Source organism: Rahnella sp. AA (assembly GCF_002834385.1).
GTDB lineage: Bacteria > Pseudomonadota > Gammaproteobacteria > Enterobacterales > Enterobacteriaceae > Rahnella.
The window spans coordinates 57,672-115,342 of record NZ_PITQ01000013.1; the positions used below are offsets into that span (position 1 = coordinate 57,672).

Annotated in this window: 54 protein-coding genes and 3 pseudogenes (1 of these 57 only partly in view); 47 read left to right on the top strand and 10 right to left on the bottom strand. The window is 51.9% G+C overall.

Going from position 1 to position 57,671, the window contains the following annotated elements; translation table 11 throughout:
* On the top strand, positions 1-634 hold the 3' portion of the coding sequence (locus CWS43_RS23455) for an oxidoreductase (protein ID WP_101079533.1). The gene continues 257 nt to the left of window position 1, outside the view; 634 of the gene's 891 nt are visible here — the last part of the coding sequence; its start codon lies off the left edge, out of view; its stop codon occupies positions 632-634.
* Positions 635-686: 52 nt separating this feature from the next.
* Here the strand turns inward: CWS43_RS23455 and CWS43_RS27845 are convergent, their stop codons facing one another.
* From CWS43_RS27845 to CWS43_RS23470, 3 genes and pseudogenes are all read right to left on the bottom strand, one after another.
* Positions 687-1,196: an alcohol dehydrogenase catalytic domain-containing protein gene (locus CWS43_RS27845; protein ID WP_101079534.1), complete on the bottom strand. Its 510-nt coding sequence runs from the start codon at positions 1,194-1,196 to the stop codon at positions 687-689.
* A 34-nt stretch (positions 1,197-1,230) separates the two neighbouring features.
* Positions 1,231-1,737, bottom strand: coding sequence for a 5'/3'-nucleotidase SurE (gene surE / locus CWS43_RS23465; RefSeq protein ID WP_157825429.1), 507 nt, complete (start codon positions 1,735-1,737; stop codon positions 1,231-1,233).
* 92 nt (positions 1,738-1,829) lie between these two features.
* A pseudogene (locus CWS43_RS23470) lies at positions 1,830-2,824 on the bottom strand (transposase).
* Between the two features lie 428 nt (positions 2,825-3,252).
* Here CWS43_RS23470 and CWS43_RS27635 point away from each other — a divergent pair.
* A pseudogene (locus CWS43_RS27635) lies at positions 3,253-3,516 on the top strand (zinc ribbon domain-containing protein); the annotation flags it as partial.
* A gap of 228 nt (positions 3,517-3,744) precedes the next feature.
* Here the strand turns inward: CWS43_RS27635 and CWS43_RS23480 are convergent.
* The 3 genes and pseudogenes from CWS43_RS23480 to CWS43_RS23490 form a co-directional block, all read right to left on the bottom strand.
* A complete protein-coding gene (locus CWS43_RS23480) occupies positions 3,745-4,236 on the bottom strand; it encodes a hypothetical protein (protein ID WP_157825430.1) in 492 nt (163 codons plus the stop codon).
* Positions 4,237-4,365: 129 nt separating this feature from the next.
* Complete coding sequence (locus tag CWS43_RS23485; RefSeq protein ID WP_101079538.1) at positions 4,366-5,211, bottom strand: hypothetical protein; 846 nt, start codon at positions 5,209-5,211, stop codon at positions 4,366-4,368.
* A 974-nt stretch (positions 5,212-6,185) separates the two neighbouring features.
* Positions 6,186-7,270 (bottom strand): annotated as a pseudogene (locus tag CWS43_RS23490) (IS3 family transposase).
* Positions 7,271-8,146: 876 nt separating this feature from the next.
* Here CWS43_RS23490 and CWS43_RS23495 point away from each other — a divergent pair.
* Both CWS43_RS23495 and CWS43_RS23500 read left to right on the top strand, forming a co-directional pair.
* On the top strand, positions 8,147-9,196 hold the full coding sequence (locus CWS43_RS23495) for a RepB family plasmid replication initiator protein (protein ID WP_101079540.1): 1,050 nt from the start codon (positions 8,147-8,149) through the stop codon (positions 9,194-9,196).
* Between the two features lie 669 nt (positions 9,197-9,865).
* A complete protein-coding gene (locus CWS43_RS23500; RefSeq protein ID WP_101079542.1) occupies positions 9,866-10,573 on the top strand; it encodes an SOS response-associated peptidase family protein in 708 nt (235 codons plus the stop codon).
* Here the strand turns inward: CWS43_RS23500 and CWS43_RS23505 are convergent.
* Together CWS43_RS23505 and umuD are read right to left on the bottom strand one after the other, a co-directional pair.
* Entirely contained in the window at positions 10,570-11,835 is a 1,266-nt protein-coding gene (locus tag CWS43_RS23505; RefSeq protein ID WP_101079544.1) for a Y-family DNA polymerase, read from the bottom strand. The two genes, CWS43_RS23500 and CWS43_RS23505, sit on opposite strands and share 4 nt — an antisense overlap.
* On the bottom strand, positions 11,835-12,257 hold the full coding sequence (gene umuD, locus CWS43_RS23510) for a translesion error-prone DNA polymerase V autoproteolytic subunit (RefSeq protein ID WP_101079546.1): 423 nt from the start codon (positions 12,255-12,257) through the stop codon (positions 11,835-11,837). Before umuD ends, CWS43_RS23505 begins: the two co-directional genes overlap by 1 nt.
* 583 nt (positions 12,258-12,840) lie before the next feature.
* Here umuD and CWS43_RS23515 point away from each other — a divergent pair.
* From CWS43_RS23515 to CWS43_RS23585, 15 genes are all read left to right on the top strand, one after another.
* Positions 12,841-13,476 carry an AAA family ATPase gene (locus CWS43_RS23515; RefSeq protein WP_101079548.1) on the top strand — a complete coding sequence of 212 codons (636 nt, stop codon included), beginning with the start codon at positions 12,841-12,843 and terminating at the stop codon, positions 13,474-13,476.
* Positions 13,476-13,754 (top strand): hypothetical protein, encoded by a 279-nt coding sequence (locus CWS43_RS23520; RefSeq protein ID WP_101079550.1) that lies wholly within the window; start codon positions 13,476-13,478, stop codon positions 13,752-13,754. The genes CWS43_RS23515 and CWS43_RS23520 overlap by 1 nt, the downstream gene beginning before the upstream one ends.
* A 1,631-nt stretch (positions 13,755-15,385) precedes the next feature.
* Positions 15,386-15,937: a single-stranded DNA-binding protein gene (gene ssb, locus CWS43_RS23525; protein ID WP_101079552.1), complete on the top strand. Its 552-nt coding sequence runs from the start codon at positions 15,386-15,388 to the stop codon at positions 15,935-15,937.
* A gap of 59 nt (positions 15,938-15,996) precedes the next feature.
* The gene (locus CWS43_RS23530) at positions 15,997-16,227 is read left to right on the top strand and encodes a DUF905 family protein (RefSeq protein WP_101079554.1); all 231 of its coding nucleotides are present in this window, start codon (positions 15,997-15,999) and stop codon (positions 16,225-16,227) included.
* A 70-nt stretch (positions 16,228-16,297) separates the two neighbouring features.
* Complete coding sequence (locus CWS43_RS23535; RefSeq protein ID WP_101079557.1) at positions 16,298-18,388, top strand: ParB/RepB/Spo0J family partition protein; 2,091 nt, start codon at positions 16,298-16,300, stop codon at positions 18,386-18,388.
* A 37-nt stretch (positions 18,389-18,425) separates the two neighbouring features.
* Positions 18,426-18,872, top strand: coding sequence for a conjugation system SOS inhibitor PsiB family protein (locus CWS43_RS23540; protein WP_101079559.1), 447 nt, complete (start codon positions 18,426-18,428; stop codon positions 18,870-18,872).
* The gene (locus tag CWS43_RS23545) at positions 18,869-19,585 is read left to right on the top strand and encodes a plasmid SOS inhibition protein A (RefSeq protein ID WP_101079561.1); all 717 of its coding nucleotides are present in this window, start codon (positions 18,869-18,871) and stop codon (positions 19,583-19,585) included. The genes CWS43_RS23540 and CWS43_RS23545 overlap by 4 nt, the downstream gene beginning before the upstream one ends.
* 715 nt (positions 19,586-20,300) lie before the next feature.
* Positions 20,301-20,984, top strand: coding sequence for a DNA methyltransferase (locus tag CWS43_RS23550; RefSeq protein ID WP_101079563.1), 684 nt, complete (start codon positions 20,301-20,303; stop codon positions 20,982-20,984).
* Positions 20,981-21,205: a hypothetical protein gene (locus tag CWS43_RS23555; protein WP_101079565.1), complete on the top strand. Its 225-nt coding sequence runs from the start codon at positions 20,981-20,983 to the stop codon at positions 21,203-21,205. The genes CWS43_RS23550 and CWS43_RS23555 overlap by 4 nt, the downstream gene beginning before the upstream one ends.
* Before the next feature lie 739 nt (positions 21,206-21,944).
* Positions 21,945-22,322 carry a hypothetical protein gene (locus CWS43_RS23560; RefSeq protein ID WP_101079567.1) on the top strand — a complete coding sequence of 126 codons (378 nt, stop codon included), beginning with the start codon at positions 21,945-21,947 and terminating at the stop codon, positions 22,320-22,322.
* A 9-nt stretch (positions 22,323-22,331) separates the two neighbouring features.
* The gene (locus CWS43_RS23565) at positions 22,332-22,559 is read left to right on the top strand and encodes a hypothetical protein (protein WP_101079569.1); all 228 of its coding nucleotides are present in this window, start codon (positions 22,332-22,334) and stop codon (positions 22,557-22,559) included.
* Positions 22,560-22,605: 46 nt separating this feature from the next.
* Complete coding sequence (locus tag CWS43_RS23570) at positions 22,606-22,965, top strand: hypothetical protein (RefSeq protein WP_101079571.1); 360 nt, start codon at positions 22,606-22,608, stop codon at positions 22,963-22,965.
* An 87-nt stretch (positions 22,966-23,052) separates the two neighbouring features.
* Entirely contained in the window at positions 23,053-23,298 is a 246-nt protein-coding gene (locus CWS43_RS23575; protein ID WP_101079573.1) for a hypothetical protein, read from the top strand.
* 53 nt (positions 23,299-23,351) lie between these two features.
* Positions 23,352-23,726 (top strand): DUF3085 domain-containing protein, encoded by a 375-nt coding sequence (locus CWS43_RS23580; protein WP_101079574.1) that lies wholly within the window; start codon positions 23,352-23,354, stop codon positions 23,724-23,726.
* On the top strand, positions 23,720-24,580 hold the full coding sequence (locus CWS43_RS23585; protein ID WP_101079576.1) for a DUF4942 domain-containing protein: 861 nt from the start codon (positions 23,720-23,722) through the stop codon (positions 24,578-24,580). Before CWS43_RS23580 ends, CWS43_RS23585 begins: the two co-directional genes overlap by 7 nt.
* A gap of 188 nt (positions 24,581-24,768) precedes the next feature.
* Here CWS43_RS23585 and CWS43_RS27310 read toward each other — a convergent pair whose 3' ends face one another.
* Positions 24,769-25,011, bottom strand: a complete 243-nt coding sequence (locus CWS43_RS27310; protein ID WP_157825432.1) for a hypothetical protein — start codon at positions 25,009-25,011, stop codon at positions 24,769-24,771.
* Positions 25,012-25,238: 227 nt separating this feature from the next.
* Here CWS43_RS27310 and CWS43_RS23590 point away from each other — a divergent pair, with 227 nt between their 5' ends.
* Positions 25,239-25,640: a hypothetical protein gene (locus CWS43_RS23590; RefSeq protein WP_101079578.1), complete on the top strand. Its 402-nt coding sequence runs from the start codon at positions 25,239-25,241 to the stop codon at positions 25,638-25,640.
* 66 nt (positions 25,641-25,706) lie between these two features.
* Positions 25,707-26,576 carry an LPD29 domain-containing protein gene (locus tag CWS43_RS23595; RefSeq protein WP_101079579.1) on the top strand — a complete coding sequence of 290 codons (870 nt, stop codon included), beginning with the start codon at positions 25,707-25,709 and terminating at the stop codon, positions 26,574-26,576.
* A gap of 298 nt (positions 26,577-26,874) precedes the next feature.
* Here CWS43_RS23595 and CWS43_RS23600 read toward each other — a convergent pair whose 3' ends face one another.
* A complete protein-coding gene (locus CWS43_RS23600; RefSeq protein WP_101079581.1) occupies positions 26,875-27,330 on the bottom strand; it encodes a transglycosylase SLT domain-containing protein in 456 nt (151 codons plus the stop codon).
* Between the two features lie 431 nt (positions 27,331-27,761).
* Between CWS43_RS23600 and traM the strand changes: the two genes are divergently transcribed.
* From traM to CWS43_RS23735, 26 genes are all read left to right on the top strand, one after another.
* The gene (traM, locus tag CWS43_RS23605; protein ID WP_157825433.1) at positions 27,762-28,148 is read left to right on the top strand and encodes a conjugal transfer relaxosome DNA-binding protein TraM; all 387 of its coding nucleotides are present in this window, start codon (positions 27,762-27,764) and stop codon (positions 28,146-28,148) included.
* Between the two features lie 774 nt (positions 28,149-28,922).
* Entirely contained in the window at positions 28,923-29,261 is a 339-nt protein-coding gene (locus CWS43_RS23610; RefSeq protein ID WP_101079584.1) for a TraY domain-containing protein, read from the top strand.
* Between the two features lie 104 nt (positions 29,262-29,365).
* On the top strand, positions 29,366-29,707 hold the full coding sequence (locus CWS43_RS23615) for a type IV conjugative transfer system pilin TraA (protein WP_101079586.1): 342 nt from the start codon (positions 29,366-29,368) through the stop codon (positions 29,705-29,707).
* Between the two features lie 12 nt (positions 29,708-29,719).
* Entirely contained in the window at positions 29,720-30,028 is a 309-nt protein-coding gene (gene traL / locus CWS43_RS23620) for a type IV conjugative transfer system protein TraL (RefSeq protein ID WP_101079588.1), read from the top strand.
* 19 nt (positions 30,029-30,047) lie between these two features.
* The gene (traE, locus tag CWS43_RS23625) at positions 30,048-30,614 is read left to right on the top strand and encodes a type IV conjugative transfer system protein TraE (protein WP_101079590.1); all 567 of its coding nucleotides are present in this window, start codon (positions 30,048-30,050) and stop codon (positions 30,612-30,614) included.
* Positions 30,601-31,338 (top strand): type-F conjugative transfer system secretin TraK, encoded by a 738-nt coding sequence (traK, locus tag CWS43_RS23630; protein WP_101079591.1) that lies wholly within the window; start codon positions 30,601-30,603, stop codon positions 31,336-31,338. Before traE ends, traK begins: the two co-directional genes overlap by 14 nt.
* Entirely contained in the window at positions 31,325-32,650 is a 1,326-nt protein-coding gene (gene traB / locus CWS43_RS23635) for an F-type conjugal transfer pilus assembly protein TraB (protein ID WP_101079593.1), read from the top strand. Before traK ends, traB begins: the two co-directional genes overlap by 14 nt.
* Before the next feature lie 2 nt (positions 32,651-32,652).
* On the top strand, positions 32,653-33,015 hold the full coding sequence (locus tag CWS43_RS23640; protein WP_101079595.1) for a hypothetical protein: 363 nt from the start codon (positions 32,653-32,655) through the stop codon (positions 33,013-33,015).
* Positions 33,012-33,554: a type IV conjugative transfer system lipoprotein TraV gene (gene traV / locus CWS43_RS23645; protein ID WP_101079597.1), complete on the top strand. Its 543-nt coding sequence runs from the start codon at positions 33,012-33,014 to the stop codon at positions 33,552-33,554. Before CWS43_RS23640 ends, traV begins: the two co-directional genes overlap by 4 nt.
* A gap of 12 nt (positions 33,555-33,566) precedes the next feature.
* Positions 33,567-36,158: a type IV secretion system protein TraC gene (traC, locus tag CWS43_RS23650; RefSeq protein WP_101079599.1), complete on the top strand. Its 2,592-nt coding sequence runs from the start codon at positions 33,567-33,569 to the stop codon at positions 36,156-36,158.
* Complete coding sequence (locus CWS43_RS23655; protein WP_101079600.1) at positions 36,155-37,336, top strand: hypothetical protein; 1,182 nt, start codon at positions 36,155-36,157, stop codon at positions 37,334-37,336. Before traC ends, CWS43_RS23655 begins: the two co-directional genes overlap by 4 nt.
* Positions 37,333-37,746 (top strand): type-F conjugative transfer system protein TrbI, encoded by a 414-nt coding sequence (gene trbI / locus CWS43_RS23660; protein WP_101079602.1) that lies wholly within the window; start codon positions 37,333-37,335, stop codon positions 37,744-37,746. The genes CWS43_RS23655 and trbI overlap by 4 nt, the downstream gene beginning before the upstream one ends.
* Positions 37,743-38,372, top strand: a complete 630-nt coding sequence (traW, locus tag CWS43_RS23665) for a type-F conjugative transfer system protein TraW (RefSeq protein ID WP_101079604.1) — start codon at positions 37,743-37,745, stop codon at positions 38,370-38,372. Before trbI ends, traW begins: the two co-directional genes overlap by 4 nt.
* Positions 38,369-39,355, top strand: coding sequence for a conjugal transfer pilus assembly protein TraU (gene traU / locus CWS43_RS23670; protein WP_101079606.1), 987 nt, complete (start codon positions 38,369-38,371; stop codon positions 39,353-39,355). The genes traW and traU overlap by 4 nt, the downstream gene beginning before the upstream one ends.
* 11 nt (positions 39,356-39,366) lie before the next feature.
* Positions 39,367-39,588, top strand: a complete 222-nt coding sequence (locus CWS43_RS23675) for a TraR/DksA C4-type zinc finger protein (RefSeq protein ID WP_101079608.1) — start codon at positions 39,367-39,369, stop codon at positions 39,586-39,588.
* Complete coding sequence (gene trbC, locus CWS43_RS23680; RefSeq protein ID WP_101079610.1) at positions 39,585-40,199, top strand: type-F conjugative transfer system pilin assembly protein TrbC; 615 nt, start codon at positions 39,585-39,587, stop codon at positions 40,197-40,199. The genes CWS43_RS23675 and trbC overlap by 4 nt, the downstream gene beginning before the upstream one ends.
* Positions 40,196-42,064 carry a type-F conjugative transfer system mating-pair stabilization protein TraN gene (gene traN / locus CWS43_RS23685; RefSeq protein ID WP_198555917.1) on the top strand — a complete coding sequence of 623 codons (1,869 nt, stop codon included), beginning with the start codon at positions 40,196-40,198 and terminating at the stop codon, positions 42,062-42,064. The genes trbC and traN overlap by 4 nt, the downstream gene beginning before the upstream one ends.
* Positions 42,061-42,804, top strand: coding sequence for a type-F conjugative transfer system pilin assembly protein TraF (gene traF / locus CWS43_RS23690; protein ID WP_101079612.1), 744 nt, complete (start codon positions 42,061-42,063; stop codon positions 42,802-42,804). Before traN ends, traF begins: the two co-directional genes overlap by 4 nt.
* 10 nt (positions 42,805-42,814) lie before the next feature.
* Positions 42,815-43,357 carry a type-F conjugative transfer system pilin assembly thiol-disulfide isomerase TrbB gene (gene trbB / locus CWS43_RS23695; protein ID WP_101079614.1) on the top strand — a complete coding sequence of 181 codons (543 nt, stop codon included), beginning with the start codon at positions 42,815-42,817 and terminating at the stop codon, positions 43,355-43,357.
* Positions 43,354-43,635, top strand: a complete 282-nt coding sequence (locus CWS43_RS23700; RefSeq protein ID WP_101079615.1) for a hypothetical protein — start codon at positions 43,354-43,356, stop codon at positions 43,633-43,635. Before trbB ends, CWS43_RS23700 begins: the two co-directional genes overlap by 4 nt.
* Positions 43,632-44,987, top strand: a complete 1,356-nt coding sequence (gene traH / locus CWS43_RS23705) for a conjugal transfer pilus assembly protein TraH (RefSeq protein WP_101079616.1) — start codon at positions 43,632-43,634, stop codon at positions 44,985-44,987. The genes CWS43_RS23700 and traH overlap by 4 nt, the downstream gene beginning before the upstream one ends.
* 1 nt (position 44,988) lies before the next feature.
* On the top strand, positions 44,989-47,832 hold the full coding sequence (gene traG, locus CWS43_RS23710; RefSeq protein ID WP_101079617.1) for a conjugal transfer mating-pair stabilization protein TraG: 2,844 nt from the start codon (positions 44,989-44,991) through the stop codon (positions 47,830-47,832).
* Between the two features lie 648 nt (positions 47,833-48,480).
* On the top strand, positions 48,481-50,691 hold the full coding sequence (gene traD / locus CWS43_RS23720) for a type IV conjugative transfer system coupling protein TraD (protein WP_101079619.1): 2,211 nt from the start codon (positions 48,481-48,483) through the stop codon (positions 50,689-50,691).
* On the top strand, positions 50,688-55,859 hold the full coding sequence (traI, locus tag CWS43_RS23725; RefSeq protein ID WP_101079620.1) for a conjugative transfer relaxase/helicase TraI: 5,172 nt from the start codon (positions 50,688-50,690) through the stop codon (positions 55,857-55,859). Before traD ends, traI begins: the two co-directional genes overlap by 4 nt.
* Before the next feature lie 56 nt (positions 55,860-55,915).
* The gene (locus tag CWS43_RS23730) at positions 55,916-56,119 is read left to right on the top strand and encodes an Hha/YmoA family nucleoid-associated regulatory protein (RefSeq protein ID WP_101079621.1); all 204 of its coding nucleotides are present in this window, start codon (positions 55,916-55,918) and stop codon (positions 56,117-56,119) included.
* A 58-nt stretch (positions 56,120-56,177) separates the two neighbouring features.
* The gene (locus tag CWS43_RS23735) at positions 56,178-57,281 is read left to right on the top strand and encodes a Replication protein (RefSeq protein WP_232777181.1); all 1,104 of its coding nucleotides are present in this window, start codon (positions 56,178-56,180) and stop codon (positions 57,279-57,281) included.
* Positions 57,282-57,671 lie beyond the last annotated feature (390 nt).

A 57,671-nucleotide genomic window follows, 5' to 3' on the forward strand; every position in this document is an offset into this window, starting at 1 on the left:
GGCCGCGATGTGCAATGAAAATACGGTCGTGTGTGCGCTGCAAAATGGCGTGGAGCAGAACACCCTGCTGCCGCCCTATGTCCGCGGGGCAACCGTGCTGCCCTCGGTGGTGTGGTTTCCGGCACAACGCGAGCCCGATGCGTCGGTCAGACTACGCGCCAAACCGCGTCTGACGCTGCCGGATGTGCCGCAGGCACAACGTGTGGCTGATGCACTTAGCGGCACCCGCTGTGGGGTTGAGTTAGCCGACGATTTCCTCTCGATTGCCTGGCGCAAACTGCTGCAGAATGCGGTTGCAGGTCTGATGGTGCTCGCAAATCGTCGCGCGGGAATGTTCGCGCGCAGGGATATCACGCAGCTGGCGCTGGCATATCTTCATGAATGTCTGACTGTCGCGCGTGCGCAGGGTGCGGTACTTCATGATAATGTTCCACAAGAGATCATAGCGGGTTTTCAACGGGCGCCCGCGGATTTAGGCACCTCTATCCTTGCCGACCGCCAGGCTAACCGCCTGATGGAATGGGATATACGCAACGGCGTCATTCAGCGATATGGACACTCACAGGGTATCCCAACCCCTATTAGTGACATCCTGGTACCATTGCTGGCGGCGGGGAGTGATGGCCCGGGGTAAATCCATTAACCTCTAGGCTGATTTACACGGCAAAGAATGGTGCCATCACCAGCTATGACCTAAATGCCACATCTATTACGGGCCTGAGGCATGTCATCGCGTGTATTCGTCTCGCTGCAGGGCTCTTTGAGGGGGAAAGTGCCAATGGAGAAAAACCGAGACACACAAAGTACAACGCCTTTCGCGTTTTTTTACCTACTTCACCGCTTATTTCGTGAAGTGATCCCTGCAGTTGATTTACCTGGAGCGCCTGACAGCAATATTCACAATTCCAACAAGGAAAACAGGGACAAGCGACCATTTTGTCACCCGATTTAACCCTTAATACACTTCTCCTTATCTCGATTACAAGACCCGCAAACTCGCGTCCGCCCGTCAATCCGGGATTATAAGAACCGATTTTGCCAAACCGCGAAATGTCAGAGGCGCATATACCTGCTGTCTGCACACGGATAATAACTTCATTATCATGCTCTCGCTGGCGCATTGGCACTGTTTCAAATCTGACATCCTGAATGCCGTATAAAGCAGGATCCTGACATTGGGTGGAAGACAGAAACATTATGAAAATTACCCGTCCTGACGGACGGGTATTATCACTCTCCGATACCGTTTTGACTTAGCCGAGCCGACAACTCTGACCAACCTTGTTGCGAGGTCCGTTCCCAGGTAAGCGGAGTTACTGAAATAAAGCCTGCTGCAACTGCGGATACCTCTGAGTATTCCGGTAAATCTGTGACGCCATGTTCCACGCGCAACCAGAAGTAATCCTCACCATGAGGATCGGCCGTCGGGGTAACTGTAACGCCTTTTACTTTGCCGATCCCTTGTCGGGTCACTCTGACCCCCTTCACCTGCCCTGGTGGCAGGTTCGGGAAATTAACGTTCAGGCAGCATTCTGCAGGCAGGCCTGTTTCGAAGAGTTTATTCAACAACGGGAGACACTGCTCTTCAGCGGTATGCCAGTCCGGTTGATCTTCAGGACGTTTGTCCTGACTGAGCGCCACTGAAGGAATACCGAGCAGGACGCCGGTAATAGCCGCCCCGACCGTGCCTGACAATACGGTTTCAAAGCCAATGTTTGAACCGCTATTGATAAGCACACCCGTTTTAGTTCCACACACTTTTTGAGTTTTCCGTCTTCTTGATCCTTTCCCAATATCGATACCAGGATAAATCAGAGATCCGGTCCTGTTTACAGGCTTCGGATAAATTCTGCCGGAGTCTGGTTATTCAGGGATTCATGGGGCTGCTCACTGTTGTATTCATCCAGCGAGAGCGTTCCGTTATTTCCCGTGATTCATCTAGTCTTCTGAACAGATAAAAATCCAATATTTCGGTCCGGTACTTTAGGTTAAACCGTTCGATAAATGCGTTTTGCATCGGTTTACCTGACTTGATAAATTCCAGCATTACGCCATGGTCCTCAGCCTATTGTGCCAGACCCAGTGATATCAGTTCCGGCCCGTTATCCATCCGCATTTTCAGGGGATATCCACGGTTTGCCACTATTTTGACCAGAACCCGCACGACACGCTGTGCCGGGATATTCAGGTCAATTTCGATAGCCAGAGCTTCACGGTTAAAATCATCGACGACGTTGAAAGTCCGAAAACGTCGGCCACATGTCAGCGCGTCGTGCATAAAATCGATGGACTAGCTCTGATTGAGCACTTCCGGTGTGCCCGCTTGTGATTCGAGACGTGCCCCTGCCTGCGCAGCACCTGTAAAAGCTTCTTAAAACCGTAGCGGGGATAGCGTTCATCTGCCCCCAATCTGCCTCTGGACCACCCGTTCATCACGTTGCTTATCCGGTTGATAACGAGACACTGTCATGCTCAGGGATAACATCCTGCATGCCTGGTGTATGCTCATCGTAAACTGCGTGGTCAGATAGCTGATGAGCTCACGCTTTATCGCTGGTTTTAAAGCTTTTTCCGATGACGTCTTTCAGCGCCCGGCATTCCAGACTCAGATCGGCAAACATCTGCTTCAGACGACGATTCTCGTCTTCGAGATCTTTGATCCTTTTGATGTCAGCGGCCTCCATCCCGCCATATTTCGCCTTCCAGTTGTAATAGCTGGCTTCGAAATAGCGGCCTCGCGACAAACATCTTTGACGGTCCTGCCAGCTTCGACTGATTTCAGTACGGCGATGATCTGGTGCTCGGTGAAACGGATTTTACGCATAGCGATCTCCTCAGGTGACGTTATCAGTATGTCGGAAGATCTCTAAAAGTGAATGGAACTAAAGCTGGGATACTTACAATATGGCCATCGCGAGAATTATTATCCTTTACTGCCACCGGTGATTGGTTTTAGCACCTATGAACCGACATCCGCCGTATTTAACAGGAAATAGAACTGAATAAAGTTTTCACCCCAGCCCGCTTCCTGCGGTGACCCTGACCCAAAATCCTGCTCCATTCAGAAACAGAATTCCGGCATGATAATGACTCCCCTGAACGGAGGATGTGCCGATGAAAAAGTCACGATTCACCGAAGAGCAGATTGTTTTGCCCTGAAGCAGGCTGAACTGGGTACGTCCGTACCGGATGTCTGTCGCAAGCTGGGTTTTTCTGCCGCCGACATAACGCTTCGCGTATTTGCTGGATCATCAATACAAAGCCCTGGCCGCAGGGGTTCACCTGGCCAGACTGGATTAATGGTTTGCCAGTTCGAAAACTTGCCATTGCTGCGGATACAAAATGCCGGATATGCCATAGCATAAGTTCATCTGGCAGTGCCTCTCTTACAATGCTGAACATGACCACGATATAAACGCGGAACTCAACATTCAACTCAAGGGTGTAACAGAACTACAGGGGCGGGACTCGTCGAGAGGCCAGAGTAAATCCGTCATACAGGCGGTTGCGGCCTAGGAAGTGGGAAGACTTGCCGTTTATGATGGGGAGTAGTCACATAAGTGTATCGCCCGACGGTCTTTATCTCGGATAAGGTCTTGCAGCCCTTCTTCTCTGTTTCTGCCCAGAAACCACTGTGTCCTGTTCAATAAGCTGATCACTGCTTTGGAAGATATAATGCCCATTCAGTAAAATGCATCGCCAGGCCACTAGTGATATCCGGGTCAGAGTCCTAATATAAAATTATTATTTCATCCAATAGTTCAGCTCTACAGCGCAAATCGAAGCCGGTGAAACTGTCATTTCAACGCTAGGTCGGCTGTTTTCGCCAGAACAAATTGGAACAATATAAACAGTTGAGTTCTTTTCTGGATATTGAGATTGCCCATCCTTTACTACATGCCCACCAAGGGCATTTTTGGAACATACGGCTCCAGTTGCGCTCATGTTTCCAGGATTAATGCCGCATTTCTCCCTATATACAGCTATCCAGGACTTACCATCAATTTTGGGATCATCGGTTGAGCCAATGACATTCCAAAACTTCTGCCCGTTATTCCAGGTTGTTATATTTTTGTATGTTGACCTAATTTTTAGGTCAGTAGGCTGTACAGTTTTAGTATCATTGGTTGTTTGAATTTCATGTGTAGTTAAGTTTGAATCGGTGGTATTACCTCTCGTACTACAACCCGTGATTATAATAATCGCCATAAGCGTGGATAGAAATTTAATTTTCATATTACCCTCATGCATTATGTACTTATTCATATTTAAGAAAACGAGAACAGGAAAAGGTAAATCCTGATCTCGTTCTTAAGATTTAATCGCTATGTAAGAAAATGAAGAGCAGATACATTATGCATTGGTTTATTCTGATTTTTTATATTGATAACTATTTGAAGGAGATGAGTTATTAAAAATCCCATCAAAAAATGAATCCGTATCTTTGATTGATTTACCTTCATATTTATCCAGGAATTCGTCAACTTTTTTCTTGAATTCCATATTGCTCATGTACTCTTCAATTTTAAAAGTGCCACCAACAGTATTTACACCAAAGTTAAGGTTAACCTCATTGTATGATGCGCAGGATGTCGATATGCTCTTTTGCTCTTGTTTAAAATATGTTCCATACACAAGAAAACTTGGCTTATAAAATACGTTACCACTTGAGTCTTTGAATAGATCATGGGTTGAGTACGCATACAGATAATTATAGTCAGCTTGAGTTTTGCTCATTTGTGCACTGAGCCCATTGCCGAAACCCTTAAGGAAATCGGCAAAGGCTGTGACATTCCCTGCGATAACGTTGCATGCAAATTCAATAACATTCTTGGCTACTTCAATGCCCTGCACTGATGTGTTTAGGCTTTTGTCACCTGAAACAGGATCAGTAAAAAATGCAGAGATAAGAGACTGTGTTACTACTTTCCATTGATCGTACTTATATTTATCCTCACTATTCGGGGCCTTTTTATTAACGGCTGCACTGGCAATGCCAACAAATCGTTCCATTAATACGCGGCCGACCTTCACCTGTTCTTTTAGACTCTCAGGGGCATCATTAAATTGATAGGTTTGGTATTGGACTGCCCCGTCCGCTGAAAGCCCTGGAACTAGGGGCTGCTCTTCAGTCAGTGAATCAACTCCTTTTAAACCGTAAATTTCACTAAAATAATCGTTTGCTGCTTGCACCGCATTTTTATCGAACATGGTAGACTCCTATAATATAAAAATCATTCCTAGACACAAAAAAAATGATATAAAGTAATTTTTTTGAGCATAGGCGGTAAGGGGTGATGCTATCTTACATGGGTAATAAATTTTCCAAAATATTAACCATCCAAGTCTGGTAAGATTTTACGCTGTAAAAAAATTGTGAATTTATGAGAACATTACAATTTTTAAAACTTTTATAGCTATAAACCGCGACTGTATTAACTTATGCAATTGTCTAATTTTTCATCGAAGAATAATTGGCGCAAATTTTAATATATCAATATTCTTTGCGACATTTCATTTCAAAACTAAGCGTGCTGAATACAGCTTCTTTCACAACTCCAATGCAGGTATATAAATCAATCTGAAAACATTCTGTCTTGGAAACATATAAAATAATTTTTACTCATCAATCCATACGATAGTCTCTATCGGAGGTTAAATAATCGCTTCAAAATTTATAATATAAGAGTTTATATCCAATATTTTTTTATACAACCCTCATTTTTATTCAAAAAAACAAGTTACATTTTCTTTTAATTAATTGAAATTATTGAATTATTTAAATGGTTCCATTAATCAAACATCTACATAACTTATTGATACACAACAGTAATAATTAAGGGAAGTTTATAAAAATACCTGCCTGCATTCAGATTTAAATTTCGATACTCTTTTTTTTTCGATCTAATAAGCTACTAAATAATCATTTCAAGAATAATCTACTGTACGAGAACTTTGCTTTGTGGATCATGACAGGTCACGATAGCTGACTCATATGAAGATTTCGGTCATTTGAATAAATCGAACTTTTGGCCTTATTCAGGATCAGATCGATCTTCTACGCGCGGAACACCAGATTTTTCCGGTTGAGCAGTTTTATGCCATCAACTCGCAGAACTGCATGGCCGCCCTTTTCCACACAACTCTGATAGGGCATGACCTGCCCCCAGTATTAGATACAACCGTCAGTTAGTAATGTCGATTTCTTTACCTTCACATTCTCCATTCCGCCACCGTACTGCAAACTCTGATAGCGTCTGATAATTCAGTGCTGAATGCGTACGACACTCGTTATAATCCTGCCGCCAGACATTAATGGTTTTCCTGGCGTGAACGATAACTTTGAACCAGTGCTCATTCAGACATTCATCGCGAAAGCGACCGTTAAAACTCTCAATAAATCCGTTCTGCGTTGGCTTGCTGGGCTGGATTAGCCGCAGCTCCACGCCATGCTCATAAGTCCACTGGTCAAGTGCTCTACAGGTAAACTCCGGTCCCTGGTCAGTTCTTATCGTCGCCGGATAGCCGCGAAACAGCGCAATGCTGTCCAGAATACGCGTGACCTGTACGCCTGAAATCCCAAAGGTAACAGTGACTGTCAGGCATTCCTTCGTGAAGTCATCGACGCAGGTAAGGCACTTGATCATGCGACCAAGGGCCAGTGCATCTATGACGAAATCCATCGACCAGGTCAGATTGGGCGCCACCGGGCGTAGCAGCGGCAGACGTTCTGTTGCCAGCCTTTTACGACGTCGCTGCGTTTAACGCCCAGCTCGTTCAGATGATAAAGGCGGTACACGCTCTTGTTATTAACATGAAGCCCTCCACGGCGTAGTAACTGCCAGATGCTGCGGTAGCCTAAACCCTTGCGCTCCAGTGTCAGCTCAGTGATGCGCCCTGAAAAATGCGCATCAGCAGTTGTACGCTGAGCGTCATAGCGGCAGGTCGACAGGGACAAACCTGTGAGTCTGTAGGCAAGAAGTTGCGACAGACCAGTCGTATCACACATCAACACTACGGCTTCCCGCCTCTGGTCTGTCGTCAGTACTTTTGGCCCAGAGCCACCTGAAGCGCCTCCTTATCAAGCATGGCTTTGGCAAGCAGCTTCTTGAGTCTGGTGTTCTCTTCCTCAAGCGACTTGAGGCGCTTAACCTCAGGCCCCTCCATACTTCTTACGCCAGGTGTAAAACGTGGCATCAGAAATAGCGTGCTTGCGGCAGAGTTCACGGGCGGATACACCAGCTTCGGCTTCGCGGAGAATACTGATGATCTGTTCGTCGGAAAAACGCTTCTTCGTGGGATGTCCTCATGTGACTTACGAAGACATTACTAACATCGGGGAGCAGGTCAGGAGACATCTTCTGTTTTAAAAATTTATTGGCCTGGTAGAGTTCCAGAACTGATTTGTTCTACATTACTTCCCGTTACGACGAACATTCAGTTTTAGTAGACAGTACATCGAAATTTCTAAACTTATTCTTATCTCGTTTTTCACTTTTCCACAGGCTAGATCCAATAATAAGATCCTATATAGATCATATAATAGATCAAAAGAGATCCCCGTACCTTCGCAAGCCGGGTTCTATAAGGCCTGAAGGCACATTGCTAACCACTATGACAAGTGATCTAACCACTGTAAAGAGCATAACATCCGCTATAGACAGTATTCTAACTTCGCTGGTGAGTGGCACAAAACCACTACAGTGAGTAAATCAGCAATTGAGCTGTGGATAGTGTTCTTGCAAAGTGACTTTAATAATTTGCTGAAATCTTGAAATAATTCTTAAGGTAATTGATGTGGTCAAATTAATGTTCACAGTTTAATCACAGGGCGGGTTCTCGTCTGTGATCACTGCGCGGATCTTTATCCACAAACTTAACGCTCTGTTTTTAAAGTTATCCTATGCTTCGATCCAATAATAAGATCCTTATAGAACCTATAAGACCCAAAGAGATCCCCGCCCCTCTGCAGGCCTTGTCATATCTGGGAAAAATGAAGATCGTTAACCGCTGTAATCAGTAAAACAACCACTGTGAAAAGCAAACTAACCACTATGACCTGTGGTAAAACCGCTATAGTGAGTGTTACTATCCACTGTATTGTGTATTACGAGTCTCTTATCCACATTCCTTGTGAGAGCTGATAATGTCCGAAAATGAGCCTAAAAACATAGAGATAGCGAAGGCTTTCTCTGAAACCGATAAGCGAACGGGTGAACTTGTTACTCTGGTTCCTAACAGCAATAACACTGTTCAGCCTGTAGCATTGATGCGGTTGGGCTTATTTGTACCCACTTTGAAGTCTACTGCCCGAGGCCGTAAGGGTCAGATGAACTCAATGGATGTCACTTCTGAGCTGAAGCAGCTTTCGATCGTGAAGTCTGAAGGATATGAGAACATTAAGATCACCGGTGCACGGCTTGATATGGACAACGATTTCAAGACCTGGGTTGGGATCATCCATGCTTTTGCAAAGCATAAGGTCCTGGGAGACTCTGTATACCTGCCTTTCGTTGAGTTCGCTAAATTATGTGGCATTCCCTCAGCACGCTCCTCAGCGAAGCTCAGGGCGCGTCTGGAAGCCTCTCTTGAGCGTATCGCAACTAACACCTTGTCTTTTTCGAACAAAGAGGGGGACTATTACGTTACTCACCTTGTTCAGTCAGCAAAATACAGCCCGAAGAAGGACGCCGTAGAGCTGCAGGCAGATCCGAAGATTTTTGAACTGTACCAGTTCGATAAAAAAGTTCTTCTCCAGCTTCGTGCCATCAATGAACTTTCCCGCAAAGAGTCTGCTCAGGCTCTCTATACGTTCATCGAAAGTCTTCCGACAGATCCCGCTCCGATTTCTATGTCCCGCCTGCGTGCTCGTCTTAATCTGACATCACGAGCCATCACACAGAACGCAACTGTTCGTAAGGCGATGGAACAACTTAAGGCTATCGGCTATCTCGATTATACGGAGGTAAAACGTGGCAAAGCCGTATACTTCTGTATCCACTATAGGCGGCCAAAATTGAGACCGGCTCAGATCCCTACGGGTATTGGTGACGATGTCTATGATGTCCTGGACGATGAACATATCATTGATGTCCCCGCTGAGAAGGATAGCGATTCGGCAGCGCCGCGTGAGATGGTTATGCTGACCAAAGAAGAGCTTGAGTTGCTTGAACAACTTCGCCAGGCTAAGAAATAGTTTCATTACCCTGTCATTCCCTGAAGCCGAAAGTCTGCTGAAAGTTGATAGCAGGCTTTTTCCTTAACCACTGTGGTAAGCAAGCCAACCACTGTAGTGAGCAGACTATCCACTGCAAACAGCAAGCCGGGCATTATAAAATTCAGCTAACCACTGTCGTCAGTAATCTCTACTCACTGTAGTGGTTATTTACTTATTTCGACATTACCCCCCTAGTAGTCACTAACCCGCAATCCTATATAGCCGCTGAGTCAGTGGTCACTAACTTATTACGATCTGTCGCTATTTGCTCTTTGTAGTGGTTAATACTCATCATAGTGGTCGTTACTGACTACAGTGGTTTTCTACTCACTCTAGTGGATATCACTCGCTGTAGTGGTTGGTACTTACCATAGTGGATATATGCCCACTCAAAGAGAATGCTCTCTATAGTGGATGTGTAAAATGCCTTACTGTAGGTAAGCGATTGTTGTAGGGGGGATTTGAGACACTGTCACTTCTGCTGTGATATTCGTGAAACACTCCTTATGAGATCTCTTAGGCATTGTGTCTGGCACTTATCCTCAAAACGGTTTGATCCACTATTTTGGGCGCTTAGCCGTGCCGCTATTTGAAATCCTCTCAGCATGTGTACCGTCTATACTTAGAATTCCAACTGAGGGCTCTTTTATGTGTGGACGATTTACCCAGTACGAACCGCGTTCTCACTATATCGATGTGCTTTCCCCTGACAGAGAATTCGCAGGCGGCATCGATGACATCCCTATTGGCCGTTATAACGTCGCTCCCGGGACGCGTGTGCTCATACTCAATCAACGCGATGATAAAATCTTTCTCGATCCTGTTAACTGGGGGTATCAGCCCGCCTGGGCAAAAGAATCAAAGCGCCCACCGATGATTAACGCGCGTGTAGAGACAGTGGCAACGAGCAGGATGTTCAGACCCCTGTTCGAACATGGACGCGCGTTAGTGATGGCCGATGGCTGGTATGAATGGAAAAAAGACCCGGCTGATCCGAAAATTAAACAACCTTACTTCCTCTACCATAAATCGCATTCTCCCTTATTTTTCGCTGCGATAAGTCGTTTTCACCCTGATGCCTTAGAGGTCCCGGATGATGATGGCTTTGTTATCGTCACAGCTGCGAGCGACGAAGGGCTACTGGATATCCATGACCGCCGGCCACTGGTATTAGAGCCCTCAGATGCACTGGAATGGTTAGACTGCGATACTTCCCCGCAGCGCGCTCTTGAGATTGCGCAGATGCAATCGGAACCTCCTTCTGAATTTCAATGGCATCCGGTGAATAAAAAAGTTGGTAGCATACGAAATAATGGTTCCGAGCTAATCGAGCCTGTTGGGGATCCAAGAATTTAAAGTTTGACGCGCATGAGTTCACTGAAGCGTGTTGTATATGCTGGAGAGAGCATCTGACGCTTCATTTCCCAGGATTTTTGCATGCCCTGGCCAGCGAACCACACCCGCCCTTTCCCGCTATGATTGATTCCATCGAGAACCGCCATGAGTTGCTCACTATTTGAGCGTGGCTGGTACTCATCGAAAAGACCCAACTGGGCGACACCCTGACTGTAAAAATCCCCCAGCATCACGCCGCATTTCTGAAAGCGATGGCCATCTTGCCAGATTGCATCCAGACATTTAGTTGCCGCAGCCACGATATCCCTGCTGTCCTGAGTCGGTATCTGAAGCTTGGTTCCCGCCGTTTTACCGTAATAGACTTCATTGACAGCAAAAGGACTTGTTTTGATGAATGCAGAGATATGCCGGCAGTATTGATCCTCACCCCGGAGTTTCTCTGCAGCACGCACGGCATGACTACATATCGCTTCGCGCATCAGATCATATTCTGATACACGATCACCGAATGACCTTGAGCAAACGATTTGTTGTTTGGTCGGTGCGAACTCTTCCAGTTCTAAACACGGTTCTCCACGGAGCTCCCTTACCGTACGTTCAAGCACAATGTTGAAGTGCTTACGGATCAGGGGAGTTGGGGTATCTGCAAGCTGCAGGGCAGTTTTAATCCCCATATCATTTAACTTTTTCGAAATCCTGCGTCCAACACCCCAGACTTCACCGACTTCAACGAGAGCCATCAGTTTTAGTTGACGTGCCGCCAGCGAAAGGTCAACAACGCCACCCGTCTTTGTCCATTTTTTTGCGCTGTAATTGGCTAATTTTGCTAAAGTTTTGGTGGGTGCAATGCCGACACCTACAGTGAGTCCGGTCCACTGGAGAACTTTGGCTCGCACTTCCCTTCCGAACTCCTCCAGATCCTTGCAGTTACTGACTCCCTGCAAATTCATGAATGCCTCATCAATGCTGTATATTTCTACAGCCGGAGACATTTCCTCTAACACCGTCATTACCCGTGTGCTCATATCTGCATAGAGCGCGTAGTTACTGCTGAATGTCACGATCTTATGCTGCTCGAAAAGCGCCCGCATCTTGAAGAACGGATCGCCCATCTTGATACCGAGTTTTTTTGCTTCGGCGCTGCGGGCAATTACGCAACCATCGTTGTTGCTTAAAACCACGACAGGTCTTCCTTTCAGGTCAGGCCTGAAAACAGTTTCACAGCTCGCATAAAAACTGTTTACATCAGCCAGGGCGAACATTACTGAAATCCGTTGATGCTGAAAGTCACCACGCCAAACACTTCCAGTTCATCTCCACCGTCATGCAACACGATGGGAGGAAAGTCCGGATTCATTGGCACCAGCTGAACAACCGGGTGTAAGCAGAGGCGCTTAACAGTGTATTCACCTGCAAGTGAAGCAATGATGATATCGCCGTGCTTTGCCTGCAGGCTCCTGTCCACAACAAGCATCGAACCTTCGTAAATACCCGCATCAACCATACTCATCCCTGTGGCCATCACGAAATAAGTAGCGGCCGGATGATTTATACAGAGCTCGTTTAAATCAATGCCCTTCTCAATATAATCCTGAGCCGGCGAGGGAAATCCAGCCTGAACTTTATCTTGAAAGAAAGGAGTCAGCAGCTTCAAAGGCTCAGGTGTTGGGTAAAAGACATTCATGATTGATACTCACTAAATACTGTTTATGCATACAGTATAGTCATGGGCTCTTTAGCTTGTGAAGGGCTGATGCTTAGAAAAGTCTTAGGCTCCTGATCGGCAAGGAAACAAAAATTGTGCCCCCTACTCCTCTAGTTCCCAACGTTTCTTCTGTCTTACTTTAAATATGTTTGGAATATGACGAAGCTTTTTCTCACTGATGGAGTCATGGGGGATTAAATTAAAGCGGTATTTCTTACGCATGCATACGGAGGGTTCTTGTTGATGAAATGTAGCACTTGATGCTGGGAAGTACTCTCTGCCGGCAATGTTCTGGTTAGAATCTCGCGGTTCGACTTAATTTTCTCTAAGCCCACAGTAAGCGGGCAGGGCTAAAGTCTGCAATTGGTTTATAGTTAACTGTATGTTTATAAAGTCTTAATTTTTCTCGGTTGCGAAGTTACGCCGTAACTATTGTTTATTGAAAAAGCAAGCTATATGAATAAGTATTACTTCATACATAATAATTACTCGATAATACTTCACATATATATTTTATGAGTTATCATTTAGGAAATGCTACTTTCGATATCACAGGTGACAAATGATCACGATTATTGGATGCAATAAAGGCGGTGCTGCCAAAACAACAACGGCCATCAATCTGGCAGTTGGTCTGGCTCTTCGTGGAGAGGACGTTTGTCTTGTCGATGCTGATGTTCAGCGTTCCGCTTCCAGATGGTATGCAGAGCGCGAAGCCTCAGGTATCACTCCATCCATTACCCTGATTGAAAAACGAGACAACATTTCCCAAACGCTGAGAAGTCTGGATGAAAAGTTTGCTCATGTCATCGTGGACGTCGCGGGACGCAACAGCCGGGAGTTGATCACGGGGGGGACCGTTGCCCATCAGATTATCGCGCCCCACCAGTGTTCACAGTTAGACCTGGATACTATGGTTGAACTGCAGCAGCAGCTGGAAAGTATGCGCGATTTGAATCCTGAGCTTAAGGCCTACTGCTATCAAAGTATGGCGACGACTAATCCGCTGTTGCAGGGTAACGAACGATATGAGTTTCTGGAGTATGTGCGTGAGTTTGAAGGGCTCATTCCTTTGACCGCCACAGCATGTTACCGAAAGGTTTACCGTGATGTTATGTCAGAAGGTAAATCAGTACTCGAGACATCTAACGAAAAAGCCAAGGCAGAAGTTCTGGCATTGCTGAATGAGGTATTTTAATGGCCTTAAAGAAACCCCCATTTTCAAATCGCCGAGTCGTAACAGAAGCTGAAGCTGATGCTCTGGCTAACAGACTGGCCGACCGCCCTTATGGTGACGAAAAAGTTGTTGCTGAACCTGCGCAGGAAATTCTGACAAGGACAACTATCTCTTTACCTCAGAACACGCTGCGAGAGATTGAAGATCTTGCCCTGCATAATAAGCGTAATGGTATTAGCCCGAAAAGCGTAAGTGCAATCATTCGTGATGCCCTGGATACTTACCTTCAAAAGGTTTGATACCAAGCGGCATTGGTAACCAAGCGGCTACCAATGCCGTTTTCACCAATCTCATACATTTCCTTAGCCACCGAGTTCCTTATTGCCTTCTCTCCTTTCCAACGTCTCCCATTGAGATCAACGTTTCAAGAACACTCTCAATCCAAGGTATCGGAATCATTTCTGAGTGGGTTTAATCATTATTAGATAATAAGTATTAAGTAATAAATCACACTTAACACTGCCCTCCTGTGGCTTAGATTATTTGTGAAATACCAAGTGTGAAATGTGATTTTCGTGGGTTTTAAGCTCAGGCATAGCAAACTATATTACTGAATAAATGATATCTCATACTTCATACTTCATAAGTGACACATCCTATCGATTACTGCACTTCTCCGAAAAACGTTGAAGGCATGCCCGTCTTTGTATGATTTTCTCAGAGTGTATGTCACAACACATAAGTGTGAAGTATTAGTTGTTACTTAATCAATTCTTTATTGTTTAGACGCTATCCGCAATTCATACCTATGCAATATGAATTATTACATCATACTTCCTAACTCCTAACTCCTAACTCCTAACTCCTAACTCCTAACTCCTCAGTGACATTTACCATTAGCTTGAAAGGATACTTATCCATAGAGAACAGCGTGGGAGACATTGGGAAGTCGAGTGTCTATGCAAGCATGCTGATAGAGAGGTATTAAAAGTTCAAAAGTGTTATTTATGAATTCACAATTCATAATTCATGCATGTGATTAATGCGTGGTGTCGGGTTGATTCTATGACGGGGGGCGTGTGCGTGAGGTAGAGCTTATGAACATGGTTAACATGTTAATGAATGATAATACTTACTACTTCATAATTATTATTTATGATCAAAAGTATAACTATCTTTATTACGTAGTACTTCATTGTTCATAATTCATACTTAATACTTACTATTTAACATTTAATGTTTTTTAAAGTTCTCTGTGGTGTTTTGCTGAGAGAATAAAATGCGTTCAGATAATGCATGAGGAAGTTCAGGCGAATTACAGTAAACGGCGCGATAGGCATTGCTGAGGTTGGTTCTTTTTGAACAGAGTTTCATTCATATACATATATAAGTAAATTGCAGTTTCGGAAAATCAGGGGCAGGGCGTCACCTTCGGCCCGGCTGTCGTGAACAGAGCCAGGCTGCCTGTCTCTGCCCTTCGGGCTTCCATCCTGACGCAAAACCACGCTTACAGCGGCCAACGGCCGCGCCGCTTCACTGGCCTGCGGTAAAGCAGCAGGCCGCTGTCGGGCAACGGCGATTCGCTGCCGCTCGTCGTCGTTGCGGTGGTATCCGCTACGTCCATCTATGGTGTCGTCTCTCCAGTTAAGCCCCTCTCGCCGGGGCTGACCAAAACACAGCCGCTGTCGTCCGTCTAGGGTAAATAAACGCCCTCAAAACTTTTCCTCGTACCTCCGAAAACTTTCGTGTTCGCCCCGGACGTTCGCCCTCGTCGGTGTTTTTTTACGCCCTTGCGGCGGAGGAACTCAACTGGAGATGTGGTAACACCCAGCCAGAAATCCAGCCGGATACCACAAAACGTCAAGGTCGCGACAAAGCGAATCTTACCGAAGATATGGGCTAAAAGCCCTGAAAGATAAGGAGAGTCATCATGGCAGAACGTGGAATTAACAAAGTCATCATCGTGGGTAATTTAGGTCAGGCACCGGAAATCCGTTACATGCCAAACGGCGGCGCGGTCGCCAGTCTGACGCTGGCCACGTCCGAAAACTGGCGTGACAAAGCCACCGGCGAGCAGCGCGAAAGAACCGAGTGGCACCGTGTGGTCGTGTTCGGAAAGCTTGCTGAGATAGCCGGTGAATACCTGACCAAGGGCGCAAAAGTCTACATCGAAGGTCAGTTGCAGACCCGCAAATGGCAGGACGCGCAGGGCATCGACCGTTACACCACGGAAATTGTGGTCAAGGCAAACGGCACGATGCAGATGCTGGGCAGCGCACAGGGCAACCGTCAGTCGGGTGACGCAGCGGGTTCACAGGCACCGGCAAATGCGCCGTCTCATTCCGGTGAGCCTGCCGTTGACCCGAAACCAGCAAAAGCCACGCGCGGCAAAAAATCCACCAAAACGGCACCGGCGCAGCAATCCGCACCGCAGGGGGGAGAATTCCCGCCGGTTGATTTTGACGATGATATCCCGTTCTGAAGATGACCTTAGACATTAACCGCCCCGTATTTGCGGGGTATCACAAGGAGTACCGAGTTATGGAAAACCACGATCACGTTCTGCTGCCGGAAGACACTTTTACCCGCCAACAGGCTGAAGCCGTTGCAGATGCTTACGAGAATATCGCCATCGAGGACGATCAGGGCACGCATTTTCGCATTGTCGTTCGCATTGACCGGCAGATGGTGTGGCGGGCGTGGGATTTTGAGCCTGAAGCAGGGGCTGGTCTTAACAGATACATCATCAGATGTGGTGTGAGAAAGCAGTAAGGCAGTGAAGTGAGGTGCCGGACGGGGAAAACGTCCGGCAGACAAAATCAAAACTTACGAGGTATCAATTATGTCAGTAGCCGAGTCTAAAGCAGTTTCTAAAGCGAGTAAATCCACAAAACGTCCTAAAAATACCGCCGTTAACGATGCCGTTGAGCAGGCGCTGGCGAATACGCCGGTCCAGATGGTGCCGTTCAGCCAGCTGTCTCTGTCTCCGCTGAATGTGCGTAAAGCAGAGCCGGATGCGGCAAAATTGCAGGAACTGGCCGGCAGCATCAGAGCCGTGGGCGTGTTGCATAACCTTATTGTTCACCGCCTGCCTGATGGCCAGCTGGGTGTCGCCGCCGGTGGACGCCGTTTTCGTGCGCTAAGTATCCTGCTGAACGAGGGGGCGATCGCACCGGATTACGCCGTGCCGGTGAAAACCATCAGCGATGACGTGGCAGAGGTGGTATCAGCCATCGAGAACTTCCAGCACGAAAGCATGCATCCGGCTGACCAGATTATGGCGTTCGCCCGCATCAGTGCCAGCGGCAAAACGGCAGCAGAAATCGGTGGCCTGATGGGGTACAGCACCCAACACGTCCAGAAATTCCTGCGCCTTGCAGGGATGGCACCGGCACTGCTTGCTGAACTGGCTGAAGACAAAATCAACGTCGATCAGCTGCAGGCGCTGTCTGCCTCTGAAGACCACGAACGCCAGCTGGACGTCTGGAAAAATGCCTATGGTTATTATCGCAACCCGAAAGAGCTGCGTGAGTCAGTGCTGAGGGGGGAAGTCTCCGCTGAAGGTCACCGTCTGCTGGAGTTCGTCGGACGTGACGCCTACGAACAGGCGGGCGGCGGGTTCCGCTACGACCTGTTCACCGACGAAGGGTTTATCACGGATACAGTGCTTCTCGATACATTAACCCGCCAGAAACTCACCGAAGTCGCAGACGGTATCGCACAGGCCGAGGGCTGGAAATGGTCAGAGGGGCGCGCTGAGGGCATCAGCACCTACGGCGACGACGCGCAAAAATACCTGTTACTCAACCTGCCCCACGGTGAACTGACCCCCCCGGAAAGTGCGCGGTTTGAAGCGCTGGATAAGCAGTTGGAGGCATTATCTGAGCAGGACGACAGCGATGACGCAGACCACGACGCGCTGGAACAGGCCGCTGACGCCTGTCAGGCCGAAATGTCTGCCATCGAACAAAACGCTGAGAACCGCGCATGGACTGACGATGTGCGTGCTAACGGCGGGGTGGTGGCTTCCCTGCGTGGTAACGTTATCAGCGTGCGCCGTGGCGTGATGCTGCGAAGCGATATCCCTGAAGTCGAGAAAAAAGCCGGTGTGAACAATACCATTGCCAGCATCCGCACTGAAGACAGCACACCGGAAGTGCCGCAGGCGAAACCGTTGTCGGCTGTACTGGCAAAAAGCCTCTCCAGTGAAAGAACGCTGGCAGTACAGGCTGCACTGGCAGAACAACCGCAAATGGCTTTGGTGATTTTTGTCCATGACTGCCTGAAATCCACTTTCGACCACCGGTCTTATAACCCGTCGACCCTCAAAGTAACACTGCATGCCAAAACCGGACTGATGCTCGACAATGCGCCGACGTCTGCCGACGGTCTGGCCATGCAGCACCTCACTGCGATGCACGACGCGTGGCAGAAACTGCTGCCACAGGACTGGCATAAAAGCTGGGACTGGCTGCTGACGTGGGACACGCAGGCGCTGATTAACGTAATGGGCTATTGCCTTGCCAGAACGCTCGACGGTGCGTCAGAACGTCTCAGCGACAAAGATGGCAAGGCGGGTAAAGACCTCGAGCCGGTGGAAAACCTGCTGGGCTTCACGCTGCGTGACTGGTGGCTGCCGACCAAGGCGAATTTTTTCGGGCGTATCAGCAAAGAGCAGATTTCTGACAGCCTGTCTCAGGCAGGTCTGGGCGGTGCATCGCGCGACGTTCTTAAGATGAAGAAAGCCGATGCGGCTGAACTGGCTGAAGAGAAAATCCTGCTGACCAGCTGGGTACCTGACTGTCTGCTGCCGGTCGCTGCCCCAATCGCGTTACCGGAAAGTGACGCGGTCACTGCGACTGATGCCGGAGGGCCGGAAACCGACGCAGAAGCCACCGCAAACGCCTCTGAATCTGACAACATTGCCGCCTGACAGGAGATGCCGCTTCGCAAGGGGCGGCAGTAACGACATGACCCGATTGAATGAATTATCGTTTGCCGAGTTACACACGATGAACGGCAGTGAGCTGGAGCAGTACGCAGAGCGCGGTGAGGCTTCCCGTAGCGACCTGAGCCGTGGCATTGTCCACCAGCTGCACCTGTCCGATAACTGGCTGTGCGACATGGAGCACCGCTGCGAGTTTGGTGCCGGTGCGCCGGTAAATATCAGGCTGAGCATGAAATCTCACCCACCGGTTGTGGTTTGCCTGACCAGCAGCAGCGACGATGTGCCTTACTGGCAGGTGAGCCTGCCTTTTGACTGCGGGGCATCGGTGGCGTGGCTTTGCTGCAGCGAAACGTTTGAGCCTGCGCTGATTTTTGATGCCCTGCGCACACTAGAAACGCTGGTTGCCACCGGACTGAACACCCCTGAGCAACTGGCTGCGGCGCTGCGAAAAACTGGGGGTGCAGTATGATCCCTCGTCACCTTTCGTTAGTGCCCGTGAACCCGTTTCAGGCTGCTGCGCTGCAGGCCATCATTGATGTGGAGGACGGTAGGCGTCGGCGGGGACAATATCCTTATGCCGTGGCGTTGCTCCGCCAGCTGCGCGGCGGGGAGGCCGGTGCTATTACCGCTACCGATGTGAAACGCGCCGCGCTGAACTACAACCCCAAAGACCGGGCCGGTGAACCGAAAGAACGCTATCTGGCGGCGCTCGATAAACTGGTTGAAAGTCGTGGTGACGTTTGCCCGCTGCCGCTGTCGGGCTGTGCCGTCAGCCAGTATTTTCCTCAAACCGGCTATCGCCTGAGTGAACGTCAGCACCGCCGCTGGGATGTCAGCGACAGCCGCAGGGAAAAACAGCAGGAAAAGGAACGCCAGCAGAAGCGCAGGCGCTATCAGACTGCTGTGGCACAGGCAGAAATTGAGCTGGCGTTTATCACGCCGTCAGCACTGACCGCATGGTACAAACGGCAGGAAAAACGGGGCATCTACGATGACGACCTGACGGATATGTTAGCGGCGTGGAGCGGGCGGTTTACCGGCCTGCAGGACAAGGCGTTTTGTTCGGGGCAGCCGCTGTGGGCGATCCTCGATGAGATGAACGGCGAACTGTCACAACGTTCGGCGGCTCAGCAGTGGCTCGATACTCAGTTGTTGCCTAACCGGCTCGCTACAAATCGCTAAAACAGGTTTGCTGAAGAAATCTGCGTTCCTTCAATATCCTTAGAATGTAAAATCATTCTCAGAGTGTAAGACGCACCAACACAAGAGCGCATGAGAGATATGACGCCATAATTTTGATAAAGGAAATTATCATGCTCGTATTAATAGTTATTTTAAATTTACTCGCAGTAATTTATTGCAGCATTCAGTATCGGAAGTCTGGAAAAAATTATTTATATGTAGTTGGCGCAATCGTTTTAACTTTAATTACATTGACTTATAGATTGGTTGGCATCATCTAACATTCCATCTTCCCCATTAAATGCCGTGGCTTTCGCTGCGGCATTTTTGTTTTCCTCACGCCCTTTCTCGCAGCTTGCATCGGCTAATGCCGCGCCGCTGGCACAGTTCCCGCCAGGGCGGGAACGTTAATGATGTCGCGTTGCTCCTCATGCGTTGTTCCTGGTCATTCCGGTTGTATTTCTTCTGCCTATTTGTCGCGGCTTGATCTCTCAAAAAGTTAGCGCCAACCCCGTGCCCGCACTGTAGACGTGCCGCCTCTCTTCAAAGGGGTCGTTAACCTGCCTTGTCACCCGGTCACCGGTATTCACGGCGCATTCAGCCCGTTCATACCGCCGCTGCGGCTTCCGCGTCAGCCCTTTTTTGCTCGGCTTGTGGCACGTCTGTCGTGGGGGCACGGCGCCGGCCGGTTCCGGCTCTCTATGTGAGTAACGCTATGTCCCGATATATGCAGGGTGACTGTCAGCAGGTCATGTCCAAATTTCCGCGCCGTTCGGTTGATTTCATCCTCACCGATCCGCCGTACCTTGTCGGTTTTACTGACCGTTCCGGGCGGTCTATTGCCAATGATAAACAGGGTGACTGGTTGCTTCCGGTCAGCCGCGAGATGTTCCGTGTGCTTAAAAATGACAGTCTGGCGGTCAGCTTTTACGGCTGGAACAGGGTTGATCAGTTTATGGCCGCGTGGAAAGCCGCCGGTTTTCGCGTCGTAGGCCACATCGTATTCACCAAAGCCTACTCGTCAAAATCGGCATTTGTCGGCTATCGCCATGAAAGCGCCTACGTGCTGGCCAAAGGCCGCCCGCCGCTACCGGAAAATCCGCTGCCTGACGTGATGCCGTGGGCGTATTCCGGCAACCGCTACCACCCGACCGAAAAGCCGGTTTCCGCGCTGCGGCCGCTGATCGAGTCCTTCACGCAGCCCGGCGACATTGTACTCGACCCGTTTGGTGGCAGTGGTTCCACCTGCGTCGCGGCGGCGCAGTGCGGGCGCCGGTGGATTGGAATCGAACTCTTAGAGGAATACCACGCGGCGGGATTACGTCGTCTTACAGAGTTTCAGTGTGGGCGCCCTGCGGCACCGGTTTCAGTCTCACAGCAATACGGGAGCATGGCATGAGCAACTATCAGAATAATATCGACCTGCGGGTGGACGTGGCGGCGCTGGCTAATGCGACTTTTGAGTTACGCGAACAGTTCCGGGCGTTTGAGAAAAAATACTTCTGGGGTAGTGAAGAGTTGACGCAGCGCCTTGCCGGACAAGTGATCAACCAACTCAACGCGCAAATACTGGAAATCTATAAACAGATGAACGAACTCGACCACGGCTTCAAAGACTGACCGTTGCAAGCATGGCCCCGCACGGCGGGGCTATAGCCTGTATCCGATGTTTGCCAGGGCGAACGTTAACGGCCATTGAACAGGCGCTGCCGTGGCTACGCCACTGCGGCCGCCCGTTCATTTCGAGGGGGTAGTGCATATTCCGGGATATATAGGCTGATGCTGGTTTCTGTTTGTATGCCGGGTATGCGTTGGCTGTGTTTTCATTCTCCTGCTGTGCCTGCTGTGCCTGCTGTGCCTGCTGTGCCTGCTGTGCCTGCTGTGCCTGCTGTGCCTCTGATGACTCCTCTGTTTCTTCCTCCTGTGCTGATTGTCTTGTAAAAGCTGTTCGGGCTGGGCGTCACCCTGCGGGCACGGCTGTCATGCTGCGCACAGAGCCAGCAAGCTGTCTCTGCCCTTGCGGGCTTTGCCCGCGGGTTTCCATCCTGACGCAACATCAACACCCCGCTTGCAGCGGCCAGATGGCCGCGCCGCTGTCACTGCCGGTAATAAAGCCACCGGCGCTAAGGACGCCACGCCTTACGTCGTGTCGGGTGTGTGCATTCGCTCCTGTCCGGTGTGGTCATCACGGTTCCGTTATCGCGCGGGGGCTGGAACGTAGTGCTGTCTGTGTTCAAAAACAAGGGAGGATAAATGCCGCAAGCGGCCCCTTGTTTATTGCCCCCATCCATCCCAACGTCGTCCCTGCCGCGAGATAACAGACCGTTAGATGATTTTTCACTTACAGGAGAAAACCCGGATGCACACACATAACATCAACGTCAAAACCGCCACAAGAAAAACGCCCGAAAGATGTGGGCAAACCACGTCTCTGCGCATGGACGGCTTTATTACCGACATTTCGTCTTCCCATCCGTTTGATGTGATCCGCGCTGACGTGGTGCTGTCTCGTCTTGAAGATCAGGCAAATGCGGGCTGCGGAATGCATTACGAAATTTATGAGTCCCGCCTTATTAGCAGTGCATTAGATCACCTGTGCCGCCTGCCGATGAAAGACCGTCCGGTATTTATCGGCGCGGCAGACCGCAAAGGGATCACGCTGACGTGGGCGCAGGAAGAACGCAGTCAGGCGGCTTACCGTGAAGTAATGGCTGAGATTGCAGCAGAGCAGGAATAAGGAAAAACAATGATCACATACATCACCGACCAGAGAGAAGGGGAGCCGGATATTTTAACGCCGGTTCGGCATGACCCCCTGATTATCAGGACGCTCGGCGGGATTGAGATATTGCGACAAAAAGCACCACAGGACGGCTGGACGCATGACCTGTTAACCACTGTTCAGCCGGATGATAGTGGTGAAGGCTCAGAAGCCTATTTAGGCGCTTCATGGGTTGGATCAACAGAAGTGTAGTACGAATGGCGGGATCGTCCCGTCATTAAAATCAAGGAGAAACACCATGTATACACCTGAAATCACCACCGGCAGTGCGGGAGAAAACCGGTTTGAATGGAACGCAGCGGCGGAGGCGGCCTACTGGCAGCAGTGTGAAAAAATCGCCTATACGGACGTGTCAGAAATCACCCTGACGGTATTTATGGACGCGATTGCGCTGATGTACCCGAAAGATTGGCAAGGGGACGCACACTGTGAGTCATTCAAACTGGCTGAAATGGTGTGCGGAGACGTCACGGACATTTACGCCAAGATTGGGGAGCGTTATTTCACGTTCCGTGATAAGGCAACCATGCTGCATGAGGCGATTATCCGCCGGATCACTAAGGAGGTGTTAAGTAAGGAAGAGACGTACCAGAAATGAAAAAAGCAGACTTTCGTCTGCTCTCTCGTGCCGGTTTATCCCTTGGAAAGCTAGACCGGCTATCAATATCCGATTGGAGTTAACACTATGAATATCGACGCACAGATAATTGCATCGTCCGCGTTGTTTGTAAAGTCTGAGACGGCAAAAAAGCACCTGCGCATTGTGCGGGAACCGCTCAACAGTCAGGACATCACCGTACAGCTCAAGGCATTGGGGCGTCACATCGAGAAATGTCAGCGTAAACGCCAGTCCGTCAGGGTGCCCGCGATGCGAGTCAGTGAACTCGGGCAGGTATTGCGCACGCTGGAACTGAAACGGGCTTATGCCTGATGACCTTTGCCGCCCTGCGGGGCGGCAATTTACTGACTTTCAAGAGGTGAGCAATGCCGAATAAACTGATTTTTAAAGCGGAAACGCTGGCACCTGTCATTCAGGACGTGAATAAAAATGCGTGTGAGTTGTGGTTTCTGGCTGATGACGGCATTTACCTGACAGCGTCAACCGCAACCTTTATCCGGAAAAAACGCAATATCTGTTATGCCGAAGGGTTTGATCCGGATTTATGGGACGACGCAGGGGCGCATTTTGACGCGATTGATAGCGTACTGGGTAATGGCGACATGTGGGAAAGCTTAAATTTGCAGCCAGAAATGCTGGATGCCCTGATGACCGGCAGGGCGGATCTGGCGATTGAGGTCACGGACAGCGGCTTTATATTTACAGCCCGCCAGCGGGATACGGAGGAAAAATCATGCTAAACGGACAGATTAGTGCGTTAGCCGATTTGGAAATCAACGGACAGCGGGCGGGGGAGGTGATCCCGTCCGTGGCGATTGACCGTATTCTTGCCCTGCGGGAAAACGGCCTGAAACAGTACGCCGAAGCGCTGGACAAGCTTAACTCTGCCCGCAAGTTGCTGTTAGCCGCCACCGGCGGGGAGTATCTCTATGGTTTTGAAGTCTGCGTGAAGGATGCGGTGAGCTGGGCAGACCAACCGGAGCGGGCAGAAAAGGCCATCAAAAAGAGCGTAGACGGCAAAATCTGGCACCGGCTGATGAGTGAAACCGGCATGTTTACGTTGATGAGCGGTAAGCAGCGTGACGAATGGGACAGGCAGACAGACGGTGTAGACATGCCGGAAATCACGCTGGATACGGTGCTGGCAACGTTTGATCAGTTGCATACCCACAAAAATGACACGTTCGAACAGGGCGTGATTGACGTGTTCCGCTCGCTGTCATGGGATTACCGGACAAATAACCCGTGCAAATTTGGGAAAAAAATCATCGTGTCGCGCCTGTTTAATACTTACAGCAGCGGCTATATCACCTTTTCGATTTCAGGGCGTTCAACGCTCGACGATCTGGCGAAAGTTTTCTATCTGCTGGAAGGGCGGAACGTGCCGGATCATCGGATTTCCGAAGGGGCGAAGTTCAGCGACCACTACCAGCGGGAAGGTTTTTCCGGCAATGCCTACGAAGGGGAATATTTTTCCCTGCGGTATTTCAAAAAGGGTACGGCGCATATCACATTTAACCGGCCTGAGCTGGTAGACCGGATGAATGAGATTGTTGCCCGTTATTATCCGTCGATGTTGCCTGCAAGAGTGTAGGCCGGTGCGCTGGCGGGGAATTCTCCGCCATATTTTGGCCGCGCGAAAAGCTCTTGCAGGTCACTGCTGCGGCTACGCCGCGGCGGTTCTCCCGCATTTTGTTCTATTTACCTCTTCAGCGCTTTGCTTTAACCCGGGTGATATTCCCTGCCGTAATCTTCCTTTTTTTATTGATCCTCATCCTCTTACTACACCTGCTTATTTTCTGAATGTTCTTTCTTCCTGGTTATCTCTGTTTTGTCCGGGCGTCCCCTGCGGGCGGGCTGGTCGTGAACAGAGCCAGCAGGCTGTCTCTGCCCTGCGGGCGGCCATCCCTGACGCAACGGCAACACCGGCTTGCAGCGGCCAATGGCCGCGCCGCTATCACTGCCGGTGATAAAGCCACCGGCGCTAAGGACGCCACGGCGTGCCGCCGCGTCGGGTGTATTCATCCGTCTGGTTCAGTGTGTTCATCACGGCTTGTTATCGCGCGGGTGGTTGAACGTAGCACCGTCTGGTCAGCCCAAAAGGGGTGAAATGCACTCCGCCAAAACTTTTCCTAGTTACTCGTAAAACTTTTGTCTCCGCCCCTTGTTGTCTGCCTGCGCCGTTACTCCGTTGCCCCTGCCGCGAGATAACAGACCGTTAGATGATTTTTCACCTTAAGGAGATAACCCGGATGCACACACATAACGTCAACGTCAAAACCGCCACAAGAAAAACGCCCGAAAGATTTTCACAGGTCAACATCTACAACGTGATTGCCGAACAACAGTCGTTGTTATTACGTCTGGCTGGTTTATGGAATCTCCAGCTGTCACCAGAGGAAGAGCAGGAAGAAGTCAGCATGTTAGTGCTTCAGTTGGCTGAAAACGTCCGGTTATACGGCGTGACAGACTGGTCTTGTAAGAAGCCGAAAATTTTATGGGATATCGCCTGTTTCTGGATCCAGGCACAGAAGATGGCCATCAGTTTATATGAGATGAAAGGCGCCCGTGCCGTGGAATATGCCCGCAGTGAACTGGCCGATTTTTTAGCGCATGAAAAGTATTACAGGGACAGAGAAAACGCCACCGCATAAGCAGACATTCAAACCTTCATTTATTTCGGGGAGAGACTTCCTCTATCATAAAAGGACTAGCACAACATGATTTCATTATCTTCATTGGCTCAGAATAAAAAAAATCAGTCTCAGATTGTCGTGGGTACTGTGGTAACAACGAACCTGTATTCATTGGGGCGTGGCGTGGTATATCAGATCCACGGTGAACAAAAGCCGGACACCATAGAAGAAATGGGCGGCGGCGTTATGGTCAGCGGCGGTAATGCTGAATTTGATATTGTTTATCTCTGCGGGAGATACAGTAAACGTTTACCGGAGTGTATTTTGCGTGGCGTGCAGTGGGAAATTTTAGACGAAGTGGTCAGCGCCGATAAAATCAGCAGACTACTTGTAAATGCAGAAGAGTGTGCAGACAAAGAAAAGATTGAAGAAGAAAAGACTGCCCGTGCATTTTTAGCAGAAATTCAACGTTTAAAGACTGCGCCGGAATATGCACATCTTGAACAAGGAAGTTGCAGCAGCGGTAAACTGGCGGCTAAAAATATTCGCAAAGAACTTAAACAGTTTACGGGCATAAAATTTTCTGTCCGAAATCGACATTATGGTTCTGTGGATGTTAACTGGACGGATGGCCCGAAGCTGGAAAAAGTGAAAGCCATCATCGACAAATACAAGGATGGTTATTTCAACGGAATGGAAGATATCTACGTATCCAAAGAGACGCCGTTTAATATGGTTTTTGGCAGCGCACAATATCCGAGTGCTAAGCGTTCGTATTCAGACGCGATGATCGGAAAAGCGATCGACAAAATAATTTCTGCCTATGATTTGAAATTTGAAGTTTTACCGACAGCCGAAGATTTCAGAACGGGGAAGCTGTGGTCAGAAAAGCGTGAAGTTTTCCATCACGGCTTACAGTCTAAAATACATGAGACTCTAGCAGGGATAGAATAAGAGAGAAGGGCGGTGTTATGCCGCCCTGAAAATTTTTGTTCGCGCCGGTAAAATGCTTACCGCATTGAGCGGTTCACATTTTATTCCCCGCCCGCCCCGATGGAAATAAAACACTTTCCATCTTCCCGCTGCCCCAGGGGGCGCCCTGATTAGAACGACTTACCCACATACCCACAATCAGTCATTTTAACCCTGAACAGGTTAAAATGCGCTGCGGCTATTTCACCGGGGTTTGAAAGGTAAAATAACCTTGCTGTCCTCATTTGGATATGTGGATAAGTCGTTGCCAATTTTCTGACTAATGAATTGTCTTTTGCATTTTTATATTCATGTAGATTGTGTGGACTTCTTTTCCATACTTTTGACGCTTTGCCTTCTGCTCAGGCTTTTGAGAAAAGCCTGCATTATATGCGCCGACAGACTCCCAGTTCACTCCCCAGCGCTTGAAAGCGATGGCGAGATAATAGGCACCCGTGTAAATGTTCATGCATTCATCCGAGTACAGTTTTTGCGGCGTAATACCAAAGCGTGAGAGGTGCGAAAAATTCTGAGAGTGGATCTGCATTTTACCTACAGCGTATTTATCCTGGCTAATGATATTCATCGCTTGTGAGTCCATCGATGATTCACGAAAAGCGACAGCTCGCAGGAGGTCCGAGTCAATATGATAGTCCCTGCCTGCTGCATCAAAACAATCTGAGGCATTGGCGGCGAACGTGAAAATGAAACAAAGCCAGGTGACAATCCTTGGCATTATAATTCCCTTTAGCTTAGACCCTGCTACATCCTCACATTTTTGCCAGGAAATGCCAAGCGCGGTTATTCACAAGTCCGGAAAAATCGACAGTATAGAAATGCCTGCTCCTCTAACCAAAAGACTCACACACCTCGCAAGATTTCATCTTGCATGATTAACATGTTAAATCAGCAGGTTGCTTTCAAGTTTGTCTGCGTATTATATGGATGTTTAAAAAATAGAATCTAAATAGATTATATGAGCACTCTAACCAGAGTGTATTAGGATTATTCCAGATGATAAATTAATTCATTCAAGGGTTTACTTAGATTGGACTCTATGATCTAATCTTTCAAATAGTCTAATAAGAATCTATAAAATCAAAACAGATTCTTTAATAGAATCTATTGTGTACTCCACTTCAATATCAGCACATTTAAGGAATGAATATGCCCAAGATTCAAACATTCGTAAGTTCTGCGATAGAAGAAGAAATCAATAATATCGTTTTAGAGAAGCGTACGGAAGGCGCGGACAGGTTCGAGGCTAACCTATCCAATACGACTTCTATGTTGGTAGAGCTTGGCTTACGCGTATATAAGATCCAAAGGAACAGGCAGGAGGGAGGATTTAGCCAGGTTGAATTCAATAAGGTTATGCTGGAGAACATGATCAAAACCAGCCTTATATCCCAAAAGTTACTAAGGATATCCTCCAGGAACGCAGAAATTTACGGGGTAGATGACTTTGAGATTTCTAGAATGTCGTCTCAAATAAAGATGGGAGTAGATACTATTATGGAGCAGTTTTTCCCCCTAACTTCTGAAGATGAGTAGATAAAATCCAAGAGAATATTCCTAGGGAATTGATCTGGTATTATGGATTAAAATAAACATATTATTTGTTTTTAATAGAATAACATTTCAAATGCCTTTGAATTTAATAGTAAGAAGAAGGTATATTTAGTAAGTGATATAAAACGCGTTGACGTTGGTAATAGAGACGCCCATCTCTATTACCAACTGACCAAAACATCCTGACAACGAGGTTGCTATGGCTATAATGAATATTACTGATTCTATTTACTTCCGCAATATCTTTCCCGAGCTTACTGACATTCAGCGTGAGACTTTGATTCTTTTTTGTACGGGGTTCTCCCTTAAGGATATTGCCCTTTATCGGAGCGTCTCGGTCCAGTCAGCAACAAAGACGCTTAGTGAATGTATAAGGCGATATGATGTCCCATCACGTGAGGCGTTAAGAAATGTCTTTCTTATTAGGTTGTTAGTGGGTGGGCGTGTATACCTAATGCCGTTAGCTAACGATTAATTACTTCTCAGTCTCAATTTGTTAGGTGTAATCGTTCAGGATTGCACCTAATTATTACCTATACATCTTTTCCTCCGGCATACTCCGCAACGTCTTAAAACACGTTTTTTTGCTGACATTTCTTTACATTATGGTTGGCGCCTTTTTTGGCAAAATCGATCTGTAGCCTAGGTGGAGACTGGAGAATATTGATTTCAAATTTGGTTGATATATACAACTTTGAGTTTTTGAATTTTTAACTTATTATTTAATGAAATCTTACTGCAAATGGAGTTCAGGAAATGAAAAAAAAGGAAGTAAGACTTATTGTCGAGTTACCGATGTTTTATGACAAATTTCTATCTGAATCATCGGAAAGAAGTTTTCGTACCAAGGCGAAGGAAGCGAGCATTAGATTACAAGATCATTTGAATAACTCGCTTAATTCGATCGTGCCTGATATTAAAAAGCCGGGGGTGATGATAACTCTTACCGTCGGTATTCCTATGGATTTCAATAAAAAACTCTCTATTTGTGCGATTATCAATGCCAGGGAAAAATCTAAAGAAGCCTCACTCAGAATACAGGACCATCTCTCAAGATTTTCAGGAATTGCGAGTATTGGAAGGAGGATAAACTAGAAGCATCTGTTATGCAGCCATAACGCTTTCCTATTGGATAGCGTTATGGCGGTGTAACTATGTTACCCGAAAACCCTTATTTTAAATTTTACATGGAGTAAATTATGGAATTGTCTATCAAGGCAAAGGGTATCTCTGTCTTCAAAAAAGTAAAATCTGCTTTTACCGAAATGAATCAGGCCCGCAAAGCTGCCGGTGGCGTTATTCCTGCCATTGCGGCGCTGATGTTGTTTTCAGGTAATGCGCTGGCTGATGACTTAATGGCTGCGGGTAAGGAAACTGTAACGGATACCTTCGGTGCGAATTCTGCCATTGCCACTTGGATTATTTTGGCAGAAGTAATCGTCGGTATCATCACATATATCAAAACCAAAAATATGTTCATGCTGTTTGGTATTGCGGTCGTTATCGTGTTTACCACTATCGGGTTCGGTCTGGCAGCTTAATAGAGATTAAAAATGAATACGGGAAACAATCTTGATAAATACCGTTTCCCGAAAACATTGAGTGAACAGCGCCGCTTTCTCGGATTGCCATTTGATGAAGCTATTCCCTCCATCCCCGTCTTAGTATGGGGGTTGTTAGCGCACAAAGCATTATTTGGAATGGGGTTAGCGGTGCTGATTTGGTTTTGTATTCACAGCGCGAAAAGAGGGAAGGGCAGTATGTGGCTCTATAACGTCCTGTACTGGTATTTCCCCACCGTATTATTTCGCACCGTCTTCAAGGTCATACCTGACTCAAGTTTTCGGCAATGGATTAAGTAATTAAATCAGGGACTGTATTATGGAATTTACCGCCCGGAACTCCTCTAATAAAATTATCGCCTGGACGATGGCGGCACTTTTTCTGCTGCTCATTCTCGCGATGGTGTCCGTCATTATGCTGGTGGTGCAAAACCGCTATCTGTCACAGCATCAGAAAACAACCACGGTGCCGATGGCGTTCACTGCGCCTTTCTGGACGTCGGAATCGGAAACCAGTCCGGGTTATATGCAGATGATGGCCCTGTCGTTTCTCTCCCTGCGGCTTAACGTATCGCCGGAAACCGTCGATGCCCAGCACGAGTTTTTACTCTCCTTTGCCAAACCCGGCGCACAGGCGGATTTCAAAGTAACGCTCGCTGGCGAGGCGCGCCGCATCAAGCAAAACGAGGTCAGCAGCGCGTTTTACCAGACGCAAATCAAGGTGTTTCCAGTTGAAGGCATTGTGGATATCCGCGGCATGCTCAATACCTGGATTGGTAACGGCAAACCCACGTCTGAAATCAAGCATTACCAGCTCAAACTGGACTACGCCGGCGGCGTCACCACCATTGCCGCATTCCTGGAGGCGGACGATGCGAAAAAATAAATGTTTACTGCACAGCCTTTTGTCCTGCGCGTTCCTGTCTGCTCAGGTGATGGCCGCTACCGCACCCGTTTCCCTGAGCTTTCCGCCGAACGGTCAGTTTCAGCTGACGGTCAGTAACACCAACCCGAACCTTATCGTGATCCCGGGCGACCGTATTACCGGCATCAGCAGCGCGGCGGGCAAGCTGACCGATAAACGCAACACCCGTGACGGCGCGGTACTGTTTTCCTCGACCGGCGATAAGCCCTTCACGCTGTTTATCGAAACCGAGCACGGTCAGGTTGTCTCGGTACAGGCCACGCCGCGCGCCGGTGAAGGTCGCAGTTACCGTCTGCTGAACGCTGAACCTGTGGCACGTCCGGCGGCGAAAACGTGGGAAACCAGCCTGCCGTATGAGTCCCTGCTGGTAGAGCTGAATAAAGCCATCCTGAAAAACCACATGCCGGAAGGCTACGCACCGGCCAGCACGGAATATGACCGCCTGCCTGCGCCTGCCGGGTTGTCAGCGACGGCAGAAGAGGCGTGGACGGGCAACGCGCTGCGTGTGGTGCGCTATCGCGTCAGCAACCAGTTTGCCTATGCCGTGGCCCTCAAAGAACAGGATTTCTGGCGGACGGGCGTGCGCGCCGTGATGTTTACCCCGTCCGCGCTCTCCCTGCTGCCGGGCACGTCTGTGACCGTGTATATCACCCGCGCACAGGAGGTCAGCGATGGCCAACATTAATGCGCTGGTCAAACGTAAGCAGATTGCCCTGTTTATTGCGGTAGTTCTCGGGATATCCGCCGCCGTGGGTACGGGCTGGTATGCCTCGAATTTATCCTTAAAAAAAGAAGCCAAAACCAAAGCAGCCGCCCGTGAACCGGCGCCGGACATGACCGGTGTGGTGAATACCACCTTTGATGACAAGGTGCAGCGCAGTGCGATCACCGAATCACAGGTCACCAGTAAGGAAGTCCGTAACGAAATGGATGCGCTGCGCACGGAGCTAAACGCCCTGTCGCGCGACCGTAAGGGCGACCAGCAGCGCATTAACTCGCTGGAAGAAGACAACAAACTGCTGCAGACCCAGCTGGAGGCGGCTGGTAATGCACCGTCCGGCGAGCCGATGCCGTCAATGACTCAGTCGTTGCCGGGGGCTGTCCCGCCGCCGACGCAGTTCTATCCGGGCGCCGGCGTACCGCAGGCGGGTGAAACCACCTTTGCGCCTATCCCCCCGAAAGCGGGCGGCATTGAGAACACGTCATTCAGCTATGAGAGCCAGTCTGTTAAACCAGCTCTGCCCTACATCCCTTCAGGCAGCTTCACCGACGCGCTGGTTATCGAGGGTGCTGACGCCAACGCCGCCGTGACCGGTGCGCAAAATACGGCGCCGATGCAGTTTCGCCTGACCGGCAAAACGCAGATGCCTAATGACAAAGAGTATGACCTGACGGGGTGCTTTGTGACGGCGGAAGCCTACGGCGACGTGTCAAGCGAGCGTGCCGAGGTGCGCACCCGCAGCATCAGCTGCAATAAAGGCAGCGACATCATCGATCAAAAAATCCCCGGCCACGTCAGCTTTATGGGCAAAAACGGTATCAAGGGCACGGTGGTCATGCGTAACGGCAAAATTCTGGGCTGGGCGTTCGGGGCCGGCTTTGTCGATGGCATTGGCAAAGGGATTTCTCAGGCCTCAACGCCGCAGGTCGGGCTGGGTGCAACCGCAAGTATGGGGGCAGGCGACGTGGCGGCGGCCGGTGCGGGCGGCGGCGTCAGCCAGGCGGCGAAAACGCTCAGCGATTACTACATCAAACGCGCCGAACAGTATCACCCGATTATCCCGATTGGTGCCGGTAACGAAGTGACCGTGGTGTTTCAGGACGGCTTCCAGCTGGAAACCATCGAAGAAGCGCGGCTTAAAAAAGCCCGCAGAACCCAGCTGCAGCAGGCAACGAACAGTGCCACCGAGGCGGTCACTACTCCGAACATGATGAACCAGCTGAAAGATTTCAAGGTGGGCGATGTGGTCCAGCCGTATACAAATAAGGGAGAGTAATCATGAGTAACAATAACGCAGGAACTGCACGCTTTCTGATGCTGACGCTGGGGTTTACCGCCGCTTTTATGCATATCTTTGGCGTCGCGTTGCTGAAGTGGGAACTCAGCCATTCATCTTTATATGCTTACGAACTTGCCCTGGGTGTCACCTCGCAGTCCGGTGCTGAGAGCATAAATACTGCATTGAATACCGCATGTTATGTCGTGACCTGTCTGGCCATCGGGGCATTTTTCGCGTGGCTCTTTGGCGTGGTTTTGCAGGTCTTCGAGTACGCATTACATCTCGTTCTGCGCCAAAAATGCCATGCCAACGGCACCAACATAAAGCTCGACGTAGTGTGCGGGCAGGGAGAAAAACGATGAAACGCCTTCTTTTACTTCCTCTGGTGGGCGGCGCACTGCTGCTGACCGGCTGTGCCGGCGTCAGTGGTGATCTTGAATGTAACGCCACCACCAGTGACCGCTGCATGACGATGGGGCAGGCCAATCAGAAAGCGCGTCAGCTGTCAGGTGACGTCGCGGGAAAGCCGGCTGCGGCCGCGCTGCCAGCCCTGGTTAATCCGCCGCCATTGGCATCGGTCACGCCATCTGCAAATTCGTATGCACTGCCAGCCCGTCCGGTTGTGGCGAGCGCCGTACGCCCTGCGACGCCTGCACCCATGCGTCCGACTCCCCTGAGTAGGCCGCTGGTCACCCCGTCCGTGACGCCGTTGTCCCTTCCGTCCTGCCCGACAGGGCGCTGCGACAGTCCCGGTCAGGTGCGTGCGCAACGTTCGGCCGAGGGGATTGCTCACGTCTGGATAGCACCGTGGGTCGATACCGACGACGTTTTTCACCAGCCCGGTCGCGTGTCGTTCGTCGTGAACGACGCGAAGTGGCAGATACCGCAGTCAATTCAATAAGGGCGCCTGAACATGGAACGTATCGTTGAAACCTTTAACCGTCTGATGTCGTCTTTTAAAATGCCGGACGGCGCCGCCGAGGCCAACCGCACCCTTGGGGATATGCAGTATCCGCAGCTCAGCAGCCATCTGCCTTACCGTGATTACGATAAGGAGAGTGGTCTGTTTATCAACAAAGGGTCACTGGGCTTTTTGCTGCAGGCCATCCCGCTGATTGGTGCCAACGAGCACATCATCGGCGTGCTCGATGACATGGTCAAAAGCAAGCTGCCGCGCAACACGCCCATCTCTTTCCACCTCGTTTCCAGCCGCGTGATTGGCGAACAGATTGACGCCGGGCTGCGGGATTTTCGCTGGACGGGCAAAGATGCCGATAAATTTAATGCCATCACCAGGGCCTTTTATCAGCGTGCAGCGCAACAGCAGTTCAACAGCCCGACGAACCTGCCGCTGACGCTGCGTGATTACCGCCTGTATATCTCCTATGCGATGAAGACCAAAAAGCGTACGCCGGCGGCCATCACTGAGCTGACGCACCTGCTCAAGGTGCTGCGCGCCTCGCTGGACTCGGCAAAAATTGCCTGCGTGCCGGCCTCGACGGACGAGTTTGTTCATCTTATCGACCAGATGATCAACCACCGTGAAGGGGAGCTATACGCCGAGCCGGCGAAGGTGAGCGCCTTTGACGAGCTGAACCGCGTGTGCGTCGACCGCAGCCTGGATCTGAAGGTAAAACCCGATTACCTGACCGTGTCGCTCAACCAGCCGGGTGGCAAAAAATCCCATACCCGCGTGATGAACTTCATGCTCGAGAAGAACCCGGACATCTTCTTCCTGTGGCAGGGCGGGGACAATATCTGCAACCTGCTCAGTCCGGATCTGAGCATCTCAAATCCGTTCGTTATCACCTTTACGCTTGAGGCCGAAGATCAGGTCAGCACGCAGGGCGAGGCGTCGCGCAAATTCCTGGATCTGGATAAAAAAGCCAACTCGGCCTACGCCAAAATCTTTCCCGGCGTGACCAAACAGGCCAAAGAGTGGGGCGACCTGCGCGAGCGTCTGAACAGTAACCAGAGTTGTCTGGTGCGCTACTACTTCAACATCACCACGTTTTGCCCGGACAACGACGATGCTGCGCTTATCTGTGAACAGCAGGTCATTAACACCTTCAAAAAGAACGGCCTTCAGCTGTATGCACCGACCTATATGCAGATGCGTAATTATATGGCGATGTTCCCGTTTATGGCGGCGGAAGGCTTGTGGGAAGACATGAAAGCCAGCGGGGCCACCAGCCGGACCGAAAGCACGCAGGTGGTGAACCTGATGCCGCTGGTGGCCGACAACCGGTTGTGCGGGGGTGGCCTGCTGGCCCCGTCCTATCGCCACCAGCTGGCCTTTTTAGACATTTACGGTACGGGTCTCGGCAACACCAACTACAACATGGCGGTCACCGGCACCTCGGGGGCGGGCAAAACCGGCCTGGTACAGCCCATACTGCGCAGCGTGCTCGATTCCGGCGGCATCGTCTGGGTGTTCGACATGGGCGACGGCTACAAGTCGTTTTGCGAAAACGTCGGCGGCACATACCTGGACGGCAGTTCGCTCAAGTTTAACCCGTTTGCCAATATCACCAACATCAACGAGTCCGGTGAACGCATCCGCGACCAGCTGGCCGTGCTGGCCAGCCCGAACGGCACGCTGGATGAGGTGCACGAAGACCTGTTGCTCAAAGGCGTCCTTAACGCCTGGAACGCGAAGAAGAACCAGGCGCGTATTGATGACGTGGTGTTCTACCTCGATGAAGAACGCAAGTCCGAACGCTACAGCAACTCGCCGGGGATCACCGGCCGCCTCGATGACATCATTGAGCTGCTGGCCAAGTACACCACCTCCGGGATTTACGGCGAATACTTTAACAGTGATGAGCCTTCCCTGACCGATGACGCCCGCATGATCGTGCTTGAGCTGGGCGGGCTGCAGGACAAGCCGGCGCTACTGGCGGCGGTGATGTTCTCTCTCATTATCTACATCGAAGACAAGATGTACCGCAGCCCGCGCAGCCAGAAGAAGTGCTGCACCATCGACGAAGGCTGGAAGCTGCTCAACTTCAAAAATGAGAAAGTCGGCGCCTTTATCGAAACCGGCTACCGCACCGTGCGGCGCCATCTCGGCTCCTTCATCACCATCAGCCAGAACATCAAAGACTTCGACGCCGATGATGCGTCCTCTGCAGCGAAGGCGGCGTGGGGCAACTCGGCCTTTAAAGTGGTGCTCAAGCAGGACACCGCCGAGTTCAAACAGTACAACCAAAACCGGCCAAATCAGTTCAGCGAGCACGAAAGGCAGGTGATCGAGAAGTTTGGTGATGCCAAAGACCAGTGGTTCAGCAGCTTTATGCTGCGCATCAACGACACCAGTTCATTCCACCGGCTGTTTGTAGATCCGCTCAGCCGCGCGATGTTCAGTTCTGACGGTAAGGACTTCGAATTTATCCGCGAACAGCGCAGCCGCGGGGTCGACATTCACGATGCCGTGTATGCCCTGGCAAAGCGTAAGTTTGCCGATGAAATGGATGAGCTGGAAAACTGGGAGGATGCCGCATGACAATATTGCAGAATTTAACCGTTGAACCGGTTGACGGGACTGCCCTGTTTCGCGGGGCGGACAACGACCGTGATAACCCGAATATGATTGTCATGACAGGGGCCGGTGAAGAGGGGGACGCCCTGGTCAAAGTTGTTCTCTCACGTTATCTCGCGGGCGGAGCCAAAGTGTGGATGTGGGATCACACCGGTGAATTTCATGCGTTCTGTGGAAAATCCTGCGGACAGATCATCAATGCCAGATTGCTCAGCCTGAACCCGTTTGCTCATGTCATCGACATCGAACATTCGGTACCCGGCCTGTGCGTATGGTTGTTGTCACTGGCAAATGCCGACATGCAGAACGAAGCCGTAGTCCTTTCTGCAATGCGTCATGCCGTTCGCTGCGTCTGGCGTAATCGACAAAACAGGGCACGCATTGATGACGTCGTAAAAGCACTCGAAGGGCAGGCGGTGCGGTCTGAAGAGGTGCGTAAGGTGACGACGGCACTGCGCCAATATCAGCGGGGCGGAACCTTGGGCCGGTATTTTCAGGGAGCGATGCCTTCGCTTTGCCTTGAGGATGGCTTGTTGTTATTCAGCTTCGAACGCATGGAAGCGCAGGAACCTGAGCTGTACCGCGCTTTAACGCTGACATTGCTGCCGACAGCGCGTCTGGATATGCAGCAAAGCCGGGAAAGACGCGACGTGATATGCGTACTGGAGTCTGACGTGCTGAATGCTTCATTTGCTGAGCCTCATGCGCAGTCATTTTTCAGGCAAGCCCTGAGTACGGCACGGAGGGAGGGTGGGGAATACCTGATACACGGATATCAGTGGCCTGACTGTCAGTCCGTTACTGACGCGCTGAAGTTGTCTTTAATCCACATTATTTATCTCACCTCCCCGCTGGCGGCGCGATTTCTTATAGCGGGGGATGGTCATCCTCTGCCCGACTCCGGGCAAAACATACTGACCTACCTTCCCGGTACCGCCGAAGAAAGCCTGTTTATCCGCAAAACCAACCGTCACGACGTCACGCTGAACCGTCTCTGGCTGTCGGATGCGGAAATGGGGCAGTGCATTGACCGGCCTGAAGATGACGAGAACCTCATGGAGTTGCGGGATATGGGGCTGACTCATTACGGAGCACTGCAATTTCTCGGCGCTTACCGTCGTTTAGGGGAGACACCGAAATGACTGAAAAGACCTTTTCGCAACCTGCTCAACTGACCAAAAAGCGCAGTAAACGCCGCAACCGTTGCATTGTGCCGGTGGCCATCGTGTCTGTTGCGATGTTGATGCTGAACGCGGCTATTTCCCTGCTGCTGATTCAGTGGCAGCAGCCGGTCACCGTGGCCTTTGATATGAAGGGCACGGTTGACCAGTTTATGACGCAGACCGCGCAGCATCAGCTGACGCAGGGAGAGAACGACGTGCTGACGCTGCGCTTTACCACCGCGCTCGATGTCAGCCTGCACGACTACCAGCGCCGTCATGACGCGCTGATTTTAGTCTCACCCTCCGTGGTCGCCGGCGTGAAAGACATTACGGCCGATATACAGCGCGACGTGGCCCGCCAGATGCGCGCGGCTAAGGATGAGCAATGAAACGCGCCTGCCTGATTGTGCTGTTGTGCGGCCTCGGCACCGCCCGCGCTGCTGATTTAGGCACATGGGGTGACTTATACCCGATTGCCGAACCCGACCTGGTCGGCACCATTAAACAGCGGCTGGGCGACATGGAAAAAAGCGGCGAGCTGGCTCAAAAACAGGATGAGTTTAAACAGCGGGTGATTGAAAACAGCCTGCGTCCGGCTCGGGTCCGGGGGCTGGCCATTGCGCGGGAGAACACCACGCGTCTTTATGACCCGACCTTTATTGTCAGCCAGGACATCAGCGACCATCAGGGCACCGTGTTTGCTAAAAAAGGCCAGCGCGTGAACCCGCTCGACAGCGTGCCCTTCGCGCAGACCCTTTACTTTATTGACGCCGACGACAAGCGGCAGCTGGCGTGGTTTAAGAGCCAGAAGTCCACGACGCTGAGCGTCAAAGTCATTCTGGTTAACGGCGACATCGCGCAGGCGACCAAGGCCCTTGGCACGCGCATTTATTTCGATCAGGACGGCGTCCTGACCAAAAAGTTTGCGCTGACCGCCGTGCCGGCGCGCGTGACCGCGGCGCCTGACGGCCTTTATCTGCAGATTGATACATTTGCCGTGGAGGGCCAGCCATGAGCTTGCTGCGCACTTTCACCCTGTTGCTGTTATTGCTGGGCAGCACGAAGACGTTCGCTGCCGACCCGCAGTGCGAAGGCCGGTTTGTGAATCCGATCACCGATATCTGCTGGGAATGTATTTTCCCGATATCCATCGGCAGCGTGGCCGTGTCCACCGGCACCGTGCCGGACACCGCGAATCCTGGCAGCCCCATTCAGTTCTGCCCGATGGGCATTCTGTACCGCGTCGGGCTGGCGATTGGCTACTGGGAACCGATGGCCCTGACGGACGTGACGCGGTCACCGTACTGCATGGTCAACCTGGGCGGTTTTAACCTCAATGTTGGCAATGTCGGTTCCGGCACGGCAGGCCAGAGCGACAAAACTGCAGCCGGCGCGTTCTACCACGTCCACTGGTACAAATACCCGCTGACCTACTGGCTCAATATCATCACCTCCGCCGGTTGCCTGCAGGGCGGCGACATGGATATCGGCTACCTCTCCGAACTGGATCCGATGTGGAACGACAGTTCCCTGGGCCTGATTATTTCCCCCGAAGCCATGCTGTTTAACAACGTCGTTGCGCAGGGCGCCTGCGCGGCGGACGCCATTGCCAGCGCGGTTTACAAACCCATCGATGCGCTGTTCTGGTGTGCCGGTTCGCAGGGGTCGATGTACCCGTTTTCCGGCTGGGTCTCCAACGAGTTCAGTGCCCTGCAGTCCTCGGTGCTGGTCAGCGAGCGCATGGCCTTCAAGCTGCACCGGCAGGGCATGATCATGAACTCCATCGGCGCCGACACGGCGGTCTGCTTTGAGTACCCGTCCCCCATCATTCCCAAAGAGCGCTGGCGATATCAGATGGTCAACATGTACCCGGACGTTCTGCAGTGCCACCCGTTCGGGCAGACGGTCATGCGCTGGGAGGCGGGGCACAACCCGCCGAACGGGCGCAAGAACTTTGGTTATCTCATCTGGCGTAAGCGCAACTGCGTATTTTTATAAGGAAGCGGGTTATGGACAACATCGATCGTATTACTGAACTGGAACTGGGGTTGTTTGAGCTGCGCCTGAAGGCTGTCACCTGCAAGCCCCTGCGTCAGTCAGCGTTGTATTGCACTGAATGCGGCAATGATATCCCTGACCGCCGGCGTAAAACCCTGCCGGGCGTGCAGCTGTGTGTGGGATGCAAGGAAGTGACTGAAGTGCGTGATCGTAATTTCGGAGGGCGCGCATGAAAAATTATCGTGCGGTGTTACTGGCTACCTTGTTCGCCCTGCCGGCATATACAGCGGCGGCGGTACAGGACGACCAGCAGTTTATCAACGACCAGCTTCGCGCCGGTGAGGCAATGCGTCATGCGCCGGTGCCGGATTTCTTAAAATCGCTGCCCGCCAACCCGGCGCTTGGCGCCCCGCAGCAATCGTTTATCGAGGGCTTGAGATCTGACACGCCGCAGGCCATGCCGGAAAAGCCGGTGCCGCAGGCGCTCTATTTCGTATCGTTTTCGATGCCTGAAGACGGACTAAAAGCCCTGGTGCTGGAGGCTGACCGCCTGCGCATTCCGGCCACGCTGCGCGGGCTGATTAACAACGACTTTCGCCAGACCGCGAATGCGGTACTTAAACTGGTGAACGACGATAAGCGCGGCGGCGTGCAGGTTGACCCGACCGCCTTTAAAACCTACGCGATCACCGCAGTGCCGGCACTGATCGTGACCTGCAACGGTCACTATGACCGCGTGGGTGGCAACATTGCGCCGGTGCAGGCGCTGCGCAAAATCGCCGAATCAGGTGTCTGCAGCGCGGTGGCGAAACAACTGCTGACGGCGGCGGGAGAATCGCTATGAATAAATGGGTGACCGTTCTCCTGTGGTGCGCATTGCTTTTCGTGATGGCATCACTTTTTTGGGTGTTATCCGCTAACGCCAATGACCAGTACAACGCCGGTTCGGGTTATGCCGGCAGCATTAAAGACAGCAGTGGAAAAACCATTACGGGTTTTGACCCGTCTGCTGCATTACCCAACTACACGGCAAATCCCACCGAATCGGGCTACTACGGCGGCGTGACGGCGGGCAGTACCAACCTCGATACGCAGGGTAATCAGGCGCTGGCCACCAGCGAGGCGGGCAAGGCCATCACCGACTCGATACTCAATAACCCGAAAGATCCCATTTCGAGGGATGCGCCGTTTATCAGCGCCGGTACCGAGGCGCAGGCTAACGCTGAAAGCGTCACTGATGGCTCGTTTGACGGCTGTGAGGCGCAGCAGGTCAGCAAAACCGAGTACACCACGCATATCTGCGAGCGGGATATTAACGTGACGCGCACCTGTACCCGCGATGCCACCATCATCGGGCAATATTACCCGGTCAACGTGCAAAAAAGCCTGCGTATCACAGCATTTTCCTACAACAAAGAGAGCGGGCACCTGCGCGCCGACTTTGTCTCACCGGTCACCGGCACGGTACTGGCCGCCAGTTTTGACTTTGTTCGCGCCGTCTCGACCGGCGGCTACACGCAGTCTACGACAATTTCGCTGCTGGGCACGTCGGCGACGGTGCCGAAATACGGCAATGGCAACTACGGGCTAAACACCAAAAATTACGCCCTGACGGCCGGGCAAACGCAGAGCGTTTATTTTGTGGTGAACCAGAGTCAGCATCAGGACACGTTTTTAAGCGCCATGCTCGACAACCTTAAAAGCGGAACAACGACCTTCGTGCTCAACATGACCGTGATGGTTCAGGAGCAGGAGTGGCGGGGACAGCCCAGCTGGCCGGGTGCCTGTGCGCTGTCGCAGGAAGTGGGCGCGGCACTGGTCAGCAGCACTTGTTCCGTGGGCGGCGGCGAACGTCAGATTGTGGTCGACGGCGTTGCGCACAGCGTGTACAGCGACTGCTGGCAGTACACCGACACCTACCGGACGCAGGAAGCCGACGCAGGCACCTGTGCCACTTATGCCGCCAATTCCGCCTGTACGCTGGCCACCCAGCAGTGCGCGTACTATCTCGACGGGATTTGTCTGCATCAGAACGTGACCTACAGCTGTGAAAAGAAAATCACCGGCACGGCCATGCTGTGTGGCGGGGAAGTGTTTTGTTCGGACGGCTCCTGCGCGCAGATCGTGGGTGGCCAGAGCGACAGCTTCCAGAAAGCCGTCTCCCAGCTCGCCGCCGTCGCCGCTGCGGGTAAAGATGTCGCGGCGATGAATGACGTCAATGTCAGCGCCTTTACCGGTCGCGGCCAGTCGTGCCGCAAGGCGGCGGTCGGCTTTAACAACTGCTGCAAAGCGTCCGGCTGGGGCAGCGACGTGGGGCTGGCCAACTGCAGCAGCGATGAAAAGGCCCTGGGAAAGGCGAAAGAGCGCCTTCTGACGGTGGATGTGGGCGAATACTGCAGCAAAAAAGTGCTGGGCGTGTGTCTTGAGAAAAAGCGCAGCTACTGCGTATTTGACTCCAAGCTTGCCCAGATTGTTCAGCAGCAGGGACGTCAGTGGCAGCTGGGGATCGGCTTTGGCTCAGCCGAATCCCCGAACTGTGCCGGCATCAACGTCGCGCAGCTGCAGGCGCTGAACTTCGCCATCATGGATTTTAAAAACTTCTATGCCGACCTGGAAAACGGCTCCGCCATCCCGGACGGTGACGCCCTGGCTGAGCGCATCAAAGAACAGGTTGCGGCGCAGATGCAGCAGGCGGGAGGCGGAAAATGAGACATGCACTCTGTCTGCTCATTCTGCTGGCTGCAACGGCGCAGGCCAACCAGCCGGCGCTGAATGATTCGGTCGGCTGGCACTGGTACAACGAGCCGCAGGATGAAGATGAATCAGAACTGACAGCGCCGGCACCTGTCATGACGCCGTCAGAGCAAAAAGCGCAGCTGCAGCAGGCGACGAAAGCCGCGCTGGACACCGCCATTTTGTACCCGACGCCGCAGAACTTTAAGCGCTATATGACATTGCAGAATTTCTGGACGGGCAAGGCGGGCGAGTTCAGCCAGTCGGCGAAGCAGGCCATGCTGATGTACCCCGAACTGGACTACAACCTCAAATTCAGCCACTACAACGGCACGGTGCCCGCGCAGCTGCAGGCCGATCAGGTGAAGGCGAAAGACGCCATTGCAGCGCTCACCGCCGACCACGGGCTGTTCTTTTTCTACCGGGGTAAAGAGCCGCGCGACAGCCTGCTGGCCAGCGTGGTGAAAGACTTCTGCGCCGGGAACGGGATCAGCCTGATTGCTATCAGCGTGGACGGGGCGATAAGCCCGACGCTGCCGCAAAGCCGCACCGATACCGGTCAGGCACAGAAAATGGGGATCCGCTATTTTCCGGCGCTGTTTCTGGTCAATCCGCGTGATGAAAGCTATCAGCCGGTGGCCTACGGATTTATCACGCCCGATGACCTGTCGAAGCAGTTTTTAAACGTGGCCACCGGCTTTAAGCCGAACTTTTAAGGGACTAATCATGATGCGTAAACGTATAAAAACGGCCTGCTTATCTGCGCTTTTGCTGAGCCTCACCGCGCAGGCGTCGACCAGGGATGACATCCGGGCGATAGAGGCAGCTAAAGGAAATCCTTCCACGTCAGCGCCGGTTGAGCCTGCTAAATCCGCTGTGAAACCGGCCCGCTGGGCAACACTGAGTAACGGTCAGCGCGTCAACCTGAACGACTGGAAAGTCGTGGTGTTTATGCAGTCCACCTGCGCGTACTGCCAGCGGTTTGACCCGATGCTAAAAGCATTTTCGGAGGAAAGCGGCCTGTCGGTGACGGCGTTCAGCCTCGATGCAAAAGGTGACGCGGCATTCCCGGATGCGCTGCAGGCGACGCCGGAGGTTATGGTGCAGTTCTTCACGCCGGGCATGCCGGTGGCCACGCCAACCACCTTTCTAGTCAACGTCCACACGCTGGCCACCTATCCGCTGTTGCAGGGTGCGGTGGACAAACCGGCGCTGGCTTCGCGTCTGGATGAGGTGTTTCAGGTCGCGATGAGCGGGAGAGTGAAATGAGGTTTTCATTCTTCAAAAACCGGCCTGGCAGTCAGCCAGACTCGCTGCTTAAGACGATTTCACTGTATGTGATATTAGCCGGACTGCTAATTCTGGTTGCCGTCGGCCTGTCTTTTGGCCTGTGGGGGTTCCTGCACAAGCCGCTTCCCCTCGGCTTTTTTGTGGCGGGTGTGACCGTCACTGCTGCGGGATGTGCTGGACTGATGGTGGATGATGCGATGCGGGTTATTACGTGTCAGTGGCGTAAATACAACGCACGCAAAGGTGGCACACGATGAAGAGAACGACACTCACCTTTCTTATCGCCTTGCTGTTTGCCACACCTGTTTGTGCGGATGTGAACAGCGACATGAACAACTTCTTCGGCAAGCTGGGCTTTGACGGCAACACTTCAAGGCCGCAGGTCTGGCAGGGGCAGGCGGCGGGCTATGCCAGCGGTGGCTCGATGTATATGCGCACCTCCGTACGGCAAATCCAGATGGTCTCCCTGTCATTACCCAGCATGAGTGCCGGCTGCGGGGGGATTGACGCCTATCTCGGTTCTTTTTCACACATCAACGGTGAGGAACTGCAGCGCTTTGTGAAACAAATCATGGGCAACGCGGCGGGCTACTTTTTCGACCTTGCCCTGCAGACCACCGTCCCGGAAATGAAGCAGGCCAAGGACTTCCTGCAAAAGCTGGCCTCGGATGTGAACAGCGCCAATATGTCGAGTTGCCAGGCGGCGCAGGGCATCGTCGGCGGGCTATTCCCGCGCACGGCGGTGAGTCAGAAAAAGGTGTGCCAGGACATTGCCGGCGAAAGCAACCTGTTCTCCGACTGGGCAGCGTCACAGCAGGGCTGCACGGTGGGCGGCAGCTATGACAGCGTCACCAACAAGGCCAGCGACAAGACCAAAGATCAGGTCATGAAAAACAAGAACGTGATGTGGGATGCCATTAAAGAGAAGGGCATGTTCAGCAGCAATCAGACGCTGGCCGAGTTTGCGATGAGTCTGACCGGCTCACTGATTTATGACGCCAACGGGCAGATAAAAATCCTGTCTCCGATCACCACCAATGAGGACGTGCTGAAGGCGATGATGAACGGCGGCAGTGCGAACATCTACGCCTGCGACAGTAGTGATTTGTGCCTGAACCCGAGGCTGACCAGCATCACTATCAGTGCGGGAAATTCCATGAACGGCCAGGTTATCGCCCTGCTCAAAGGCATTCAGGACAAGGCGGTGAGTGATGACCCGCTTTCTGTGGCTGAAAAGGGTTTTCTGGAAGCGACCAGCATTCCGGTGCTGCGCTATCTGGTCGACCCGCTGTCGGTCAATATCGGCCCCGCCGTGGTGTATCAGCTGGCTGACTACATCGGCTACGACATCATGATGCAGTACATGAACGAGATGATTAAGCAGGTCCGCACGCTGATGGGGGGTAAAAGCTATCCGGGTGAGGTGGCCGACCAGCTCGACAAAAGCCTGACCCAGGCGACCACGCTGATTGCCGAACTACAGACGCGGGTGCAGATCAAACAGGATGCGGTGATGGCGGTAGAAAGGCAGATGAGTTATCTGCGCCAACAGGTCTCAAGCCGTCTTATTCAGCGCTATCAGGGCAACTACCGGTTTACGGGAGAATAAAATGGACGTTATTTACACTATCAGCGGCGGCGCATGGTTTCGGGATTCACTGAATGCCGTTGCAGCCTTTACCCAGTCGGATACCGGCCGCAGTCTGATGACGATTGGCACCGTACTGTCTGTCGTGACCTGCGCCGTTGCCTGGATACGCACCCACGATATTTTCACACTGGTGAAATGGGCCATGATCCTCACGATTATTAACGTGCTGATAAATGTGACCCGGCCGGTACAAATCATCGATGCGACCAGCCCGCATGAAGTCTATCAGGTGGATAACGTCCCTGTCGGACTGGTACTGCCGGCGACGATGATCACCACCGTCGGACACGGTCTGGTGGCCGGATATGAGTTCTTTATGCATCAGCCCGACGCGCTGGCCTACAGCCAGACGGGGATGTTGTTCGGCGCGACGCTGGTTGGCAGCAGCACGGACTATGAGTCGGTCAGTGCGGAACAAACCGACATGTTCGCGGACTATGTTCAGAATTGCGTGGTCGGGGACATGCTGCTCAATAAGAAATACAGCATGAACGACCTGATGAACAGCGCAGACCCTTATACGCTGATCTTCAGCAAGCCCAGCCCGCTGCGCGGCATGTTTAACGAGGAGGGCAAGTTTATGACCTGCCAGGAGTCGGCGGCCATCCTGCAGAAGATGATGAACACCGACGCCAGCGTCGGAGGCACCACGTGGACGCATTATATCCGCAAGTATCTGGGCGACAAGCCTGAGCGGGCCGCGCTGTACAGCCAGCTGATGGGTGACAGTTACCAGTATTTTTACGGCGCAGGCAAAAGTGCCAGCGAGATTATGCGTCATAACGTCACCCTCAACGCCCTGCGTCACGGCTTTGCAGGCTATGCGGCGCGCAACGGGGATACAGCCAGCTTAGTTAACCTGTCGGCGGAGTCCTCGTTTGCCAAAATGCGCATGTCGCAGGCCACCAGTGCCAGCATCGCCACCCGTACGCTGCCGGTGATGCAGACGGTGTTGACCGGCGTGCTGATTGGCCTGTTCCCGCTGCTGCTGGTGATTGCCATGATCAGCACGCTGTCGTTTGAGGTTATGAAAGGCTACATGTTCACGTTCGCATATCTGCAGAGCTGGCCGGTATTGTTTGCGATCCTGAACAACGCCATGAATTCGAATCTGCAGGAGAAAACCAGCGGTATCGCGGTGACGCTGTCCAATCTGTCAGAAAGACAGCAGATGTTCTCCGATGTCGGTACAACCGCAGGCTGGCTGGCGTTGTCCATTCCTTTCCTTGCCTTCTATCTGGTTAAAGGGCTGGGCAACGGTGTGTCGCAGGCGGGCAGTTATCTGGGTTCCGCCATGCAGAGTTCTGCGTCGCAGTCCTCTTCACAGGCCGTGGACGGCAACTGGTCGTTCAACAACATGCAGACGGATAACGTGCAGGGCGGCAAGTGGGACACCAACAGCAGCCACGCCAGCGGGCAGATAACCAATCAGACCGGCACCGGCGCACTGGTCACGCAGACCGGGGACGGGGGGACGGTCTACAACACGACCAGCGCGATGTCGAAATTGCCGATGGATATCAACTTTGGGAAAGCTGAGAGCAGTGCGGCGCAGCGTTCTGCCCGTGAAAGTTTGGCTGAGTCCCAAAGCCACCTGTCGGGGTACAACCACTCGGTGAACAGTGCTTTCAATCAGGTGAAACAGTTTGCCTCACAGTCTGGAAATAGCTCTACGCTGACGCTGGGGGCGGACACCTCACATGCACGTCAGATTACGGAAGGCAGTAGTATCATGGCGTCACAAGCTAAATCTTATGCTGAGCGAAATCATATCAGCGAGAATCAAGCGTTTAGTGAATTACATGAACAAGCTGAACGTCTTCAGAAGGGCTACGGTATTGGGGGAAGTATTGGATTTGATTCCAGCCGACAAGTTGCAGGAAAAATGGCAGGATTTGCTACCGGCGTAGCAGTTAAAGGTGATCTACATGGAAGTATTGACAAAACAAAAACGGATGGTGATTCGCATAATACTCAAAAATCTTCATCAAGCGCTACAGATAAATCGGAAGATAAAACTAACCAAGAGGTCTTAAACTTTAAGAAAGGCATGGACATGGTCACCAGCGCTCGGACTTCTGAATCGGGTAGTCACGCTGATAATTCGTCCAATTCTAAGCTTGAGCAGCTGAGTGCCACATTGACTGAGGCCGACAGTCAATACCAGCAATATACCGACAGTATGACCCGAAGCCACGAATACAGCCAGATTGCTTCTCAATCTGAAACCATGAGTGCTCAGACCCAGAGTAATTATGCGCAGGAGTTTGTGGGCTATGTTCAGGCTCAAGCACCTGAGCGTGCAGAGGCAATACTGACCAATACGGCCAGCCCGGAAATACGAGCAGACCGGGAACAGCTTGCAGAACAATTCATGAAGGACAAAGTGCATTCCCGTGTTGAAGGGAATTTCGAGGCGAATCGGGCTTCTCTTTCTGATGGCATGCCTGATGGGGGACATGTAACCATCCATCAAGGCAGTAATGCTTATCAACAGGGGGAAAGGGAAATTCAGTCCAGATCTGATTCCTCTGCGATCCGCACTGATAACAGCGGTCGTGTAGATACCATGATTGGGGACACAAATCAGAGCTTTACATCGTCACAACTGGAGATAAATACAGCAAAAGATGGTATAAATAGTGACCGGAAGGGGTTGAGTCAGGCTCACCAAATGGCCGAAGGTAAATTTGCAAGTGGATACTCGGAAGCGACTGAACATCCGACAAAAAACAACCCATCTTTAGACGAGGCCCAACGTAAAATCGACAAAGCCTCTAATAAATTTGGCGTGGAGAAATAAATGGAGGGAGCCATGAAAGTAACTCATGCAATGATTAGAGATGATGTGGATAACATAGTTCGGGTTTTGAAATCATCGGAGGGTAATATCCCATCGTTTTTTTCAATATTCGTGCCTGGATTAAAAGTATCACTATGCACCATTGTTTTTCAGGCGATATCTTTTATACGGCCGATCATGGAAGGTATGCCGTTGAACATGTTTACTCTGTTCCCATTACTTTTCTCGACTTGTCTCGCTATTTTTATTTTTTTTACGTCATCATCAATAATGGGACGGTTTTTGTCTTTGCCTCCTGAGGTTAGAGAGAACAGCATGGTTATTAGGTTTTATTCTGCTCGGGTAAAAATGTATCTTTACGTTTGGTTGCTAATGGGATTGGCGGTTGCTTTATTTACCTGTTTGTTAAATCTAGACCCTGAGGTTACTTGTATTACTCAATTCGTGAGTTTGATAGTTTTATACTTCATTAGTACTATAGATTTAGGAAGGTATGACTTTTCAATATTTACGTCTGCGATATCCGCATGGCGGGGGAAGAAACCTGACGGTACGCTTAAAAAACCCGAGTAAACACTGACTGAATTTGACTACTAAACCTCACGTCACGGCGTGAGGTCTGGCCCTCCCTTTGCCTAAGGATAAGGTATGAGCTTTAACTCCCGCGACTTTACGCAGGGCGGGCAGGTTGCGTTTATGCGCCTGCGGATGTTCCTGCAAATAAACCACATCATTTCGTTTTATATGATTATGTCGTTCCTGATCATTACGGTTGCGACATTATTTATTCGCATGAGCACACAGAACATCATGAATGGGCTGATGTATTGGTATGCCACAACAATAGCACCGTTCCAGAAGCACATTGTTAATCCGACGGTTTACCATCTGGATTATTACGGCAAAAAACTTAACTACACTGCGATGCAAATAGTCAGTGATTCCTACACTTCATATTGCGGACAACTGCTGAAGCAGGAAATCATTATTTCTGCGCTGATATCGCTGGTTATGGTCTTTATCGGTACAGGTGTATTTTTCTGGTATCTGGGCCACCTGGGTAAAAAACAGAGTGAAGATGAGATCACCGGCGGCCGCGTATTAAATATCGACGCGAAAGCTGTCGCCAGAATGATGAAAAGCCGCGATCAAGCATCGGATATTAAAGTCGACGATCTGCCGATTAAGAAAGACAGCGAAATTCAGAACTTCGGTATGCACGGCACTGTGGGTTCCGGTAAATCCACGCTGATGCGCAAATTTCTGACCTACCTGCGTGAGCGCGGCGATCTGGTCATTATCTATGACAAGGGCTGTACCTTCGTTGAAGAATACTATGACGCGTCTAAGGACATCATCCTTAACCCGCTAGATGCACGATGCGCTAACTGGGACATGTGGCGTGAATGTCCGACCTTACCGTCGCTTGAAAGCGTTTCTACCACGCTTATCCCGATGGGAGCATCTGAAGATCCGTTCTGGCAGGGTTCAGCGCGAACTATCTTTTCTGAAGCAGCGCACCGTATGCGTAAAGACCGGGAACTGAGCTACAACAAATTCCTGCGCACCCTGTTGGCCATCAAGCTCGACAAGCTGCGCGAGTTTCTCGCTGGTACGCCTGCCGCGACGCTGGTGGACGGGAAAATTGAGAAAACGGCTATCTCGATCCGAAGCGTACTGACCAACTACGTGAAGGCCATGCGCTATCTGCAGGGCATCGACCGCAGCGGTAAACCCAAATTCACCATCCGTGAATGGATGCAGGGCACGAAGGTTGGTGCCAAAAATCCGTGGCTGTTTATCACCTCTAACCAGCAGCATCATGAGTCGCTCAAACCGGTCATTTCCATGTGGCTGAGCATTGCCGCCGACAGCCTGCTGTCAATGGGTGAGAACCGCCACCGGCGCGTCTGGTTCTTCTACGACGAATTGAAATCGCTGCACAAACTTCCAGTTTTGCCTGAAGTTATCGCCGAAGGACGTAAATTCGGCGGATGTTTTGCCCTCGGGTTTCAGTCTTTCCCACAGATAGAAGAACTCTATGGTACCAAGGCTGCCGAGGCGATGTTTGACCTGCTCAACACCAAGTATTTCTTCCGTTCGCCGAGTGCGGCCGTGTCCAAATTTGTCGCAGAAGACATCGGTGAGACCGTGCGTAAAAAATTTAGCGAACAAACCAGCTTTGGTAATGAGTCCGTGCGTGATGGTATCTCGTTCGGCAAGGAGGAGGAACGGGTCAATATCGTCAGCCATACCGACGTGCAGAAGCTGGAAGACCTGGAGTGCTTCGTCACGCTGCCGGGCGATTATCCGGTGGTGAAAATGGCCCTGAAGTACCAGAAACTGCCGAAAGTCGCCGAGGCCATCCTGGAACGCGATGTCGAATCCAGCCTTGACCCGGAGATAGAAGAAGACCTCGAAAGGCGTGGGGCGGAAGAAAGCATGATGGATGCGTTATTCAGCCAGCACGCACCGGTCGAAACACCGCCAGTTGCGACGACACTGCCTGCAACTGCCGCCGTGATCCCCGCAGGCAGTCAGGCCAACATGCCGCCTTCGCCGGTTCCCGCAAGCACGGGAATGAACATGTCCTCCGCGCCCAGGGTGACAACACCTGTCGCTGCAGCAGTTGCGGCGGCAGAGACTGCTGAGACGGCATCCGCCGGTGGCCGTGATGAAGAAATCGATATTGAGCTTCCCCCTGGCATGAGCGAAGACGGCGAAATTGTTGACTTTGACGCTTATGAGCTGTACGCCGCCCAGTCCGAAACGCAGGAAGCCACCCGTCGTGAAGAAGTGAATATCAATCATGCCCGTCATGAGCATGAAAAAGATGACGACGGAGGGTATTTATTATGATGAGTATCAGCACGATAGCCGGGGATGCCGGTTATTACTCAAGCCAGGATAATTACTACGTACTCGGCAGCCTCGAGTCCCGCTGGCTGGGGGAAGGCGCTGAAAATCTGGGCCTGTCCGGGCAGGTGCTGGACGCCGAGATGAACGCCATGAAACACGGCGTATTGCCGGACGGCTCGGTGCTGTCGCGCGTTGAAAACGGGAAAGAGACACACCGGCCCGGCTATGACCTGACGTTTTCGGCGCCCAAAAGCGTATCGATGATGGCTCTCATTGGCGGCGACCGGCGGTTTATTAACGCGCACAACCGTGCGGTTGATACCGTCATGAAAGAAGTGGAGGCGTTGGCCAGCGCGCGCATTACCGAAGGTGGCCAGACCCAGACCGTGCTGACCGGCAATATTGTTGCCGCGCTGTATAACCACGATACCTCCCGCGACTTAGACCCGCAGCTGCATACCCACGCGCTGGTGTTTAATGCTACCGAAGCTGACGGGAAATGGCGGGCGCTGGCCAGCGACACCAAAATGAAAACCGGCTTTTCCGAGACGATGTACGCCAACCAGATAGCGCTGGGCAAAATCTATCAGCATTCCCTGCGTCAGGACGTGGAGAAAATGGGTTTTGAAACCCGCGATGCCGGGAAAAATGGCCTCTGGGAGATAAAGGATGTCCCGGTTGAGCCGTTTTCACAGCGTCATAATGCCATTGTCGATGCCGTAGGCGCTGACGCGCCCCGGCATGTGCGCGACGTTGCCGCACTGGATTCACGCAAGGCCAAAGTGGCCTCCGACCCGCTGGTGCTGGTAGCAGAATGGAACGAGAGGCTGAAAGAAACCGGGTTTAACCTGCCGGACTTTGTCGGACGGGCGAAGGCGCGTGCGCTGCGCGGCGCAGGCGTCAGCGAACCCGCCGGCGTTGCCCCTGACATGGCCACCGCCATAGGTAATGCCATCTCCACGCTCAGCGACAGCAAAGTGCAGTTTACCTATTCCGACATGCTGGCCAAAACCGCGTCGCAGCTGCCTGCTGAACCCGGACTGTTTGCCCGCGTGCGCGACGGCATCGACGCGGCCGTTGAGCAGCAGCGTCTTATCCCGCTGGATAAAGAGAAGGGCATCTTCACCTCTGATATTCACCTTCTCAATGAACTCAGCGTGCATCAGCTGGCGAAAACCGCGATGCAGGAAAACCGCGTACTGAGTTTTCCAGAGCGTGCAGTGGAGCGCTCCCGTTCCTACGCCGATGCTTACTCCGTTCTTAGTCAGGATAAATCGCCGGTGGCCATTCTCTCCGGGCGTGGCGGGGCGACCCAACTGCGTGACCGCGTCACCGATGCGGCCATCATGGCCGGTGAGAACGGGCGGGACGTGGTCGTCCTTGCGGCAGATAACCGCGGACGGGATTTTCTCTCCCTTGACCCGCAGCTCGCCGGAAAGGTGATGTCGCGCAGTGCCCTGACCGCCGACATGACGCTGCCGCCTCAGAGCACGCTGGTTGTGGCTCAGGCAGAAAAGCTGTCCCTGAAAGAGACCCTGCTGATCCTCGAAAAAGGCCAGGCGCAGGGGGTGCAGATGCTGTTCATTGACTCTGAGAACCGCACCGGCACCGGTAACGCGCTGTCCGTACTTAAAGACGCCGGCGTGCCGCAGTACCGGTTTTATGACGGTCAGAAAACACTGACCACAGTAGTCAGTGAGAGCGACAAACGCCAGCGGTATGACCGCCTAGCACAGGACTATGCTGCGCTTATGGCCGAAGGTCAGCCGGTGGTGGCACAGGCCAGCGGTCGGCGCGAACAGGCGCTGCTCAATACGGCTATCCGGGCAGAACTGCATGCGACCGGCCAGTTGGGCAAAGACGAACGCCAGATGTCCGTTATTCAACCGGTCTGGCTGGACGGCAAAACCCGCACCCAGCGCGACACCTACCGCGCAGGCATGGTGATGGAGCAGTGGGACAAAGACACCAAAACCATGACGCGATACAGCGTCGACCGCGTCACCGACAGCACCAACACCCTGCGTCTGGTTTCAGAGAACGGCGAAGTACGTGTTGAGAAAATCAGTGGTCTCGACAGCAGTTGGAGCGCCTTTGTGAATAAAACGCTGCCGGTCGCCATCGGGGAGCCTCTGATGGCGGTGGGCCGCGAGCTGGAAGGTAAAATCAAAGCGCGGGACGGCCTGACGGTCACCGGCTTTGTGGACGGTGGCATCGTTGTTGGCAAAGGCGAGTCGTCGCTGGTACTGGATACCTCACGTGCTCTTAAGCTGGCCTCTCCGCTGGTGGAGGGGCTGGGTGCGAGCGTCAGTGATAACCAAGTGGTGCTGGCCGCCACCGGCACCCGCGACCTCAACACCGCCGCGCTCAACCAGCTATCCCGCAGCGGGTCTAAGGCGAGGATTTACACCGCACTCCCGCAGGACAGGGCGGAAAAGAGGCTGGTCAGCAATCCCAACTTCAGGGTAGCCAGTGAGCAGGTGAAGGAAGTAGCCGGTGAGCGAAACCTCGATGCTGCCATGCTGAAAAACCGCGACTCTCTGAACACACCGGTAGCGCAGTCGGTCATGCTGGGCCTCAGCCAGGCGCAGTCACATAATATCGCGTTCAGCAAAGCCAACCTGATTTCCGCCTCGCTCGGCTGGTCGCCGGACGTGACGGTGTCTGAGGCCAGCGCTGAAATCGACCGGCAGGTTAAAAGCGGTGACCTGATCAGTCTGTCACCCGTCGCCGGTGCCGGCAGTGGTCTGATTGTGACGCGCATCACCTATGAGATGGAGAAATCTATCATCCGCACCGTCGCGGAAGGCAAAGGTGCTGTCGCGCCGCTGATGGACGCCGTGCCGGAGAAATACCTCGCCGGGCTGACCGGCGGTCAGCAGGCCGCGACCAAACTTATCCTCGAAAGCCCCGACCGCTTTGTGGCCATACAGGGTTACGCCGGCACGGGTAAAACCACCCAGTTTAAAGCCGTGATGGCGGCGATAGGCAGCCTGCCTGAAAAACAGCGACCGCAGGTTATCGGCCTGGCACCGACCCACCGCGCCGTACATGAGATGCAGTCGGTCGGCGTACAGGCGCAGACGCTGGCGTCATTTCTGAGCGAGGAGCGTCAGAAGAACCTGGCCGGAGAGAAGACCGACTACGGCAATACGCTGTTCCTGGTGGATGAGTCCTCGATGGTGGGCAACCGCGACATGGCCGAACTTTACCAGCGCATTGCTGATACGGGCGGGCGTGCTATTAACAGCGGCGACGTCGCGCAGTTGCAGCCTGTTGAACCCGGCCAGCCGTTCCGTCTGCTGCAGAGTCGCAGCCCTATTGATACCGCCGTGATGCAGGACATTGTGCGTCAGACTCCTGAACTGCGCCCGGCTATCTACAGCATGATCGAAGGTGATGCCAGAGGCGCGCTGGAGAAAGTGGAAGCCGTGTCGCCTGCACAAATCCATCGTAAAACGGAGGCGTGGGCGCCGGCCTCCTCGGTCATGGAATTCAAATCACCGGCAGACGATCGTCCAGGCGCAGATCTGTCTTCCTTAAATGAACCCGCAGACGTTATCGACGCGATCACCCGTGATTTTGCAGGGCGTACGCCACCTGCGCAGGCTCAAACGCTGGTCGTTGCACACCTCAACGCCGACCGCCATGCCATTAACCAAAGTATTCACGATGCGCTGAAGAAAAACGGTGAGCTGGGCAGGGGCGAACTGACGCTGACCGTGCTGGAGCCTGCGCGCGTCCCGGAGAATGCGCTGCGTAAAGCCGGCGGTTTCAGTGCCTACCTTGGACACGTGGCCGTCATGAACAATCAGCATATGACGGTCAGCGATGTGGATATCGGGCAGGGGATGGTTACGCTGAACGATGCGTCGGGTAAACCCACGGTGATTTCCAATTTTGAAAACAGTACGCAGGACATTTCGCTGTATGTCCCCCGCGATATCAGCGTCAGTACCGGCGACCGCATGCGTTTTACCCGCAGCGATAACGAACGCGGCTATGTGGCCAACAGCCAGTGGCAGGTGAGCAAGCTGGAAAACAGCGGCCGGATTACGCTGACTAACGGTGAACAGGAAAAAGTACTGGAGCCGGGGCGCCTGGTCGAAGATGGGCATATCGATCTGGCCTACGCGGTCACGGCGCACGGGGCACAGGGTGCCAGTGAGCGGTATGTCATTACGCTGGAAGGTACTGAGGGTGGTCGTAAACGGATGGCCACGCGGGAATCGGGTTATGTGACCTTGTCGCGCGCAAAGGAGCACGTGCAGGTCTTCACGGATGACCGTGAGGGCTGGCTGAAACAGCTCGACCGGCAGGCCGGTCGCCACTCTGCGCATGATCTGCTGCACTATGACACCGACCGTGCCGCGCAGGTGGCAGAAAAGCTGTTATCCACGGCAACGCCATTACAGGACACCCCGCTCGGGAGAAAGCTTCTGCAGACAAGCGGTGTGGAAGCTGGCGAGAGCATGGCGAAATTTATCGCCCCCGGGAAGAAGTACCCGCAGCCCCATATTGCACTGCCGGTCTGGGACAGCAACGGTAAACGCGCCGGTGTCTATCTCGATGAGGTGCGCTTTATGCCGCAGGGCGGCGGCGCGTGGCTGGACGGTGCGCCGCGAGTCATGGGCAGTGATGATGCCCGGTTTGCCGGACTGCAGGTCAGCCGGAATGGCGATACCCACGTCGCCGGCAATATTCAGGAAGGATTGGCGTTAGCCCGTCAGCATCCGGACAGCGGTGTACTTGTCCGACTTTCTGGCTCTGGCATTCCTCACAACATTCCCCGCATCACTGGCAGTCATCTGGCCACGGACGATGAAGTCCTTCGTCAGGCGCAGCAACCGGAAAACGAACCTCTGCCATTTATCCCTTCAGAAGATGAGAAGAAGCAGGCTGCGCTGGATAAAGCAGCACAGGCGGCTGTCATGTTACCGGAGGAAGAAAAACTGCGCCTTGCCGCTGATGCTGTTCGTGCAGAACAGGCGAAGTCATTACCTGAGCCAGACAGCAAGGCACTGGCTGAAGCCGCAGGGAAACATTCCGATCCTGCGGATCTTAGTCAGGATCTTGCCGTCTTGCAGGTTGCAACTCAGCAACGGTCGGCGACAAAACTTCAGCAACTGGAACGCGAAATCATCATTGAAAAAACGCTCGGTGAGTGAATTACAAAACTACCGGCCGCTGACTGGCAGCGGCAGTGCTTAAAAGGAGGCAGACAATGACAAAGATGGATTTTTTACTGCAACTACGGCGTTGCACAAAGCTGCACACATTAGAGCTTGTCACCAGTCATCAGAGGGAGCGACTGCCTCAGGAATGGGTCAATGAGTTTGAGCTGGCAGCCGATCATCGGCGGGCTGAAATCATCAACGGCAGATTGTTTGACCGGATACCCAAAGCCGTCTGGCAACAGGTTGACTGAAGACGTGGCAGAGCTAGGCAGTTAATGGAATCTTATGTCAGGGAAGGGTGAACGCAATATGAGTCATATAAAGCAGGAAGGGCCGGCAGGTGGCACTGCTGAATTCAGGGAAGAAACACCGGTTAAAAACAAGCGCGGTGAGTCTAACAAACTTCGCAAAGGGCGCTCCAAAATTCACCGGCGTCACACGCCTAAGCTTTGCTGTGCCGTTCCAAGAGGGACCGCGTCGAAAGTGGTGGCTCGCGTTCAGAACCACGACTGGCACCGCAATCTGGATCTTATCGCTCTCAGGCGCAAAGGTTATGTTCCCTACACTAAACGTAACAATCCAAATTTTGTCCCGAAACCCATGCGCATCAGGGCCAGGCAAGAGATCCGTGAGACGCTGACGGTTCTTTCCATGGCGATGGCCGCGCATTGTGACTATAACCCCGACAGTGACTACTGCTTTGAAATCATGATGCCTTTTGAGCAAATTGCAGCAGCGGCAGGGATGCTGCATGTCTATGAGAACGGGCGGAAAGCCTATGACAGTCCGCGGGAAGCGTTGTCTGTTATGGAACAGCTGGAATATGTCATTGTTGACCACGACAAAGATCCGGATGCTGGTCAGAACAAGCCGATGCGGATCTGGCTGGCCGATAAGTTTTTTACCTCGCGGGGGATCGCCGGCGAAGAAATTAGAGAGTGGCTCGGTAAGTTTAAATTGTGGGCGCTTAAAAAAGGGCTGACAGAAAGCCTGCGTAAAAAGTACGAGCACCATTTATTGCGCCTTGAGGCTTTCGGCCTGGACCTTAAAAGAAAACATTCCTTGCGCAACCGGCTGAAGCAAATCAAACGGTGGGTTGTCAGCCCGGATCTCGATGAGCTTAAGCAGACTGTTATGGCGACCCTTGAAGGTGAGCTGGAAATGCGGGTAAATAAAGATAATGCACGCATCGATCGTTTACTTGATGACAAAGACATCCAGCTACGGGCACTGAACAGAAAGCGTAAACAGCAGCATCCGTATTACAGAGCCTGGGTTCAGTGGTCAAACAGTGTCATGCCTCATGAGGCAATGACTCTCGAAACGTCATTCAGGCATGCACACCCGGGACTGGTGAGTTCTGAACCGGAAATGTATTACCGGTTATTGCTCGAGCTTGCCAATAACCGTTAACTCTCCCGAGTATGGACATCTCCTTCACCGTGCTGACAGCATGGGGACTGCTCACATCCTGATCCCACCTATATACCCGCATTTCTTAGCTTTTATCTGTTAACACCGTTATCGACCGATAAATTCCGCAAATTTTGCCTTCAAAGTGACGCATATCCACTCGGTAAACGATGAATCCCCACATGTACGAAAATTAACTTCGTCGACGGTACGACTTCAGTCATTAACTTCGAACGTAATTTCTGAACAAAAGAAGCCCTTTAAAAAGGGAGTGTTTTCAGTGCGGTATTGAAATCCGCACTTCAAAACAAAGTGAGTTCCACCCTTCACTTCGTTACGGGCAGTAAATCTGCAGCCTAAACGCGATATAAGGTTTACTTGACAATATAA

What these genes read in the sequence shown, in the direction of transcription:
- traV (WP_101079597.1), top strand. Translation starts at nt 33,012, where the DNA reads ATGAAACGCCTTCTTTTACTTCCTCTGGTGGGCGGCGCACTGCTGCTG.
- CWS43_RS23500 (WP_101079542.1), top strand. Translation starts at nt 9,866, where the DNA reads ATGTGTGGACGATTTACCCAGTACGAACCGCGTTCTCACTATATCGAT.
- traE (WP_101079590.1), top strand. Translation starts at nt 30,048, where the DNA reads ATGGAATTTACCGCCCGGAACTCCTCTAATAAAATTATCGCCTGGACG.
- CWS43_RS23505 (WP_101079544.1), bottom strand. Translation starts at nt 11,835, where the DNA reads ATGTTCGCCCTGGCTGATGTAAACAGTTTTTATGCGAGCTGTGAAACT.
- traG (WP_101079617.1), top strand. Translation starts at nt 44,989, where the DNA reads ATGGACGTTATTTACACTATCAGCGGCGGCGCATGGTTTCGGGATTCA.
- CWS43_RS23480 (WP_157825430.1), bottom strand. Translation starts at nt 4,236, where the DNA reads ATGAAAATTAAATTTCTATCCACGCTTATGGCGATTATTATAATCACG.
- CWS43_RS27845 (WP_101079534.1), bottom strand. Translation starts at nt 1,196, where the DNA reads ATGTTTCTGTCTTCCACCCAATGTCAGGATCCTGCTTTATACGGCATT.
- traW (WP_101079604.1), top strand. Translation starts at nt 37,743, where the DNA reads ATGAAACGCGCCTGCCTGATTGTGCTGTTGTGCGGCCTCGGCACCGCC.
- traD (WP_101079619.1), top strand. Translation starts at nt 48,481, where the DNA reads ATGAGCTTTAACTCCCGCGACTTTACGCAGGGCGGGCAGGTTGCGTTT.
- traF (WP_101079612.1), top strand. Translation starts at nt 42,061, where the DNA reads ATGAGACATGCACTCTGTCTGCTCATTCTGCTGGCTGCAACGGCGCAG.
- CWS43_RS23580 (WP_101079574.1), top strand. Translation starts at nt 23,352, where the DNA reads ATGCCGAATAAACTGATTTTTAAAGCGGAAACGCTGGCACCTGTCATT.
- trbC (WP_101079610.1), top strand. Translation starts at nt 39,585, where the DNA reads ATGAAAAATTATCGTGCGGTGTTACTGGCTACCTTGTTCGCCCTGCCG.
- umuD (WP_101079546.1), bottom strand. Translation starts at nt 12,257, where the DNA reads ATGAATGTCTTTTACCCAACACCTGAGCCTTTGAAGCTGCTGACTCCT.
- CWS43_RS23615 (WP_101079586.1), top strand. Translation starts at nt 29,366, where the DNA reads ATGGAATTGTCTATCAAGGCAAAGGGTATCTCTGTCTTCAAAAAAGTA.
- CWS43_RS23735 (WP_232777181.1), top strand. Translation starts at nt 56,178, where the DNA reads ATGAGTCATATAAAGCAGGAAGGGCCGGCAGGTGGCACTGCTGAATTC.
- CWS43_RS23540 (WP_101079559.1), top strand. Translation starts at nt 18,426, where the DNA reads ATGACCCGATTGAATGAATTATCGTTTGCCGAGTTACACACGATGAAC.
- CWS43_RS23600 (WP_101079581.1), bottom strand. Translation starts at nt 27,330, where the DNA reads ATGCCAAGGATTGTCACCTGGCTTTGTTTCATTTTCACGTTCGCCGCC.
- CWS43_RS23565 (WP_101079569.1), top strand. Translation starts at nt 22,332, where the DNA reads ATGATCACATACATCACCGACCAGAGAGAAGGGGAGCCGGATATTTTA.
- trbI (WP_101079602.1), top strand. Translation starts at nt 37,333, where the DNA reads ATGACTGAAAAGACCTTTTCGCAACCTGCTCAACTGACCAAAAAGCGC.
- traI (WP_101079620.1), top strand. Translation starts at nt 50,688, where the DNA reads ATGATGAGTATCAGCACGATAGCCGGGGATGCCGGTTATTACTCAAGC.
- CWS43_RS23555 (WP_101079565.1), top strand. Translation starts at nt 20,981, where the DNA reads ATGAGCAACTATCAGAATAATATCGACCTGCGGGTGGACGTGGCGGCG.
- CWS43_RS23585 (WP_101079576.1), top strand. Translation starts at nt 23,720, where the DNA reads ATGCTAAACGGACAGATTAGTGCGTTAGCCGATTTGGAAATCAACGGA.
- traU (WP_101079606.1), top strand. Translation starts at nt 38,369, where the DNA reads ATGAGCTTGCTGCGCACTTTCACCCTGTTGCTGTTATTGCTGGGCAGC.
- traH (WP_101079616.1), top strand. Translation starts at nt 43,632, where the DNA reads ATGAAGAGAACGACACTCACCTTTCTTATCGCCTTGCTGTTTGCCACA.
- CWS43_RS23550 (WP_101079563.1), top strand. Translation starts at nt 20,301, where the DNA reads ATGTCCCGATATATGCAGGGTGACTGTCAGCAGGTCATGTCCAAATTT.
- CWS43_RS23730 (WP_101079621.1), top strand. Translation starts at nt 55,916, where the DNA reads ATGACAAAGATGGATTTTTTACTGCAACTACGGCGTTGCACAAAGCTG.
- CWS43_RS27310 (WP_157825432.1), bottom strand. Translation starts at nt 25,011, where the DNA reads ATGAATACACCCGACGCGGCGGCACGCCGTGGCGTCCTTAGCGCCGGT.
- CWS43_RS23675 (WP_101079608.1), top strand. Translation starts at nt 39,367, where the DNA reads ATGGACAACATCGATCGTATTACTGAACTGGAACTGGGGTTGTTTGAG.
- CWS43_RS23545 (WP_101079561.1), top strand. Translation starts at nt 18,869, where the DNA reads ATGATCCCTCGTCACCTTTCGTTAGTGCCCGTGAACCCGTTTCAGGCT.
- trbB (WP_101079614.1), top strand. Translation starts at nt 42,815, where the DNA reads ATGATGCGTAAACGTATAAAAACGGCCTGCTTATCTGCGCTTTTGCTG.
- CWS43_RS23590 (WP_101079578.1), top strand. Translation starts at nt 25,239, where the DNA reads ATGCACACACATAACGTCAACGTCAAAACCGCCACAAGAAAAACGCCC.
- CWS43_RS23700 (WP_101079615.1), top strand. Translation starts at nt 43,354, where the DNA reads ATGAGGTTTTCATTCTTCAAAAACCGGCCTGGCAGTCAGCCAGACTCG.
- traM (WP_157825433.1), top strand. Translation starts at nt 27,762, where the DNA reads ATGCCCAAGATTCAAACATTCGTAAGTTCTGCGATAGAAGAAGAAATC.
- CWS43_RS23535 (WP_101079557.1), top strand. Translation starts at nt 16,298, where the DNA reads ATGTCAGTAGCCGAGTCTAAAGCAGTTTCTAAAGCGAGTAAATCCACA.
- CWS43_RS23485 (WP_101079538.1), bottom strand. Translation starts at nt 5,211, where the DNA reads ATGTTCGATAAAAATGCGGTGCAAGCAGCAAACGATTATTTTAGTGAA.
- CWS43_RS23595 (WP_101079579.1), top strand. Translation starts at nt 25,707, where the DNA reads ATGATTTCATTATCTTCATTGGCTCAGAATAAAAAAAATCAGTCTCAG.
- CWS43_RS23560 (WP_101079567.1), top strand. Translation starts at nt 21,945, where the DNA reads ATGCACACACATAACATCAACGTCAAAACCGCCACAAGAAAAACGCCC.
- ssb (WP_101079552.1), top strand. Translation starts at nt 15,386, where the DNA reads ATGGCAGAACGTGGAATTAACAAAGTCATCATCGTGGGTAATTTAGGT.
- CWS43_RS23610 (WP_101079584.1), top strand. Translation starts at nt 28,923, where the DNA reads ATGAAAAAAAAGGAAGTAAGACTTATTGTCGAGTTACCGATGTTTTAT.
- traN (WP_198555917.1), top strand. Translation starts at nt 40,196, where the DNA reads ATGAATAAATGGGTGACCGTTCTCCTGTGGTGCGCATTGCTTTTCGTG.
- CWS43_RS23495 (WP_101079540.1), top strand. Translation starts at nt 8,147, where the DNA reads ATGTCCGAAAATGAGCCTAAAAACATAGAGATAGCGAAGGCTTTCTCT.
- CWS43_RS23520 (WP_101079550.1), top strand. Translation starts at nt 13,476, where the DNA reads ATGGCCTTAAAGAAACCCCCATTTTCAAATCGCCGAGTCGTAACAGAA.
- CWS43_RS23655 (WP_101079600.1), top strand. Translation starts at nt 36,155, where the DNA reads ATGACAATATTGCAGAATTTAACCGTTGAACCGGTTGACGGGACTGCC.
- traK (WP_101079591.1), top strand. Translation starts at nt 30,601, where the DNA reads ATGCGAAAAAATAAATGTTTACTGCACAGCCTTTTGTCCTGCGCGTTC.
- CWS43_RS23570 (WP_101079571.1), top strand. Translation starts at nt 22,606, where the DNA reads ATGTATACACCTGAAATCACCACCGGCAGTGCGGGAGAAAACCGGTTT.
- CWS43_RS23530 (WP_101079554.1), top strand. Translation starts at nt 15,997, where the DNA reads ATGGAAAACCACGATCACGTTCTGCTGCCGGAAGACACTTTTACCCGC.
- CWS43_RS23515 (WP_101079548.1), top strand. Translation starts at nt 12,841, where the DNA reads ATGATCACGATTATTGGATGCAATAAAGGCGGTGCTGCCAAAACAACA.
- traB (WP_101079593.1), top strand. Translation starts at nt 31,325, where the DNA reads ATGGCCAACATTAATGCGCTGGTCAAACGTAAGCAGATTGCCCTGTTT.
- CWS43_RS23575 (WP_101079573.1), top strand. Translation starts at nt 23,053, where the DNA reads ATGAATATCGACGCACAGATAATTGCATCGTCCGCGTTGTTTGTAAAG.
- CWS43_RS23640 (WP_101079595.1), top strand. Translation starts at nt 32,653, where the DNA reads ATGAGTAACAATAACGCAGGAACTGCACGCTTTCTGATGCTGACGCTG.
- traL (WP_101079588.1), top strand. Translation starts at nt 29,720, where the DNA reads ATGAATACGGGAAACAATCTTGATAAATACCGTTTCCCGAAAACATTG.
- traC (WP_101079599.1), top strand. Translation starts at nt 33,567, where the DNA reads ATGGAACGTATCGTTGAAACCTTTAACCGTCTGATGTCGTCTTTTAAA.